Below are 53292 nucleotides of genomic sequence, written 5' to 3'. Positions count from 1 at the left end.
TCCGAACGCGCTGCCCATCCGCGTGCGCCCGACTCCCTGTTCCACGTGGAACGCCGCGCCTGCCTGCCCGCCCGTCAGGCCCCTGAACTATGAGGGGAGGCGAAGTGGCCGAGGGGCGGGGAGCGTGCTACCACCCACCCCCAAGCGGGCCCCCGCCAGCGCGGCGAGGGTCTGGAGGAAGGGCAACCGTGGGCCGAATCATCTGCATCTCGAACCAGAAGGGTGGCGTGGGCAAGACGACCACCGCCATCAACCTCGCCGCCAGCCTCGCGTCCGCCGAGCGCAAGACGCTGCTGGTGGACATGGATCCGCAGGGCAACGCGGGCAGCGGGCTGGGCCTCAAGCGCGAGGCGCTCAACGGCACCGTGTACGACGCGCTGCTGGGCGGCACCCCGATGCGCGAGCTGCTGCACGCGACCGAGCTGCGCTTCCTCCAGGTCGTCCCCGCGACCCCCGACCTCACCGGCGCGGAGGTGGAGCTGGTGGGGGTGGAGCGGCGCGAGTACCGGCTGCGCGAGGCGCTGCGCCCGCTCGCCGCGGACTACGACTACATCATCATCGACTGCCCGCCGAGCCTCGGCCTGCTCACCCTCAACGCGCTCACCGCGGCCGACAGCGTGCTCATCCCGCTGCAGTGCGAGTACTACGCGCTCGAGGGCCTGAGCCAGCTCACCCACACCGTGGAGCTGGTGCGCCAGGGGCTCAACCCGGAGCTGAAGATGGAGGGCATCCTGCTCACCATGTTCGACGCCCGGGCGAACATCGCGCACCAGGTGGTGGACGAGGTGCGCGGCTACTTCAAGAGCCAGGTCTTCGACGCGGTGGTGCCGCGCAACGTGCGCCTCAGCGAGTGCCCGTCCTTCGGCAAGCCGATCATCCTCTACGACATCAAGAGCAAGGGCTGCGAGAGCTACCTCGCCCTCAGCCGCGAGATCCTCCACCGCGAGGGGGCAGGCGGCGGGCCGGCGCAGGTGGCGTAGGGCGCGCGGGAACGCGGCGCGCGCCGCGGCGGTTCGGGCAGGGCGTGTGCGCGCCCGGCACCCGCGGGGCGGCAGGGACCGAGACGGCAGCAAGGTGAAGGGACACGAACGTGCTCAACGGCAGTGACAAGCAGAAGCGGGCGCTGGGACGCGGGCTCTCCGCGCTCATCCCCCAGGCAGCGCCGCCCCCGGCCGCCCAGGCCGCGGATGCCGCAGCAGCAGCGGCGGCCGCGGCCCCGCGCGCGGGCGGGGTGCTGAAGATCCCCATCGAGAGCATCAAGCGCGACTCGGCCCAGCCGCGCCGCCACTTCGACGAGGAGAAGCTCGCCGAGCTCACCGCCTCCATCCGCGCGCAGGGCCTGCTGCAGCCGGTGCTCGTGCGCAAGGACGGGGACGGCTACCGGCTCATCGCCGGCGAGCGCCGCTGGCGCGCGAGCCAGGCCGCGGGGCTGCAGGAGATCCCGGCGCTGGTGCGCGAGGTGACGGAGGGCCAGGCCTTCGAGCTCGCGCTGGTGGAGAACCTGCAGCGCGCGGACCTCAACCCCATCGAGGAGGCCGAGGGCTACAAGCGCCTCACCGACGAGTTCGGCCTCACCCAGGAGCAGGTGAGCGCGCGCGTGGGCAAGGACCGCTCCAGCGTGGCCAACGCCCTGCGCCTGCTCGGGCTGCCGGACGAGGTGAAGGCGATGGTCGCCGACGGCAGCCTCAACATGGGCCACGCGCGCGCGCTGCTCGGCGTACCGCGCATCCCCGAGATGATGGACCTCGCCGCCCAGGTCGCCGCGCGCAAGCTCAGCGTGCGCGAGACCGAGAAGCTGGTGCAGGACGCGAAGGGCCCGAAGGGCAAGGCGGGCCCCGCGAAGGCGCAGAAGCAGAGCGCGCAGACGCGCGCGCTGGTGGAGGAGCTGCAGCGCACGCTGGGCACCAAGGTGCGGCTCGTCGAACGCGGCGGCGGAAAAGGCACCCTGGAGGTCGACTTCTTCTCGTACGATGACCTCGACCGGCTCTTGAAGCACTTCAGGAAGGAGTAGCGCGTGGCGCTCCTCGGGAAGCGGGAAGGTTCAACCGGTAGCTCTTTTGTCACCAAGCGGGAGGAGGACTCCGTGTCGACGCGAGCAGGTGAGGTTCACACCCTTCTGGGGAAGGGCAGCGAGTTCGAGGGGAAGCTCACCTTCGAGGGACAGGTGCGCATCGACGGCAAGTTCAACGGTCAGATCGTGACCAAGGACACGCTCGTCATCGGCGATGGGGCCCGCGTCAACGCGGAGATCCAGGCCGGCACCGTGATCATCAACGGCCTGGTGGAGGGCAACGTGCGCGCCACCTCCATCATCGAGGTGCATCAGCCCGGCCGCATCAAGGGCAACCTCGAGACCCCGGCGCTCGCGATGGACCGCGGCGTCATCTTCGAGGGCAGCTGCAAGATGGAGAACCTGGGCAAGCCCGGCGCGCCGGTCCCCGGCCCCGGCGCTCATCCCGACGCGGCGAAGAAGTAGGTGGCCCGGGTGCTGCGGCCGAGGCGGGAGGCCACGCGGCTCGGCGCCGCGGCCGCGGCAGTGCTCGCGCTGGGGTGCTCCGGGCGCGGAGGCGATGCGGCCTCCGTGGCCCAGGAGCCGCCGGACGCGGGCGTGGCCCCGCGCGGGAGCCCGGCTCCGCGCGCCGGGGTGAAGGTGCCCCTGCCTCCGGGGTGGACGGCGCAGCTGGGCGCGGACGGCAGCTTCCAGGCCGGCCCCGCAGGGCGCGCGGTGCTGCGGGTGGACATCCGCCCGGGCGCCGGCGCGCAGCTGCCCGACACGGAGACGCTCGCGGCGAGCGTGCCGCAGCAGTTCGCCCAGCCCACGGCGGACTGGAAGTGGGGCTTCGCCGCCTCGCTCGACCAGGAGGAGGGGGATGCGCGCCGCACGCTCGTGCGGGTGACCGTGGCCCCGAAGCTCCCGGACGGCGGCGTGGGCCCGCAGTGGCCGGCGCTCGTGGGTGCGAAGCGCGCCGGGGATGACCTCTTCCTCTGCTCCACGCTCCCCAACGTCACCGGGGACGAGGTGCGGCTCGCCACCGAGGCCTGCCGCGACATCGAGCGGCAGGGCGGAAAGTAGGCGCTCGCGCCCGCTCTGCTCCTCACGGCTGCACCGGGTGAGTCGAGTGGGCGAAGCTGTCCCCTCTCCCTCTGGGAGAGGGTCGGGGTGAGGGAAGAGGGCCGCCGCTGCGTGCCCGTTCCACGTGCAACGCCGCGCCGCCCGCAGGCTCTCACTCCCGGGTGAGCCGAGCAGCGCTCGTGCCGCAGCGAGGAGGTGCCAGGCCCAGCGCTCGGAGCCGGACTTCGCCGCGCTGCGCCCGGTGTCGCCCGAACGCGAACTTCGCCGCAGCTGACGCGCGAAACACCGCTCCCCTCGGCGGGTCGCCGAGACCGGGACCCAGAGCGCGCTCCGAGGGGTTGTCGTAAACACGCTCCGGCGGAGCCCCGATCGTGCCGCGGAAACGCTCGCTCTCACCCGCGGGACCTCCGGCGCTTCTCACGCCCAGGCAGTGCGGCGCTGCGGTCGGGTTCGAGGGCTCGCGCCGCACACGCAAAACTGCTCGCGCGAACGTTCCGAAGGCCCGCGTCGCACACGGCGCTGCATGCGCGGACTTTCCGAAGGCTCGCGTCGCACCCACGAGACTGCACGCATGAACGTTCCGATGATTCGCGCCGCCCGGGCGATGCTGCGCGCACGGACGTTCCGATGAGTCGTGCCGCGCGGCCGAGACTGCGCGCACGGACGCTGCGATGGCTCACGCCGCCCGGAAGCGTTTGTGCGCGCGGACGTTACATGCGTCACCGCACGAGCGACGCTCGCTGAGCTCGCCCCCTCTGCCGACTTGGCCGCGCGCGGACCCCGAAAAAAGCAGAGGAGGGCCGTCGACGGATCTGGGTTCTTGAGTTTCAGGTGTTCCGGCTTTGTCGAAAGGAGAGCTGCCCCTCCCTGGCGAGACGGACCAGCCCTTGCCCGGGACATGCCCTGCAGACGCTCACCGCGATGACGCTCGCGCGGCGCCTCCCGCGTGATTAACCCCACGTCACCCCCTCAAGCGGAGAAGGCATGACCCCGGACTGGAAGGCGAACCTGCTCGTCGACGACGCGCGCATCCACGCACTGCTCAAGGGCGCCAAGCGCATCGCGGTGCTGGGCATCAAGCCGGACGCGGAGGCGGACAAGCCCGGCCACGCGGTGCCGGCATATCTGAAGGAGCACGGCTACGAGATCGTCCCCGTCCCGGTGAAGGACGCGGGCGGAACGGTGCTCGGGCAGAAGGCGTACGCGCGGGTGCAGGACGTGCCGGGGCCGGTCGACATCGTGGAGGTGTTCCGCAAGCCGGCAGACATCGATGCGCACGTGGAGGACCTGCTCGCGAAGAAGCCGAAGGCCGTCTGGTTCCAGCTCGGCATCCGCAACGACGCGGCGGCCGAGCGGCTCGCGAAGGCGGGCATCCAGGTGGTGCAGGACCGGTGCATGAAGATCGAGCACCACCGCCTCGGCTGAGTCCGCCCTCTCCCGCCGAGAAAGGGACGGGTGAGCGACGCGGGCCCTCACCGCGTGTCCCTGCGGTGAAATCGCTGATGGCGGTGCCCGCCCAACGCGGGCACTCTCGGCGCATGAGCCTGGACGCACTCTTCCTGCTGCACAGCGGCCTCGCGCGCGAGGCGCCCGGCAGCGACGCGTGCACGTTCGAGGCGCTGCGTCGGCTCGGGCCGCTGCCCGCGTCGCCGCGGGTCCTGGACCTCGGCTGCGGGCCGGGCGCTTCCACGCTCGCGCTCGCCCGCGCGCTGCAGGTGCCCGTCACCGGCATGGACCTGCACGCGCCCTACCTGCAGCAGCTGCGCACGCGCGCGGAGGCCGAGGGGCTCGCGGAGCTCGTGCGCACGCGGGAGGCGGACTTCGGCGCCCTCGACGACGAGCCGGAGAGCGTGGACCTGCTCTGGAGCGAGGGGGCCATCAACCACCTCACCTGGGCGCAGGGGCTGCGGCGCTGGCGGCCGCTCGTCGCGCCCGGCGGCGCGCTCGCCTTGAGCGAGCTCACCTGGCTCACGCACGCGCCGCCTGCGGAGGCCCGGGCCTTCTGGCGCCGCGCGTACCCGAACATGGGCACGGTGGACTTCAACTGCGCGGTGGCGCAGGCGTTCGGCTTGCGCGTGCAGGACACCTTCGTGCTGCCGCCCGAGGCGTGGGAGGCCTACTACCGGCCGCTCGAGGCGCGGATGGAGCGCCTCGAGCGCCAGGTGCACGGAGATGCCGAGCTCACCGGGCTCATCGCCGAGACGCGCCAGGAGGTGGCGCTCTACCGGCAGTGCGGTGAGAGCTACGGATACGTCTTCTATCTCCTGCGCGTTTGAGGAGGGCAGGGCACCCGGTTCCACGCGGAACCGGGCGCAGCTGTCCCCTCTCCCCCTGGAGAGGGGACGGGGTGAGGGATGGCGCTGCAGGCACGGCGCGCGACACAGGAGGAAGCGATGCAGTTCACGCTCGTCGACGATGTTTCGCCGTCGCTGCTCGAGCTGCTCCTCGGGTGGTGGGCGTTCCTGCTGATTCCGGTGGGACTCCCCCTGCTGCTCTGGCTCCGCCACAGCGCGCGCAACCCACGCGACGTGCTGTTAGGTGGCACCGGCCTGCGTGCCGGCACTCGTCGCGGTCGGGACGGCAGCTCCTCGCTCGTTCCTGCGGGAGCTCTGATCGGTCTGCAGCTGTTCGGCATGTTGCTCTCGGTCGGTCTGCTGCGCCTCTTCCTCGAGAGCGACGTGCCCGGCGGTGAGGACACGGGCTGGCTCGTCGCACCCACCCTCGCGGGTGGGCTGATGCTCGTCGCGTGGATGCTCTGCGAGCGCAGCCCGCGCGCAGCGCGCGACGTGCTCCATGTGGAACGGGTGTCTCGCCGTCGAGAGTAGGCGCGGGAGAGATGCCCTCGTCCCTCACCCATTCCCTCTCCCAGGGGGAGAGGGGACACCTTCGCCCGCTTCCTCACGGCCTGCGTGAGCGCGGCGCTACGGCTTCACGCACAGGGACAGGGCGAAGTCTCCGGCCGCGTCCGTCCACCAGTGCTCGAGGCGCAGGCCCGCCTGGGTGAGCTCGCCCTCCACGTCGTCGCGGTCGAACTTGCAGCTCACCTCGGTGCGGAAGCGCTCGCCCTGCTCGAAGGCCACCTGCATCCCCAGCCGCGGCAGGTTCACCGTCTGCGCGCGCCGCGAGATGAGCAGCATCTCGATCCACCGCTCGCGCTCGTCGAAGCGCGCCAGGTGCTCGAAGGCCTCCAGGTCGAAGTTCGCGCCCAGCTCCCGGTTGAGCACCGCGAGCAGGTTCAGGTTGAACTCCGCCGTCACGCCCGCGCTGTCGTTGTACGCCGCGTGCAGCCGGTAGCGGTCCTTGATCAGGTCCGTGCCCAGCAGCAGCCCGTCCCCGGGCGCGAGCGTCGCCGAGAGCTCGTTGAAGAAGCGCGCGCGCGCCGCCGGCTTGAAGTTGCCGATGGTCCCCCCGAGGAAGGCCACCAGCCTTCGCCCTCCGCGCGGCAGCAGCGGCAGGTGGCGCTCGAAGTCCCCCACCACCGCGTGCACCCGCAGCCCCGGGTACTCGCGCGCCACGGCCGCCGCCGCGTCGCGCAGGAAGGACTCGCTCACGTCGAAGGGCACGAAGCGCTCGAAGCCCCCGCGCGCCTCGAAGGCGTCCAGCAGCAGGCGCGTCTTCTCGCTCGTGCCGCTGCCCAGCTCGATGAGCGTGTCCGCGCCGCTCGCCTGGGCGATCTCCCCTGCGCGCGCCTGCAGGATCTCCCGCTCGCGGCGCGTGGGGTAGTACTCCGGCAGGCGGGTGATCTCGTCGAAGAGCTCGCTGCCGCGCGCGTCGTAGAGCCACTTCGGGCTCAGCTCGCGCGCGTGCGGCGGGGCGCGGAAGGCCTCGGTCACCTCGCGCTCCAGCGCGCGCGCCGCGTCCTGCGCGCCCACGTACACGTCCACGGCCACCGGGAGCCTGTTGCGCGCCAGCGCGGGGTGCGCCAGCAATTCCTCCACCTGCTCTCTCATCGACCGTCCTCCCCGTCCCGTGCACAGCGAAACCCTGCGAAGATCTGCCGGCGCACCGGCAGGTCCCAGTTGCGGAAGCTCGCGCGCACCGCCACCGGCGCGCTCGCCCACGCGCCTCCGCGCAGCACCTTGTGCGCGGGGCCGAAGAACACCTCCGAGTACTCCCGGTACGGAAACGCGCGGAAGCCGGGGTACGGCGCGAAGTCGGACGCGGTCCACTCCCATACGTCGCCCACCAGGCCGTGGATCTCCTCGGGGCTCGCGCCCGCGGGGTAGCTGCCCACCGGCGCGGGCGCCCACGTCTCCGCGTCCCCGCTCGCCAGGTTCGCGCGCTCGGGCGTGGCGGGCGCCTCGCCCCAGGGCCAGGTCCGCGCAGGCTCCGTGCCCGCCGGCCCCGCGCAGGCGCGCTCCCACTCGGCCTCGGTGGGCAGGCGCTTGCCGCAGAAGCGCGCGTACGCGTCCGCCTCGTACCAGGACACGTGCTGCACCGGCTCGTCCTTGGGCAGCGGCTCCACCCACCCGAAGCGCCGCCGCAGCCAGACGTGGTTGCCCTGCGGGAGCCAGAACTGCGGATGGGCGAGCCCCTCGCGCTGCACGTGGGCGAAGCCCTCGGGCGTCCACCAGCGCGCGTCCGCGTAGCCGCCGCTCTCCACGAAGACGAGGAAGTCCCCGTTCGTCACCGGGTGCGCGTCGATGAAGAAGGGGGCGAGCGGCGCCACGTGCGCGGGGCGCTCGTTGTCGTAGGCCCACGCCGCGTCGCTGCCGCGCGGCGCGGGGCCACCGGGGACGTACACCTCGAAGAGCGGCACGGCGGCGGGCTGCGGCCGGGGCCGCGCGGCCGGGCGGTACTCGAAGTGCGTCATCAGCTGCAGCGTGGCGGCGAGCGTCTCCGCGTGCTGCTGCTCGTGCTGCGCCACCATCCCGAAGGCGAAGCCGCCGGCGAGCAGCGGCTCGGGACTCTCCTCCGGCAGCACTTCCAGATATTCGAGCACGCGCGCGCGCACCCGGGCCGCGTAGGCGAACGCGGCCTCGGGCGAGAGCAGCGGCAGGGTGGGGCGGCTGGCGCGCGGGTGGCGGAAGGCGTCGTAGACCGCGTCGAAGGCGCGGTCGGTGAGCGCCGGGGCGCCCAGCGCGCGCAGCAGCCACTGCTCCTCGTAGTTGGCCACGTGCGCCACGTCCCAGACGAGCGGCGACATGAGGGGCGAGTGCTGCCGCACCAGCTCCGCCTCGGGCAGCGGCTGCAGCATGCGCAGCGTGCGGGCGCGCGCGCGGGCGAGCTCCTCGCGCGCACGCGCCTTCCACCCGGCGACGGCCTCCGGGCTCCGCTGTGGCTGGGCCATCCCGCGCATTGGCTCCAAGCTAAGGAGGCCGGGGGGCGGCGGGAACCCCGCAACCCGGGCGCCTCGTACTGGGGTGCACCGGGAGGGGGTTGGGGAGGGGCGTTCCACGGCCCCGGGGTGCTGCGCTCCGCCCCCTTGCAGCGCTCAGCGGCCGACAGCCGGTGCGCGCCGCGGGGGCGGGAATGAAGCGCGTGACGGCGCTACGGCGCGCCGCAGGCCAGCCACGCTCCCAGCTTCTGGCGGGCGGCCAGGTCGGGCGTGGGGCGGCTCGGGGGCATCTGGGTGTTGGTGGCCTGGGGGCCGGCGGCGGCGAACAGCTCGATCTCGCTCTTCCACTTCTGCACGCCGGCGAGCGTGTCGTAATTGTGGTCCGCAGGCGCGTCGCTGCGCGCAGGACCCTGCAGATGCGCGTCATGGCAGGACGTGCAGTACGCCGTCATGAAGCCCTGCCCGAAGTTCGCGTACGTCAGCGAGCTGTCGCAGGTGGCACCGGTGGCGCTGCCCGCGTGGACGTGCTCGTCGCCCGGATCCGAGGAGCCGCTGTCGCCGCCGCCGCAGGCAGCGAGGCCGAGGGCGAGGGCCGGCAGGAGCGAGCGCAGCAGGGCGGTGCGGAACGGACGGGGCATGCAGGGGTCTCCAGAGTGGGGAAGCGCGTGAGGCCGTTCAGCAGAGGACAGCGGGGCAGGTGGGTGCAAGCGTGCGCCGCACCCGCCCCGCTTCGGACGAAGCCCCGGAGCGTGAAGTTCCCGGGACGGTGAAAACCCGGGGCCCCGCGCCCTAGCCCTTGAGCACGGCGAGCGGCTCGAGCCGCAGCCGCGGCGTCACCAGCGCCTCCTCGTCCTCGAGCACCTCGCGGATGTCTCGGTAGGCCGCGGGCGCCTCCTCCACCAGCGCGGGCAGGCGCGAGGCGTCGTGCACCACGCGGCGCAGCGCGTGCGCGAGCGCGGCGGGGCGGATGCGCGCGCGGGCCTCGCGCCGCGTGAGCACCCGGCCCGCGCCGTGCGAGCAGGAGCCGAAGGCGTCCGGGTGGCCGCGCCCCTCGACGAGGTAGCTCGCGCTGCCCATGGAGCCGGGGATGACCCCGGCCTGTCCCGCCGCGAGCGCGAGCGCGCCCTTGCGGTGCACCCAGAGGCGCTCGCCGCCGTGCACCTCTTCGGACACGAAGTTGTGGTGCACGTCCACGCGCGCCTCCAGCACGAGCTGCGCGCCCAGCTCGGCGTCGAGGACCTCGGCGGCGCGCGCGAGCAGCGCGTCGCGGTTCGCCCGCGCGAAGGCGAGCGCCCACGCGCTGTCGGAGACGCAGGCGCGCCCCGCCTCCTGCGCGACGGAGAGCCCGCGCAGCCGGCCCACGCCGTGGGCCTCGGCGGCGCGCTGGTGGTGGTGCGCGATGGCGCCGCCCACGCCGCGCGAGCCGGTGTGCACCTGCAGCCAGTGCCGCCCATCCGCCGAGCGGTCCAGCTCGAGGAAGTGGTTGCCGCCGCCCAGCGTGCCCAGGTGGCGCGGCGCGAGCCGCTCGCAGGCCCGGGCGAGCGCGCGGGTGGAGAGGCGCCCGGGGTCGAGTGGCTCCGGCAGCGCGAGGCCCCGTCCGCGGTGCCCGGCATCGCCCACCGGCAGGGCCCGCGCGAGTGCGCGCAGCACGGCCTCCAGCTCGCCGCGCTCGAGCCGCTCGCCCTGCAGCCGCAGCGGCGCCACGCTGACGCCGCAGCCCAGGTCTCCGCCGAGCGCGCCCGGGACGACGGTGTCCCGGGTGGCGAACACCGTGCCCACTGCCACGCCGGAGGCCACGTGCACGTCCGGCATCGCCGCCACGTGGCCGACGACGTAGGGCTCCGAGGCCAGCTGCACCAGCTGGCGCAGGGCCTCGGGCGGCACCTCGCGCGCCCAGGCGAGCACCGGCACGCGCTGGCCGCTTCCCGTGTCGAAGAAGCGCAGGGGCCCCTTCATGCGTCACCTCCTTCCGGGGCCGGCGCTTCCGGGGAGGCGCTCGCATCTCCCTCCGCGGCGGTGGACGGCAGCACCCCCACCAGCGTGAAGCGCAGCGCGGGCAGGCGCTTGAGGTCGAGCGACTGCGCGAGCGCGGCACGCAGGAAGCCCCCGGCGCGCGCGAGCGCGGGCAGCACGCGCGCGGCGCGCACCGCGTCCGTGGCCTGCGATGCCTCGGGTGTCAGTGCCGCTTCGCTCGCGCCTCGGGGCTCGAGCGCCACGCTCGCGCGTGCGTGGCGGCCGTCTTCGGAGAGCTCGAGGGCGACGAGCCAGAGGCCCTCGAGGTGGGGGTCGTGCAGCCCGTCGCGCAGCAGGGCCGCGAGGTGCTCTCGCAGCGCCTGCTGCACGCGCAGGTGGTGGACATGGAGTGAGGGGACTGAAGGGATGGACTCGGAACCGGGAGAAGAGAACGACGCACGGCGGCTGCCGCGGCCCGGGCGGGCGCGGCGGGACTGCTTGGAGTGACTCATGTGGAGACGGATTCCCTGGAGCCGCGCCCGCCCGGCAGCCCTCGCGCGTCAGGCGCGAGCGGCCCCGGGCCTCCGGATGGAAGCGCGGCCTTCTTCAGCGGGGGTGCAGCAGGCTCCGCGCGCGCCGGCGCGTGGGGTGCGCCTCAGGGCCCCCGGCGCGCGAGGCCGCCGCGCGCCGCACCCGGAGGGGCGGAGCACGAAGGCACGCGGCTGGGACGGGCGCGGAGGCGGACGTCAGGCGCAGGCAGCGGCGGAGAGACCCGAGACACCGTTTCGTACAAGCCCCATGGTCCACCTCCCGCCGCGCGCGGGGTGCGCAGACGCGGGGCAAGGTGCCCGCTCGGCCGCCCTGCGTCAAGGGGGTCTCCCGTAGCCGGGTCGCCAGAAACCCACCCGGGCCCGCGCGCGCTGCGTACACTGCCGGGCGCGATGGACCTGATGCCCCACCTCCCCCTCGTCACCGAGCGGCTCGTGCTGCGGGCCCTGTGCGAGGACGACCTCGACCCGCTCGCGCAGCTGCTGGGAGACCCCGTGGCGATGCGCTACTTCCCGCGCCCGCGCACCCGCGACGAGTCGCGCGTGTGGATTGCCCGCAACCACCAGCGCTACGCGGTGGATGGCTGTGGGCTGTGGGCGGTGGAGCGGCGCGCGGACGGCGCCTTCCTCGGCGACTGCGGGCTGGTGATGCAGCGGCCCGAGGGCCAGCCCGAGGTGGAGGTGGGCTACCACTTCGCGCCCGAGCACTGGGGCCGCGGCTACGCCACCGAGGCCGCCGCCGCCTGCGTGCGGCTCGCCTTCGAGGTGCTGCGCGCCCCGCGCGTCATCGCGCTGGTGCACCCGGACAACCTCCCCTCCGCCCGCGTGGCCGCCCGGCTCGGGATGCGCCCGCTGCGGCGCGTGGAGCACGCGGGGCTGGACCACGACCTCTTCGTCGTCGAGCGGCCGCCCGCCCCCTGAGCGTGCGCGTGCCCGGCTTGCGGGGTGCCAGCGCCCTGCATCCCGCCTAGACTCCGGCGCCGCAGTGGAGCCCGCCGGGGGGTGTGCGTGTCGCAGTCCAGCTCGAGATCCGCGTCGCCCGGTGCCAGCGTGCGCGAGGGCCGCCCGGTCGCCGACGGCTCGGTCGCCGACGGCTCGGTTGCCGACGGCTCGGTCGACGACGCCGTGCTCGCCGAGCAACGACGCCAGCGCGGGCGGGGCTTCGTCCTGTGCGCCGCGGTGGCGCTGGGCGCGCTGGCGCTGGACGTGCTCATCGCGCAGCGGATGGTCTGGGCCGCGCTGGGGCTGCGCCTGCTCTGGGCGGCGCAGTTCCTCGCGGCGCGCGCGCTGCTGCAGCGCACGCGCGAGCGCCACGAGCGCGCCGTGCACGCGGGGCTCGCGGCGAGCGCGCCCATCTTCATCGGGGCGGTGGTCTGGGTGACGGGCGTGCCGGACAACCCCATCCTCTACTGGCTCGTGGCCATGCCGCCCACGGCGGCCGTCTTCGTGCACCAGCACGTGCGCGCGGTGCTGGCGAACGCGGCGGCGAGCGTGGGCGTGGGGGCGCTGCTGCTGCTGCACGAGGGGCGCTCGGCGCGCGAGGTGCTGGTGCTCGCGCTGCTGCTGGCCTCCTCGAGCGTGGTGGGGGTGGCGGGCTCCTTCTTCTTCCGGCGCGCGCGCGACGCGGAGCTCTCGTCGAACCGCGCGCGGCTCGCGGCGCTGCAGGAGCTGGCCACGAGCGAGCGCCGGCGCGCGGAGTCCGAGCGGCTCGCGGTGGTGGGGCGGCTCGCGGCCGGGGTGGCGCACGAGGTGAACAATCCGCTCGCCTTCGTGACGGCGAACCTGCACTGCCTGCAGCGCGACCTGGGGCCGAAGGGCCTCGCGCTGCCGGCGGACGAGCAGCGGGAGGTGCTCGCGGAGATGGGCGTGGGGCTCGAGCGCATCCGGCTCATCGTGAGCGACCTGCGCACCTTCGCGCGCGAGGGGGAGGAAGAGCCGGCCGGCTGCGACGTGGCGCGCGTGGTGGAGGAAGCGCTGCGCATCGCCTCGGTGCGCCTGCGCCGCGTGGCCCAGGTGGACTGTGCGCTCGCCGCGCCGCTGCCGCCCGCGGCCATCGCCCCGGGCCGCCTCTCGCAGGTGCTGGTCAATCTGCTGATGAACGCGGCGGACGCGCTGGAGGGCGCGCGCGCGCCGGCGCGCGTGTGGGTGAGCGCGCGGGTGCTGCCCACCGGAGGCGTGGAGCTGTGCGTGGAGGACAACGGCCCCGGCCTGCCCCCGGCGGCGCTGGAGCGGCTCTTCGAGCCCTTCTTCACCACGAAGGCGCCCGGGCGCGGCACCGGGCTGGGGCTCGCCCTCAGCCGCGAGTACGTGGAGCGCTACGGGGGCAGCCTGCACGCGGAGAACCGCGCCGAGGGCGGCGCGCGCTTCACGCTGCTGCTGCCGCGGGCTGCCGCTGCGGCGCCAGAGCCCCCGGCGGACGCGGACGCGCCGGCCGACGGCACGCCCCGCCTCCTCGCCTGAGCGCGCGCACCCTGCGCGCTCAGCGGGCGGGGGTCGGGTCTCCAGGCGCTTCAGCGGCCGCGGCCTCGCGCGCGTCCGAGGGCAGCGCCGCGCGCGGCAGGTGCTCGGCGAGGAAGTCCCCCACCGCCGCGTTGAACTCCTGCGGGTGGCTCATGTACGGCAGGTGGCTCGCGTGCGGCAGCAGCGCCATGCGCGCGCCCGGGATGGCCGCCTGCACGGACTGCGCGGCCTCCAGCGGCACCAGGTGGTCGCGCGCGCCGTGCACCACCAGGGTGGGCACGCGCAGCCCGGAGAGCTGCGGCACCAGGTCCGCGGCGAGCACGTCCTTGAGCCGGCGCAGCATCTCGGCGCCGCTGATGCGCCGCGCCTCGCGCACGATCTCCGCGCGCCCCTCGGCCGGCAGGTGCAGCCCGCCCAGCGCGCGCGCCACGAGCGGGGCGAACAGGTAGGTGAGCGGCATGGGCGCGCGCACCAGGGTGCTGAGGCTGAGCGCGACGCGCCGGATGCGCCGCACGGTCGCGACCGGGCTCACCAGCACCAGCGCGCTCACCCGCTCCGGGTGGCGCAGCGCGAAGGAGAGCGCCACGAGGCTGCCGAAGGAGGAGCCCACGAGCGCGAAGCGCGCGGGCAGCTGCGCTTCGGGGCTCTCGAGCACCCGCAGGTTCCACTCGAGCGGAGTGTGGGTGAGGGGCGTGTGCAAGGGCGGCGTCCACAGCAGCAGCCGCAGGCTGCGCGCGAGCGGCCGCTGCAGCGCGAAGGAGCGGCCGCTGGCGCCCAGCCCCGGCAGGCACACCACCGTGCGCGCCACGTCCGTGCTCTCGCCCGGGAAGGTGAAGAGGCGCACCGTGCTGCCCAGCACCGGCCGCTCCTCGAGCGGCAGCGCGTAGCCCAGCTGCACGTCCTCGAGCGCCGGCACCAGGGGCGCCGAGCCCCCGCGCTGCTGCAGCGGCGCGCGGCGCTGTGGAGGCGGCGGGGCGGGGGCGCGCTCGAGCGCGCGCGGGCTAGCCATGGCAGGCCTCGGCGAGGAGCCAGCGCACGCGGGCCGCCACCCGGTCGCGGAAGGCCGCGAGCTGCGCCTCGGGCGCGCCGCGCGGCGGGGGCTCCAGGGGCGCGCCCAGGGCGAAGGAGAGGCGCACCGGCAGGGGCAGGGGCATCACCAGCGGCATGCGGTACTTCTCCTCGGGCGCGAGCTGCACCCCCAGCTGCCCGTCGCCCGGGTAGAGGAAGGTGTCGTCCACGCCGTAGCCCGCGAAGGGCAGCACCGGCACCTGCGCCTCGGCAGCGAGCCGCGCGAAGCCGAGGCTGCGCTCCCAGCGCAGCATGTAGTGGCGGTGCGGCGGCTTGAAGGTCTCGCGCGCGCCGCCCGGGTAGCACACCACGAGCCGCCCCTCGGAGAGTTGCGCGAGCGCGCTCTCGCGCGTGCCCGGCACCCCGCCCAGCCACGGCAGCACCGTGCGCACCAGCGGGATGCGGAAGAAGCCGTGCTCGGCGAGCCCCACCGGGTAGCGCCCGCTCGCGCGCTGCACGAGGCTGAAGAAGGCGGGCGTCTCGTAGCCCCACAGCCCGTGGTTTCCCACCAGCAGCGCCGCCCCCTCGCGCGGCAGGTGCTCGCCGCCCAAGAGCCGCGCGCGGTGGTAGCGCGCGCTCGCCCGCGCGCCGGCCTCTGCCGCGCGGAACACCGCCTGGCGCACCCCGCCCCTCACCGGCGCGGGTAACTCGGGAAGCAGCGGCTCGGAGAACAGCGCCATCGCCTCAAGATGGGCGCGCAGGACCCCCCGGCACAGCGACCTCGAACACGCCTGCCTGCCCTGCGTACAGGCTGCAGGGGACCGGACATCCGCCCTGCGCGCGGCCGCGTAGAAGCGGCAGGTGCCCCGGGAGCGCCCCGCGCTGCGGCACCCGCCTGCGCACCCCGGAGCGCGCCCGCCTCGAGCGCCCCGCAGACGGAGCGCCCTGCCGCCCCGCTGTCGAGCCACCGGCCACACGGAGAGGTTCCCGGGGCCGTATTGACTCCTTGTCGACACCGGGGGCCGTGCGGAACCTCTCTGTGACATGGGACCCTTCGACTACCTGGCGGAGATGCACCGTGACCTCGAGGAGCGCTTCGAGGCCGTGGAGTCAGCCGACCCCGACGACGTGCAGCCCCTCACCGCGGAGCTGGTGGAGGCGCTGCGACTGCACTCCCGACTCGAGGAGCGCCACCTCTACCCGCTCATCGGGCGCGTGCAGGGCCGCGCCCGCGCGCGCCAGGGCGTGGAGGACCACCTCACCCTGCGCGAGCTGATGGCGGAGATGGAGGACCTGCGCCCGAGCAGCTTCGAGTGGCTCGCGCGCCTGCTCGCGCTCAAGGACGTGGTGATGGCGCACGTGCAGGAGGAGGAGGCGCAGGACTTCCCCCGCCTGCAGGCCGCGCTCGAGCCGCACGAGCAGGAGGAGCTGCAGCGCTCCCTGGAGCGCACCCACGTGGAGCTGCTGCGCGACATGCATGGCATGCCCGCGCCGGTGGGCGCCATGCCCATCCTCGAGCCGCTGCGCTGGGACGCGTGAGCCGTCGCTCGCGACAGAATCCCTGAAAAGACCCCGGTGAGAGCGGAAAAGCCAGACATGTGCTGTCACATGTCTGGCTTGTCATTCCATTGGGCAGTCGACAGCGCCCGCCCGGAGCGGCTAAGGGCTTTCCCCCAGAGCAACGCCAAAACACACGTCGCCCCGGGGTTCGCCAGACATGTCCGTGGACAAAGCCTTTCGTGAAATGATTCGCAACGAGATCGAGGTGCAGCTCAAGCCCCTGCGCGACGTGGTGTCGCGCCTGGAGGAGGGCAGCGCGGACCTCGATGCCCTGCGCGACGTGGCCGAGCGCCTGATGCCCTTCGCCGAGGCGATGGGCCCGCTCTTCGGCGCGGTGCCGGGCGCGGGTGGCGCGCGCGGCGGGCGCGCGGGGCAGGGCGGCGCGGCGCTCGCGCGCCGGGGGCCGGGCCGTCCTCGCGGCAGCGGCAAGAACGTGCTCGCGGCGGGCGGCGGCGCGGGCGGCGCACGGCGTGGGCGCAAGCCGGGTGCGGCGGCGGCGGCCGGTGCGGCCGAGGGCGCGCGCGCGTGCGCCATCATCGACTGCCAGAACCCCGCGCGCACCAAGGGCTACTGCGCGGCGCACTACCAGAAGCTGCGCATGCTGGTGAAGACGGACCGCAAGCCGGCCGCGTGGGCCGAGTACGCGCCGCCCCACAGCGTGCCGGACCTGGTGCTGCCGCGCGGGCGCGCCGCGTCCAAGGCGCTCAAGGAGCGCCAGGGCGGCAGCGCGCAGTCGTAGCGGCCGCGCCGCCGCAGCGCGGCGCCCGGCCCACGCCGACGGGCGCCTCAGGGGGCAGGAGGGAGAGCTCCTGCCCGTCCGCGGCGCACATTGCGCGGGCCGGCGGGGCGTGGTCCTAATCCGACCCAGCCATGAGCACTCCGAACAAGCGCGACCTCGAGCCCGGCATCGTCACCGACCTCGCGGGGCGCACGACCTACGGCAGCTACCTGCAGCTGGACCGGCTGCTGGACAGCCAGGCGCCGCGCAGCAGCCCCGCGCACCACGACGAGCTGCTCTTCATCATCCAGCACCAGACGAGCGAGCTGTGGATGAAGCTGCTCGTGCACGAGCTGGACGCCGCCGTGCGCTTCATCCAGGCGGACCGGCTGGAGCCCTCGTTCAAGATCTTCGCGCGGGTGGGGCAGATCCAGCGCATGCTCTTCGAGCAGTGGAGCGTGCTGGAGACGCTCACCCCCAACGAGTACCTCGAGTTCCGCGACACGCTGGGCCCCGCCTCCGGCTTCCAGAGCCACCAGTACCGGACGCTGGAGTTCCTGCTGGGCAACAAGAACGCCCAGGCGCTCGCGCCCTTCGCGCACACCCCCGCGGTGTACCAGCAGCTCAAGGACTACCTGCAGCGCCCCAGCGTGTACGACGAGTTCCTGCGCTACCTCGCGCGCGCGGGGCACGACGTGCCCCGGGACCGCGTGGAGCGCGACTGGAGCCAGCCCTACGAGGCGAGCGCGGGCGTGATGGAGGTGGTGCGCCGCATCTACGAGGGCATCTCCTCCGGCAGCGACGAGCACTGGGACGCGTACGAGATGTGCGAGAAGCTGGTGGACGTGGAGGAGCGCTTCCAGCTCTGGCGCTACCGCCACATGATGACCGTGCAGCGCATCATCGGCTTCAAGCAGGGCACCGGCGGCTCCTCGGGCGTGGGCTTCCTGCGCAAGGCGCTGGACCTGCGCTTCTTCCCGGAGCTGTGGGACGTGCGCACCACGCTCGCCCCGCCGCCGCGCCGCTAGGCCGCCCGGCGGCCCACCTGTCCCCGCCTTCCTCCGGCGTGCTTCGTCCCTAGCTTTTCCCTCTCAGGGAGGAGCACACCGCCATGGCCGAGCACGATCCGAAGAAGGACGCGAACCTCACGCCGGACGACGAGCAGGGCCCCAAGCGCGAGGCCGGAGACCGCCCCGTGCCCACCCCGGGCCACATCGGCAACCTGCCGGACCAGGGCACCGTGCCCGCGCCGCCGGTGAGCGCGCCGTCCGGGCACTGAGGCCCGCGGGCCGCTGAAGCTGCAGGGTGCCCGCGCTGTGGAGGTCGCCACGCCACGGCCTCCCGTCCGGGCCGCCGCGCGGATGCAACCGGGTTGCAGGAGCGCGGCGCGCGCCCCTCAGGGCGCCACCGGCTCCGCGCCCTGTGCCCCGCCGCGCTCGAGCGGCCGCGAGGCCGGCGCGCGCAAGAGCCCCCACACGCCGATGGCCGCGAGCAGCGAGATGTCCGCGAAGAGCATGGGGGCGAAGACGGGCGCGCCGTAGACGAGCTTGTCGCGCAGGCCGGAGCCCGGGTGGCCGAGGTCCGCGTGCAGGTGCAGCGCGAGCCCCACCAGCCCCACCGCCGCCACGAGCGCGAGCAGCCCGAGCGTGAGGCGCAGGAAGCCGGGCGTGGGGCGCAGGAGCGCCACCAGGAGGAAGCTGGTGCTGAAGGCGGCCGCCACCACCGGCACCCACTCGGCCGCGGAGAAGAAGCCGTTCTGCGCGTGGTCGAGCAGGCTCAGGCCCAGGTTGCCCGCGCTCCCGCCCAGCGCGAGCAGCAGCACCCAGGGCGCCCACGCAGGGCCCTCCGGCGCCTCCATGCGGTTGAGCAGGATGAGCAGCCCCAGCCCCACGTACGAGAGCGGCGCGACGAAGGGCGCGGTGTAGACGAGCTCGCGCAGTGACTGGCGCGCGAAGAAGGCGCTCTCCAGGTGCAGCAGCATCCCGGCCACCCCCACCGCCATGCTGCCCACCGCCACCGCCACGTCCAGCCAGCGCGTGCGCGCGTGCATCCGCGCGGAGAGGAGCCCGGGCAGCAGCAGCAGCGGCGAGACGAGCGAGAAGGCCACCGGCACCCACTCGGCGGGGTGGGCGAAGGCGTTGGCCGCGTGGGCGAGCAGGATGTCCGCCGCGAGGAAGGCGAGGTTGAACACGGCAAAGGCGCGCGCGGCCCAGAAGGGCGTGAGCGCGGCGAGCCGCCCGCGCAGCCCGCCCGCCGTCACGGCTTCGCCTCGGTGCCCTTCGTGGCCTTGGGCACCGGCGCGCCGCCGTGGCCCTCGCGCAGCTCCTTCGCCATCGTGTCCAGCTCGTTTCGCAGCTTGAGCAGCTCGTAGTTGCCGTGCCACTGCACGAAGTCCGCGCCGCCCATGAAGGCCGCGTGCTTCGCGGTGCGGCCGAAGTAGTGCCAGAGGTCGAACTCCACGAACTTGATGGGCTGGTCGAAGGGCTTCGCGTCGATGAGGCCCTCCTTGCGCAGCGCCGCCGTGAGGTCGAGCGCGCCCTTCACCTTCTCGTTGGTGGACTGCAGCACCGCCTCGGCGTTCGTGTAGAAGCTCTCCACCTGGGTGTGCGCGTGGCACTTGAGGCACACCTCCTTCATGCCCTGCTCGCCCGCGTCTCCGGCGGGGCGGCGCGTGGAGATGGGGGCGAAGAGGAACCAGCCGAGGCGTTCGCCCGGGTTGTGCGTCACCTTGAGCCCCTCCAGGCCGCTCATGTGGCAGGTGGAGCAGGTGGGCGCGGGCATGTCCGCGGTGGTCAGGTGCTTGGGGTCCGCCTTCAGGTTGAAGCTCTCGCGCTGCGCGGTGAAGAGCACGCCGTGCTTGGACTCCTCGAAGATCTCGATCTGCGAGTGGTCCGGGCCCATGTGGCACTGGCCGCAGGTGCGCGGCTCGCGCGCGAGCGCCACCGAGGTGGAGTGGCGCGCGTGGCACTGCGTGCAGCTGCCGAAGGAGCCGTCCGCGTTGGGCTTGCCGATGGCGTGGCAGGCGTCACAGCCGCCCGCCATCGCGGACTCGCCCTCGGCCACGCCCACCGGGTGCGTGGGGCGCTTGATCCACCCCGGATGGAACTTCTCCCCCAGTGCGATCTGCTCCGGGCTGAAGCCCTCCGTGCCGCGCACCGCCGCCCACGAGGGGCCCGCGTGCCGGCTGCGCGCGAACTGTTCGTACTCGGTCGTGTGGCACTGCGCGCAGTTCTTCGCGGTGAGGTGCTTGGCGAGCGTGAAGCCGCGGTGCTCCATCGCCTCCTGGCCCTCGGCGGGCTTGTGGCAGTCCAGGCAGTTGATGCCCTTCACCGCGTGCTGGCTGCGCTCGAACTGGTGCACCACCGCGGAGGTCTCCCGGCGGTGGCACTCGGCGCACTTGCCGGTGGCGCGCACCAGCTCCGCGCTGGGCTGCGCCGTCTCCACCGGGGGGCGCTTCGCGTTGATCAGCAGCGCCGCGACCACGATCGCCGTACCCAGCACCACGGCGATGAACACCGACTTGAAGCTGACGGCGGGCATAGGGCTCCCGGGAAGGTACCCAGAGCAGGTAGCCATGCCCCACAACCCCGCCAACTCCGTACCCCCGGTCCTCCCCGTGTTCCACGAACAGGGGCCGGACGGAGGCTCCATGGCTCCGGGACACGCGGGCCCCGCGGGGCACATCGGCCGCGGAAGGAAGCGTCATTCCAGGCCCCGTGCGACCCCCAGAGCCCGCGGAAGGAAGCGTCATTCCAGGCCCCGTGCGGCTCCAAGCCTGCGGAACGACAGCTCTTTCCGGCAGTAGGCCCGCCGCGAGCGCCGGCCCCGGCCACCCGGCCTACCTGCGCCCGGTCAGCGCCACTCGCTCTCGAGCAGCCCGAGCACGGCGGTGTCGCAGTAGGCGCCCTCGGACAGGGCGGAGTCGCGCAGCAGCCCCTCCTGGCGGAAGCCGAGCCCCTGCAGCAGGCGCATCGAGGCGGTGTTGCGCGGGTCCACGCGCGCCTCCATGCGGTGCAGGCGCATCACCCCGAAGCCGAAGCGCACGACGTGGGGGAGCGCCTCCTTCATCAGGCCCTGGCCCCAGTAGGGCTTGGCGAGCATGTAGCCCAGCTCCGCGCGGCGCTCGCGCTGGCTCCACTGGAAGAACCCGAGGTAGCCCACGGCGTGCAGCTGTCCGGGCAGGGTGACGGACCAGCGGGCGGACTCGCCGCGGCGCTGGGTGTCCAGGTCGCGCGTGAGCTTCTCGCGCAGCTGCGCCACGCCCTGGCTCGGGTCCTGGCCGGCGTAGCGCATCGCCTCGGGGTCGCCGTAGATGGCGAGCAGCGCGTGCGCGTCCTCGAGCACCGGGGCGCGCAGGCGCAGGCGCGGGGTGGACAGCTCCGGGAGAGGCTCGAGGACGACGTGGGGCATGCGGGCCGCATCTGAGCGGCTCCGGCCTCCGGGCTCAAGCGCCGCATCGGGCTCGCGCGCCGCACCGGCTCGGCGCCGGACGATGGGTCCTCGCCCGGGCACCGCGGGGCGGCGCCGGGGCCCGGCGAGCTGTGGGCGGCACGTTCCCACTGCAGCGGCCCGGCGAACCGGGGGGCACCTTCCGCGACTGCAGGGGCGCGGGGCGGGGCTGCGGCGCACCCCGGCGGCTCAGGGCACGGCGAGCGCGCGCAGGCCGCGCTGGCCGTCCTGCTCCACGCGCAGCAGCAGGGCGCTGCCACTCTTCGCGCCGCGCAGCTTGGAGATGAGCCCCTGCGGGTCCTCCACCGCCTGGCGCTCGGCCTCCACCACCACCATGCCGGGCTGGAGCCCTGCGCGGTCGGCGGGGGAGCCCGGCTCCACGCCGGCGATGACCGCGCCGGGGCTGCCGTCGGGCGTGGGGCGCAGGGCGAGCCCGATGCGGCGGCTGCTGCCGTTGCCCTCGCCGTCATCGGGGCCGCTGTCCAGCTGGGCGCGCGGCTGCACGCCGGTGCCCTCGAGGTCGGGCCGGGTGCCGAGCTTCACCTTCTCCTCGCGCCGCTTGCCGTCGCGCCACACGCCGAGCGTCACCTCGTGGCCGGGGCTCTGCAGGCCCACGCTGCGGGTGAGGGCGCCCGCGGAGGCGAGCGGCTTGCCGTCCAGCGCGACGATGACGTCGTCTGCCTTCAGGCCGGCGCGGGCGGCGGGGCCCCCCGGGTTCACGCTGGCCACGAGCGCGCCCGCGGTGGCGTCGGTGCCCAGGGCGCGTCCCAGCTCGGGGCTGAGGTCCTGCGCGGCGAGCCCCAGCCAACCGCGCGTGATGGCGCCGTCCTTCTGCAGCCGCGGCACCAGCGCGCTCACCAGGTTGCTGGGCACCGCGAAGCCGATGCCGGTGCCGCCGCCGATGATGGCGGTGTTGATGCCGATGACCTCGCCCTTCAGGTTGAAGAGCGGCCCGCCGCTGTTGCCCGGGTTGATGGCGGCGTCCGTCTGCAGGAAGTCGTCGTAGGGGCCGGCGTGGATGTCGCGCGCGCGGGCGGAGAGGATGCCCGCGCTCACGCTGGAGGAGAGGCCGAAGGGGTTGCCGATGGCCACCACCCAGTCGCCTACGCGCAGCGCGTCCGAGTCGCCGAGCTTCACGAAGGGCAGCTGCTCCTTCACGCCCTGCAGCTGCACCAGCGCCACGTCGGTGAGCGGGTCGCGTCCGAGCAGCTTGCCGTCGTACTGCTGGCCGCCCTCGAGCTTCACGCGGATGGTCTGCGCGTCCTGCACCACGTGGTTGTTGGTGAGCAGCAGGCCGTCCGCGCTGATGAGGAAGCCGGAGCCCAGCCCCTGGCGCTGCGGCTGCTGCTGCTGCGGGGCGAAGGGGTTCCAGCCGGGGCCCTGCCCGTCATCTCCCCCGAAGCCTCCACCGAAGGGCAGGCGCGCGCCGCGCGGGGCGTGGCTGGGGCCGGTGCGCACCTCGACGAAGGCGACCGCGCCCTTCACCTGCGCGACGAGGTCCGCGAGCGAGTCGGGGCGGCCTGCGGCGAGCGGCTCGGTGCGCGCGGCGGGGGCCGCCGGGGCGGGGGCGGCAGCGGTGGGAGCAGCGGCCGCGGGGGCCGGCGCGGGCTTGGGGTCCTGGCGCGCGGGCTGGCCGCAGGCGGCGAGGGCGCCGAGCAGGGCGGGGACGCGGGCGAGCTGGACCGCGCGGGTCCAGCGGGAGCGGGGGGGCATGGGACTCCTTTCGGTCAGACGAACGTAACGGTCGAAGAGGCCGCCGCAAGCGGAGGCCGATGCCCTCATGCAGGAGCAGCACGCGTGCCATGAGACGGGCGTGGCACGGAGGCCCGGGCGCCCCCTGGCGCTCCGCCAAGCGCCCGGAAACGCTGTGTTTTGCCAGGCTCCGGCGGGACCGCGGGGGTGGGGCATCCCGTCCGCGGGGCAGCCTGCCCCAGGTCTGGGAGCGCACCTTGTGGGTGTCGGGGGCGGGGCGCATGCTCCGGGGCATGTGCGCGAAGCCTGCCCGCCCGCCTGCCACCTACGCCGACCTGGAGGATCTCCCCACCGGCTGGGTCGGGGAGATCGTCGGCGGCGAGCTGGTGGCGAGCCCGCGACCGGCCATCCCGCACGCGCTGGTGGCGACCCGACTCGCCGGGTTGCTGGATGGCGCGTTCAGCCGGGGGCGCAGCGGGCCGGGGGGCTGGCTGGTGCTGTGCGAGCCGGAGCTGCGCCTCGGCGGGGAGGTGCTCGTGCCGGACCTCGCGGCCTGGCGGCGCGAGCGCCTCCCGGCCTCGCTCGACGTGGCGGCGATGAGCGTTGCGCCCGACTGGCTCTGCGAGGTGCTCTCGCCCTCGACCGCGGCGCACGACCGGGCGGTGAAGCTGCCTGCGTATGCGCGTGAGGACGTGGGCCACGTGTGGCTCGTGGACCCGGCGCTGCGCACGCTCGAGCTGCTGCGCCTGGACGGCGCGCACTACACGCTGCTCGCCACGCACCACGGCGAGGCGGCGGTGCACGCCGAGCCCTATGAGCCGCTCGCCCTGGAGCTGCGGCTCCTGTGGGAGGCGTGAGGCGGCGCGCTAGCGGCGCTCGAGCACCACGGTGAGGTTGTTGCTCGGCATGTCCACCACGCGCTCGCGCACGAGCCCGTGGCGCGCGCCCTCCGCGAGCACTGCCTCCAGCGCGCGCACGCCCCAGGCGGGGTTGCGCGCGCGCAAGGAGGCGTCGAAGGCGAGGTTGGTGGGCGCGGTGGGGCGGCCCTCCACGAGGTAGGGCCCGTAGAGCGCGAGCCGTCCGCCGGGGCGCAGCGCGCGCGCCGCGCCGGCCAGCAGCGCCTGCGTGGCCTCCCACGGCGAGATGTGCACCATGTTGATGCACACCAGCGCATCCCAGGGGCCTGCGAGCGCCTCGGGCCAGGGGAGGCCGCGCACGTCGAGCGCCGCGGCCGGCAGCACGTTGAGCAGCCCCTCCGCGCGCCGCCACGCCTCGATGCTGGGCAGCGCCTCGGGGTCTGCGTCCGTGGGCTGCCAGGTGAGGTGGGGCAGGGCGCGCGCGAAGAAGACGGCGTGCTGGCCGGTGCCGCTCGCCACCTCGAGCACGCGCGCGGGCAAAGGGAGCAGCTCGCGCAGCACGGCGAGCAGCGGCTCGCGGTTGCGCTCGGTGGCGGGCGCGTACTGCCGGTCGTCCCCGTGGCTCATGCGGTGCACTATCGCATGGTGGGCGCAATCCCTCACCCCGCCCCTGCGGGCTCACGCCTAAGGTTGCCCCCGTCATGCGCAACGGCACGCTCGTCTTCGAGAAGGGGCAGGTCCTCTGCTACCGCATCTACGACATCGCGGAGGAGATCGACCTGGAGCGCGCGCGCAAGGTGCTCACCGAGGGGGCGCGCCGGCTGAAGCTGGGGCGTGAGAACGGGCAGTACCTGGAGCTGCCCAACCCGCCGCTCGCCTACGAGCTGGGGCGGCGGGTGCTCGCGGTGCGCGCGGGGCCGCTCACCGTGGACGTGACGGCGCGGCTCTTCGACCACGGCGCGGCGAGCATCATCCTCGCGGTGCCCATCGCGCCGGGCACGGACTTCGAGGCGCTCACGGCGCTCGCGGACGAGCTCTACGACAGCGAGGCGCTGGAGGCGCTCGCCGCGGAGCTCATCGACACCGTGCGCAAGACGCTCGCGCCGGCGCTGCAGGGCCCGCACCTGTGGGACCAGAACGAGAGCTACACGGTCGTCTTCGCGGAGAGCCTCTCCCTGCCGGGGGTCGCGGGCGCGCCCAGCGCCGAGCAGGTGGTGGGGCAGGTGGACCTCGCGCGGCTGCTGCTCGGGGAGGTGGCGGGGCGGCCGCTGAGCGAGCGCGAGAGCGCGGCGGTGACCCAGGCGCGCTTCAGCTACACGGTGGACGACCTGGTGGTCGTGGACTGGAACAGCGCCTTCGTCTACGAGCCCTCGGGCAGCCGCGACATCCCGGACCTGCTGGAGATCGCCAACGCGCAGCTGCTCGAGTTCCGCTACTACGACGACCTGCTGGACGCGCACATCGCGCGCATCCACGACGAGGTGCAGAAGAAGCGCAGCGGGGGCCTCTTGCGCTCGCCCTACCGGCGGCTCGCGCGCGAGACGCTGGCCACGCTCATCGACCTCTCGGAGTTCGTGGAGCGGGTGGAGAACAGCCTGAAGATCGTGGGCGACTTCTACCTGGCCAAGGTCTACGAGGCCGCGGTGCGCCGGCTGCGCATCCCCTCGTGGCAGGCCTCGGTGACGGGCAAGCAGCAGCTGCTGAGCCAGACCTACGGGCTGCTCAAGGGCGAGGTGGACACCGACCGCGCGCTCACGCTGGAGCTGGCGATCGTGCTGCTCATCGTGCTGGAGATCGCCTTCGCCTTCATGCGGGTGCTCTAGGCGCCTACCTCCAGGGCCCCGGGGGCCCCCATTGGCCCGCGCGCGGCTTGCGGTACGCTGCGGCCTGCACGTGTCCTCCTCTCCGCCCGCCTCCTCCTCCAGTCCCTCCGCGAGCCCCCTCTTCGGCGAGCTGCTGCAGCGCCTCGGGCTCGCCACGCCCGCGCAGGTGCACGAGGCGCTGGAGCTGCAGGCGGTGACGGGCGAGCGCGTGGGCGAGGCGCTGGTGCGCCTGGGCCACGTGACGCGCGAGGGGCTGCAGCAGGGGCTGAGCGAGGCGCTGGGGCTGAACCTGCCCACCGCGCCCCGGCGCCCGCCGCTGGGCGAGCTGCTGGTGGGGCTCAAGCACGTCACGGCCGCGCAGCGCGACGAGGCGCTGGTGCGCCAGCGGCGCGACGGGCGCCGGCTGGGGGAGGTCCTGGTGGAGCTGGGCCACTGCACCTACAAGCAGGTGTACGAGGCGCTCGCGCTGCAGGCGCGGGTGGTGGGCGCGCGCCCGCCCGAGGCGGCGCGGGCGGAGGGCGGGGCTGCGAGCACGGCCGCGCGCCGGCGGGTGATGGTGGTGGACGACAGCGCCATCGCCTGCGCGCTGGTGCAGGAGGGGCTGGTGGGCCTCGGCTACGAGGTGGTCTGCTTCCAGGACCCCTTCGAGGCGCTGGAGCAGGTGCAGCGCGTGCAGCCGGCGCTGGTGCTCAGCGACCTGGAGATGCCGGGGCTGGACGGCGTGGCGCTGTGCCTGCGGCTCAAGGAGGGCTCCGCGGCGGGCGTGCCGGTCATCATCCTCACCGCGAACGACATGGAGAGCCGCCGCGTGCAGGGCTTGCGCGCCGGGGCGGACGACTACATCCACAAGGGGGCGAGCCTCGAGGAGCTCAGCGCGCGCATCGAGAGCGTGGTGCGGCGCACCGGCGAGACCGAGCGCATGCGCAAGCTCTTCGCGCGCTACACCTCGGACGCGGTGGTGGAGGAGATCCTCAAGCGCCCCGAGGAGGTGGTGCTCACCGGCGAGCGGCGCGAGGTGACGGTGCTCTTCGCGGACCTGCGCAACTTCACCCACCTGGCCGAGCGCCTCACCCCCGAGCGCACGGTGGCGGTGCTCAACCACGTGCTGGGCGCGCTGAGCGACGCGGTGCTCACCTGCGGCGGCACGCTGGACAAGTTCCTGGGTGACGGGCTGATGGCCGTGTTCGGCGCGCCGGTGGCCCGCGAGGACGACGTGGTGCGCGCGCTGCAGGCCGCCCGCATGATGGTGGCCGCGGTGGAGCAGCTCAACGCCCAGCCCCCCGCCGCCATCTTCGAGACCTTCATCGACGAGCTGCCCGCGCTGCAGCTGGGGGTGGGCATCAACACGGGGCAGGTGGTGGTGGGCACGGTGGGCAGCGCGCTGCGCACCGAGTACACCTGCGTGGGCGACGCGGTGAACGTGGCCTCGCGGCTGTGTGCACTCGCCAGCCCGGGCGAGGTGCTGGTGGGGGCGCGCACCTGCGAGCTGGGCGAGGGCAGCGCGCGCTTCACCCCGCTCGCCCCGGTGCAGCTGCGCGGCCGCAGCCAGCCGGTGCAGCCCTTCCGCGCGCTGTAGGCTAGGGTGAGGGGGCCATGGCTCCCCCGGCCTCCCCCTCCCGCCGCGTCCCTCCCGTCCTCGTGCTCGGCCTCGTGCTCGGGCTGCTGGTGGTCGTGGGGGTGACCTGCTTCGCCCGCCTCAGCCGGCACTCGCCGAGCCAGGCGCAGGTGCACGCGGACTTCGCGCGCATCCAGGCGGCGCTGGACGCGTACCGGCGGGACGGGCACGCGCTGCCGGAGGAGGGGGACCTGTCCTTCCTCGCCCCGAAGTACCTCCCCGAGCCCCCGCTGGACCCCTGGGGCCGGCCCTACGAGTACCTGAGCAACGGCGAGCGCGTCATCCTCTCCACCCTGGGGGCGGACGGTCGCCACGGCGGGGTGGGGGAGGACGAGGACCACACCAGCACGGACGGCCACCCGGCGCCCTGAAAGCGGCAAATGGGCGAAAAATCGGCCTCCGGGGCCCCTGCCGATTCGACGGGGGGCGTGTGGGCGGATAGAGTTGGGCGCACTCTTTTCCGCTGGACACACAGAAAGGTCTGGTTGTGACAGGACGGGGTTATCGCGAGGAGGAGCTCGTCACCAACCGCGCCTCGCTCTTGCTCTCGGGCGGCACCGAGGACGAGCGGCGGGCGTGGGCGCAGGAAGCGGCGGAGCACTTCGCGGCGGAGGGCCCCCTGGTGGAGGCGCGCACCGCGGCCGAGCTCGCCCAGGCGCTCAAGGCGCCGCGCGGCGTGGTGTTCATCCCGGACGTGGGCAAGCTCGCGCCCGTCGCCCAGGCGCAGCTGCTGCGCTGCCTGCAGCTGCAGGAGGAGCGGCCCAAGGTGGTGGTGGGGCTCGCGGGCTCCCCGGACCAGGCGCGCACCCGCGGCACGCTGCGCGAGGACCTGCACTACCGCCTGCACCAGGCGCTGGTGGACATGAACACCGAGGGCCTGCGCGATGCGCTCAAGAAGCGCCGCGCCCAGGCCGCCGCCGAGCGGGCGGCGCGCGCCGCGAAGCTCAAGGCCTCGGCGCCTGCGCCGCAGGCCGCCTCGCGCACGGGCAAGGCCGCGGGGCGCAAGGTGCTCGCGCACCCGGCGGCGTCCGCGAAGGCCGCGGTGCGCAGCGCGGGCGGCGCGGCGCGCTCGGCGGGGACGCCGGCGCGCAAGTAGCGGCCGAGCCCTCCCTCCACCTTCGTGAGGAGGAGGGGCCGCGGCCTCACGCAATCGCGGGCGGTCTGGAGGCGCGGCTTCGCGCGCCCCTCGCCGGGCGTCTCGAAGGACGGCGCCGTGCGCTCGCGTGCAGCGGGCGCCGTCGCGGGCGGGCGGTGGTGTGGGTCGACTTCGCGCGCCCCCGAGCGCCGAGGGCGCGCGCGCCGGCTATCGGTGGTGGTTGTGCTTCTGGCCGCGCTTGGCCTTGAAGCCGGTCTTCTTCGCGGCGGGCTTCGCGCTCTTCGTCGCGCGCTTCGCGGCGGCGGCGGGCATGGTCTTGCGGCCGGCGTCGCGCGCGGGCAGGGCGGCGGCGGCGCTGGTGTCCTCGCTCTTGCGCGAGACGGTGCGCGCGGCGGGCGTCACGCGGGCGGCCTCGGAGGGCGGCGGCGCGGTGCCCATCTCGCGCGCGGCGGTGGCCTCGCTCGCGGTGGAGACGGTGCGCGGGCCGGCCGAGCGCTTCGCCGTCACGCGGCGCGCCTCGCTGGGCGGGGGCGCGGCGCCTTCGGTGGCGTTGGGAGACGCGCTCGCGGCCGCCTTCGGGGCCTTGGGCGCAGCCGCCTTCGCCGCCGGGGCCTCGGCGCCGGCGGACTTCGTCGCGCGCATCGTGCTCTCGGCGGCGCTCTTCACGGCGGAGGTCGCGCGGGTGACGGCCTTCTTCTTGTTGCCGGGAAGCTTCTCGCTCAGGGCGTCCACGGTGTTCACCGCGGCCACGGTGCCCTTGGCGAGCGTGCGCGCCACCGGCGTGCCTGCCTTCACCACCGCCTGCTTCACCTTGTCCATCAATCCACGCTTCGCCATCGTCGGGTGCTCCTCGTTGCGCTCGGTCCCCCTCGCTCCGGAATGGGGTGGAGGGGAGGTGCGCCAAAGGTAGTCATGAGCGCGGGGGCGGGAAGCCGCCGCGCGCGCCGCAGCTCAGGGCGCGGGGGAGAGCTTCACGGGCGGCGCGAGACGGCGGCGGGGCGAGCGGATCGCGCGCCCCGGACGCAGGGGGCGCACCGGCGCGCTCAGGCGCACGCGGCGCATGAGGCTGCACAGGGGCTCACCGAGGTAGCCGCACAGCGCCCAGAAGGGCGCGTAGTCCAGGCGGATGAGCCCGTTCACGCTCCAGATGCTCCCGGAGTAGTCCCAGGGGCAGCGGCCGATGAGCGCCACCAGCGCCGCGCCGCTCGCGTACTCCACCGCGAAGCACAGCACCATGTACACGAGCACCCGCGCGAAGCGCCCGAGGCCCGCGCGCCGCAGCGCCGGGCACAGCCGCTCGCTCGCGAGGATGCCGGCGCCCCAGATGGGGTGCATCCACAGGTAGCTGTAGCCCTTGAGGCGCAGGTCCCCGGCACCCGACGCCAGGTCGATCACCGAGGTGAAGAAGCACTCCACGCACCAGCCGAGGAGCCCGTAGAGGAAGAAGCGCGTCCAGACGCCGAGGCGACGCGCGCCCCGCCCGCTCGCCGCTGCCGCGCCGCGCTCCGCCCCCGCCTCGAGTTCCTGCCCGCCCATTCGCGCACTCCCCGCAGCCCGGCTGATGACAGGCTGAAGGTTGGGACAGGGTGGCCGGTCGGCAAGGCCTACAGGGTCTGCGTTGGCACGGCGCGTGCGCAGCGCGGGTCTTTGTAGACCCCGAAGTGCAGACCCCGAAGCGCAGGCCCCGAGGCGCCCTCAGCCCTCGCGCGCGAGGCGCTCGGCGTCCTGTACCAGGCGCTCGGTGGCCTCGGCGTCGTTGCTGTCGTAGTAGCCGCGCACGTGGCCCCGGCCGTCCACCAGCACGAAGTGGGTGCCGTGGAAGATGCCCATCACGTCCGCGTCGTCCAGGTTCTCGCGGCCCATGGAGATCTTGAAGCCGCCGACGATGGTGCCCTTGAGCTGCTCGTAGTCGCCGGTGAGGAAGCTCCAGCGCGCCTCGTCCGCGCCGTACTTGTGCGCGTAGGCGGAGAGGCGCTCGGGGGTGTCGTACTTCGGGTCCACCGAGAAGGAGACGAGCGCGAGCCTCGCGCCCACGTCCTTCGTGCGCCCCTGCAGCGCCGCCATCTTCTTGCTGAAGAGCGGACACACCGTGGGGCAGCGGGTGAAGATGAAGTTCGCCACGAAGGGGTGGCCCTGCAGCTGCTGCAGCCCGAAGGGGCGCCCGTCCTGGCGGGTGAAGGTGAAGGCGGGCAGCGCGCCCAGGTCCGGCAGCGGCTCGGGCGCCGGGCGCAGCGCCACCCAGGCGCCCGCGAGCAGCACGCCGGCGAGCAGCGCGCCGAGCACGCCCCAGAGCAGCGGGCTCGAGGCGCGCCGGGGCAGGGCGGGAGAGGCGGGGGCGGGGGTGGACATGGACGCCACTGCTAACGGAAGGGGGCGCGGGGGGCAAGGCGCGCGCGGGGCGCCACCATCAGCCCGGCTTGGGGCGGGGGAAAGCCGCCTCCCTGCCCGCTAGCGCAGGTTCTCCGGCAGCAGCCGCTCCACCGTGACCACGTCGTGCCAGACCCCGTCGAGCGGGGCGTGCTTCAGGTGCACCCCCACCTCGCGAAAGCCCAGGCCCGCGAGCATGCGCCGGCTCACCGCGTTGGTGGCGAAGACGCGGCTGGTGAGCTTGTGGAAGCCGGCGGCAGTGGCGGCGGCCACCAGCGCCTCCACCGCGAGCCGCCCCGCGCCCTGCCCCCGCGCCTGCGAGTCCACGTACACGCTGAAGTCCGCCACCCCCGCGTAGCAGGCGCGCGGGCTGTAGGGCGCGCTCGAGGCGAAGGCGACGACCTGCGCGTCTGCCTCGGTCTCGGCGCGCTCCACCACCACCACCGGGTGGCGCCCGCCGAGCCAGGCCTGCACGTCCGCGGCCGTGCGCGGGCGGGTCTCGAAGGTGCTGCGCCGCTCGGCGATGCCCTCGCTGTAGATGCGCGCGATCGCCTCCGCGTCCGCGGCGCGCGCGGCGCGGGCCCTGAGGGTCGATGGGCGGGACGATGGGAAGCGGCCAGGCATCGCAGGCGCTGCAAACCACGAAGGCCTCCGGGCGACAAGGCGCCGCCCGCCCCCACCCGTGGTAGGGAGGGGTGCTGCACTTTTTTCCCCTGGCTGGAGACGCGCGGTGACGGTGACGCAAGGGCGGGGCTTCACGCTGAGCGCGCCGCCCCAGAGCACGGTGGAGGGGGCGCTGCACGGGGTGCTGGAGCCCGAGGGGCTGCAGGCGCTGGAGGCGCTGTTGCCGCGGGCGGAGGCGGCCGGTGGGCCGCGCCGGCTCCTGCTGCGGACGGAGGCGGTCACGGCCGCGGGCCCCGAGGCGCTCGCGCGCTGGGAGGCGCTGCACCGGCGGCTCGCGCAGGGCGGCTGGCGCACGGCGTACGTGGACGGGCGGCCCTGGGGGCGCGGGCTCGCGCTGCGGGCGATGCACGCGGGCGGGGACCCGCAGGGCCTCGCGGTGCCGAGCGAGCGGCAGGCGCGCGCGTGGCTCGCCGCGCAGGGCACGCGCGTGGGCGCGGCGCGCGCGGCGCTGGGGGCGGGGCGGTGAGCGCGGGCGGGCGGGTGGGGCCGGTGGGCCGCGCGCTGCTGCTCGCGATGCGCAAGCTCGCGCGGCTGACGGAGGGCTACGAGGTGGACTTCCTGGAGGAGGCGCTGCGCAGCTTCGGGCCGCGCGGCTTCCTGCAGTGGGTGCGCGAGAGCGCGCGGGTGTGGGAGCAGATGGTGGCGCGCTGGGGCGAGCGGGATGCGCACCTGCTCGCGGCGGGCGCGAGCCTGTGGAACGGCTGCGCGTACTGCGCGAGCGGCCACCTGCTCGCCTTCAACCTGCACGCCTTCGAGGCAGGGCTGGGGCTGTGCGGCCTCGACGAGGCGGAGCTGCCCGCGCTGCTGGCGCGCACGGACGCGCAGGTGCTCGCCGAGCTCGAGCGCCGGTTCTCGCACCCCTCCTTCGCCCCCGCGCTCGCGCTGGTGCGCCGCCAGTACGCGCTGCACGCCGGCATGGAGGCGCTGCAGCACGAGGACGACGCGCTGCTGCGGCGCACCGCCGCGCTCTACGCGTGGGTGAACGAGTGCAGCATCACCGTGGAGCCGCCCGCCCCGCCGCTCGGGCGCATCGCGCGCAAGCGCCCGCTGCGCGAGCACTACGCGCGGGCGCGGGCGCAGCGCCGCGCCGACGCCGCGCAGGAGGGGTGAGCGGAGGGGCGTCCGGGCGGCTGTGCGCCCGGTGGCCGCCGCGGGTGCTGGGCCTGGAGCCATGCGGGCGAGCGTGTCCAAGGTGTGCGCCCGCGGACAGGCCCCGTGCGCACCTTGATCCGCACACCCACGAGGGCCCCTACCCCCGCGCGCCGACGCGGGCGTGGCGGCGGCCGAAGGAAGGGACGCACACATGTCGATGGAGCGAGCTCAGCGGTTCATGGATGCACTGGGGAGGCTGGAGGAGAAGGGCGACGTGGACGGCCTCCTCGCGCTCTTCGCCGACGACGCGCAGGTGAGCAACCTCGCCAGCCCCCGCGTCTTCAGCGGGCGCGAGGGCGCGCGCGCCTTCTGGACGGAGTACAAGGCGACGCTGAAGCAGGTGCGCTCCACCTTCCGCAACGTCATCGACTCGGGCGACCGCACGGCACTCGAGTGGGAGACGCAGGGCACGGCGCACAACGGCGCGGCCGTGGCCTACGAGGGCGTGAGCATCCTCGAGTGGGACGGCGACCGGGTCAGCCGCTTCTTCGCCTACTTCGATCCGCACGCGCTGGGCCAGGAGCTCGCGCAGAACAACGCCCCGCGCAGCGAGGCCCCCGCGAGCGCGCCCGCGTAGCGCGCACGCCCACATCGGTGCTGCCGCGTCCGCCCCGCCTGCGCAGCGTGCACGCGGGACGGACGTGCGCGCGGGCCCGCAGTGTTTGTGGCTAGACTCCGGCCTCGTCGCTGCGCGCGTGGAGCCGCCCTCCGGCTCTCTGGCCGCGCTGCAGCCCCGAGGGAGAGATGAAGCTCGCTGTCGTCGCGGCCTCCGCGCTGCTGCTCGCCGCCGCCCTGCCCGCGCAGGCGCTGGGCACGAGCACCCCCCCGAAGCACGCGCAGTCCTCTTCGCAGGGCTCTTCGAAGAAGAAGCGCGCGCAGAAGAAGCCCGCCGCCGCCGCGCCGCCGGAGGCGCCCGCGCAGCCGGAGACCCCCGCCGCTCCCCCGCCGAGTGATGCGCCGCGCGCCCCGCCCGAGGCCTCGCCCGCGCAGCAGGCCCCGGCGGACCCCTCGCTGGACTTCGAGCTGCTCGAGCCCGAGGCGAAGGCGGCCGCGCCGGACCTCGAGCTCGAGCGCGCCGTGTCGCGCCGGCGCACCATGCTCTCGCTGCACCAGGGGCTGGGGCTGGGCATGGCCGGCGGGCTCGTGGCCACCACGCTGGTGGGCCAGCTCAACTTCAACGACATCTACCGCGGCGGCGGCGACGACGGCACCTGGAAGACCCTGCACCGCGGGCTCGCCGTGGGCACCACCGCCCTCTTCGGCACCGTGGCGCTGATGGGCATCCTCGCCCCCGAGCCCTACCCGAAGCCGCTGCGCTTCGACACGGTGCTCATGCACAAGGTGTTCATGTCGCTCGCGGCCGCCGGCATGGTCACCCAGGTGGTGCTCGGCCTCATCACCGCGAGCTCCGCCCAGCAGGGGCAGGTCTCCCAGGTGCGCTTCGCCACCGCGCACCAGGTGGTCGGCTACGCCACGCTCGGGTTCACCACCGCGGGCGTGTTCACCCTCTTCCTCTAGGTCGCTCCGAACATGCGCTCACTCTCCGCCCTCTGCGCCCTGCTCCTGTCCGTCGCCGCGCTCGCCGAGGGCGGCGCGCCGCGCACCTACGGCGTGCAGGACGGCAGCGCGCTCACGTACACGCTCATCCACAAGCTGCACGAGGTGAAGGGCACCGCGAAGCGCCTCGAGGGCAAGGCGCGCCTGCTGCCGGACGGCACCCTGCAGGTCGCGGTGCGCGCGCGCGTCGAGGACTTCGACTCGGGCAACGCGAACCGGGACGCGCACATGAAGGAGGCCACCGACGCGAGCCGCTTCCCGCTCATCGACTTCAAGGGCGTGGCGGGCGCCGTGCGCGTGCCGGCGAAGCTGCCCGCCACGCTGCCCGTCACCGTGAAGGGCCGCCTCACCTTCCACGGCGTCACCCGGCCCGTGGAGGTGCCGCTGCAGGTCACTTTCCAGAGCCCCGCGAAGGCGGACGCCACCGGGCGCTTCGAGATCAGCCTCGAGGCCTTCCAGATCGAGCGCCCCTCGCTCCTGATGGTGAAGGTGCAGGACGCGCTGGTGCTCGACCTCGCGGTGAAGCTCGCGCAGGAGGGTGCGTGAGCTGCTCGCGCCGCCGCTTCCTCGCGGGGCTCGCCGGAGCCGCGGGCGCCGCCGCCGTGCTGCCCGCCTGTGCGCCGGACATCCGCCCCGCGCCCCTGGTCAAGGCGACCTCGGCCAACAAGCGCGTGGAGCTGCAGGTCTCGAGCTACCCGGACCTCGCGCGCGAGGGGGGCGGCATCACCCTGCAGCTCGACGACGGCTCGGAGTACCTCGTGGTGCACCCGCAGGGGGACCAGTACGTCGTGCTCGGCGCGCAGTGCACGCACCAGGGCTGTCCGCTGGGCGTGGACGCGGGGGAGATCGCCTGCCCCTGTCACGGCGCGCGCTTCGGCAACGACGGCGTGCCCACGAATCCGCCCGCCGTGGCGCCGCTGGACACCTACGCGAGCAGCTACGACCCGGCCACCGGCGTGCTCAGCATCCGCTTCGCCGCGGGCGACGCCACCACGCCCCCGGTGGTGGACGGCCGCATCACCTTCCCCTTCGCGCAGTTCCCGCAGCTCGCCACCGCGGGCGGCCTCTACTACGGCGTGCCCGAGGGGCTCGGCCACCGGCTCTTCGTCTTTGCGCTCGGCGACGGCCGCTTCCAGGCCACCGACGGCATCTGCCCGCACCAGGGCGCCACCGTTGCGTGGAGCGCCGCGGATGGGCTGCTCATCTGCCCGCGCCACGGCTCGGAGTTCCAGCCCGACGGCGCCGTGGTGCCCCGCTCCGGCCCCGCCACCACCTCGCTGCGCGCCTACCCCACCACGAGCGATGCGAACGGCGTCACCGTGATCGTGGCGTAGGAGACGGCCCCTCCACTGCACGTCGGCACGTTCGGTCGACGTGGCGCGCGGGGGCCTTCGCCGAGCGCGTACCCGGCTCGATGGAAGGTCCGGACGGGACGGGCTCCTGGCGCGTTCGCCGAGCGCGCGAGGGCGCCGGCCTGCGAGACGCTCCGGGGAAGCGCGAGAGGAGAGGGGTATCGGCGCAGTCGTGCGCGCTGCTGTGGGCAGACCTCGGGACTTCCTTCTCGCTCCGAGCACCGTGGTCCGGGGCGTACGGCGCTCCCGCGGAATCGGCGCCAGAATGAAGCTCCGTTCGGGTCGGCCGCTCGACCCTGAGGCGTGAGCTCGGAAGCCAGCCGCGTACCAAAGCCGCGCGCTCGCCGAATGCCTGCGAGCGCCGCGGACAGAGGTGCAACCCCGGGAAGCCCCCGGTCGGACCCTGGAATGAAGCTTCATTCCACCCATCCACTGGCCCGCGCCGCCCCACGGCCGCTTTCGGAGCTGGAATGAAGCTTCATTCCAGGCAGCTTGGTGCGTCCGCCGCCCCTGGGCCGCGCGTGGGGCTGGAAGGAACCGTCATTCCACCCCGGCCTGGGTCGCCGAGTGGGGGGAGCCTCTTCCACACCCTGGCGCCTGGAATGAAGCTTCATTCCCCCGGGTCCGGCTGGGCTCCTGGCTTCGCGTCCTGGCGCTGACCGCGCCGCTTCGATGCAGGAACAGCGCGCGTCGGACGGGCACTCGGGCCCCTCGGACGAGCGCTGCGTCTGAGTCACCCCGGAGCGCCGCGCAGGCCGGCGCCCTCGCGCACTCGGCGAGGAAGATCGCTGTCCGGCCACCTCCGCGTCCTCACGAGCCGACAGCGGCACCCGCGTGGCTCGTCACCGAGCCACCTCTCCCGCGCGGAATCAGTACTCCCCGCTGCGAACCTGGAGCAGCACCTTGCCCACCGTCGCGCGCCCCTCGAGCTGGCGGTGCGCCTCGGCGGCCTCGTCCAGCGGCAGCGTCAGGCCGAGCACCGGCCTCAGCGCGCCCGCGGCCACCTGCGCGAGCAGGTCCTCCATCGCGCGCGCGTGCGCGCCCTCGGGGTGGGGCGTCGCGAGCCAGTACGCGCTCACGCTGAGCGAGCGCTCGAAGAGCTGCGCATCCAGGTCCACCGGCGGGGGCACGCCACTCGCGCTGCCGTAGTAGACGGCGCGGCCGAAGGGCGCGAGCGCGTGCAGGCTCTCCCCCCACGTGGCCTGCCCCACCGCGTCCAGCGCGAGCTCCACGCCGCGCCCCTGCGTCTGGGCGCGCGCCCACTCACCCAACTCGGCGTCCGGTGTGTCCGAGCGCGCGACCGCGCTCGCGCCGAGGCGCTCGGCGAGCGCGGCCTTCTGCGCGCTGCCCACCACCGCGAGCACCCGCGCGCCGGCCGCCCGCGCCAGCTGCACCAGCAGCGTGCCCACGCCGCCCGCCGCCGCGTGCACCAGCACCGCCTCGCCCGCCTGCACCCGCCCCACCGTGTGCAGCAGGTGCCATGCGGTGAGCCCCTGCACCGGCAGCGCCGCCGCCTGCGCGAAGGACACGCCCTCGGGCACGCGCCACACCCGCCCCAGCGGCGCGAGCGTCCACTCCGCGTAGCACCGCTGCGTCCACGCCACCACGTGCGCGCCCACCCAGCCCGCGTCCACGCCCGGGCCCACCGCGTCCACCACCCCGGCCGCCTCGCTGCCCAGGATGCGGGGCAGGGGCACCGCCGCGTCGTACAGCCCGCGCCGCCGCTCCGTGTCCGCGAAGTTCACCCCCGCCACGTGCACCCGCACGCGCACCTCGCCCGCGCCCGGCTCCACCTGCGGCACGTCCCCGGCCCGCAGCACCTCGGGGCCTCCCACGGCGTGATAGCGAACGGCCTTCATGGCGCGCTCTCTTAGCGCGGAGGGCCCCGGCCCCGCACGCTGCAGTGACGGTGCAGCTTTGCCGCCTGCGCGCGCGGCCGTGCGGCGAGGCGAAACTCCTGCAGCTCCACTGGGGGCGTGCAGGCACGAATGCCGCTCGGTGTGCTGGCACACGTACATGCGAGCGTGGTCACTTCCGGACGAGACACCCTTTGCCCCTCTGGAGGCCTGCACCGCATGACGCTCACCCCCTCGCGCCTCGCCGCGCCGCTCGCCCTGGCCCTCACCCTGCTGCTCGCCCCCCACGCCGCCGAGGCGCGCGGGCGCCACAGCAGCAGCAGCGGGGGCGGGGGCGGCGGCACGAACGTCCGCCTCGGCCTGGGCGCGGACGCCTGGTTCGAGGACCACGGCGGCCTCTTCTCGCTCCTGGTAGGCGTGGACACCCGGCTCGCCGGGCCCCTCTCGGTGGGCGGGCGCTTCGGCGTCGCGCTCGCCACGGGGCCGGACGACGTGGCGGTGCCGCTGGACCTCGTGCTGCGCCTCAACTTCTCGCGCGCCTACGTGGAGGCGATGGGCGGCCCGCACATCTTCTTCGACAGCGACGAGCACGTGCGCGGCCACGCCGCCTTCGGCTTCGGCCTGCAGAGCGGCGCGCTCTCCTTCGGCATCGAGGCGGGCTACCTGGACCCCGCGCCGGTGCTCGGCCTGCGGCTCGCCTACCGCATCTAGCTAGTAGTGCGGCGGGCGCTCCTGCTGGCGCGCGTCCACCAGGCCCGGGTCGCCCTCGAGCTTCTTCTTCAGGGCACCCACCTCCAGCCGCAGCGCGTCCAGCTCGCGCTGCTGGGCGTAGAGCACCTCGCTGAGCTCCTGCAGCAGCTCTTGCTGCTGGGTGAAGCGGATCTCCAGCTCGGTGAGGCGGGCGTCGTCGGCGGGGGCGTGCGTGTCGGGGGGAGCGGGCGCCATGATGGGCCGCACGCTTAGCGCGGCCCCCCGCCCAGGAGAAGTGCCCCATGGCCCTCACGTCCGCCCAGCACCTCGCGCGCGCCGCGGAGCTCTCCGCGCGGGGCCGCCCCGAGCTCGCCGAGAGCGCGCTCTCGGACGCGATCGACGCCGCCGTCGCCGAGGAGGATCTGCGCGCCCTCACCCGCGCGCGCCTCGCCCTGGGCACCTTCCTCGTGGACGCCGAGCGCGCCGACGAGGCCTACCCCTTCCTCAAGGCGGTGGTGCGCACCGAGTTCGCCGACGGCTCGGTGGACGCGGAGGTGAAGGTGGCGGCGCGGCTCTTGCGCCAGGTGCGCGGGGAGGAGGAGTAGCCTCAGGGCCCGTTGGGGGCGCAGCTCTCGCGGATGCGCTCCTGCTCCTCGGGAAAGCGCCGGTCCAGGTCCATGCGGGTGATGCGCGCCTCGTCGCGCGCGCCGCGCTCCAGCTGCATCGCGCACAGCGCCACCAGCGCGCGCGAGTCCCCCAGGTCCAGCCGGTCCGCCTCGCGCAGCTCCTGCTCCGCGCGGTACACGTCCCCCAGCGCGTAGAGCGAGCGCCCCAGCTGGTAGTGCGCCGCCGCGAGCTTCGGGTCCTCGCCCAGCGCGCGCTGGAAGAGGGCGCGCGCGTCCTCGTGGCGGCCCTGGCGCGCGCGCACCTGCCCCAGCTCCACCAGCAGCTGCGGGGCGGGCAGCTGGCCCTCGAGCCCCGCGAGCACCCGCTCCGCCTCCTTCACCCGGCCCACGTCGCTCAGCAGCCGCCCGTAGCGCAGCCGCACCCGCGCATCCCCGGGCGCGCGCGCCGAGGCCTCGGCGAGCGCGTCCACCGCCACCTCCAGCTGCCCGTCGTGCTCGGCGCGGTTCGCGCGCAGCAGGTAGGGGCGCGGGTCTCCCGGCGCGAGCTGCTCCGCGCGCGCGAGCGCCCCCTGCATGCAGCGCTCCGCGTGGTCCGCGTCGCACACGCGCGCGAGCAAGAGCTGCGTCTCCAGCGCGTCCGGCTCGCGGCGCGCCGCCTCGTCCACCAGCGCGCGCGCCTCGCCGCTCGAGCCCGGCAGCACCAGCTCCGCCGCCTCGCGCAGCTGCTCCGCGCTCGCGCTCTTCTTGGTGCGCAGGGGCTTGAGCAGCCGCACCCGCTCGGCCGGGTCGCGCGTCACGCGCGCAATCTCCAGCTCCTGCTCCGCCGTGTTGCGCGGCAGGAACAGGGGCACCAGGTGGATGGCGAAGGCCCCGAGGCACACCAGCACCAGCACCTGGAGGCTGTGCTCCAGCCGGTCCCAGCGCCCCAGCAGGCCCCGGCGCGGCGGGCGCCGGGGAGGCGCTGGAGGGCTCTCCGGTGACGGCTGCTGCGGGGCAGGAGGCGGGGCGGCCACGCTCGGGCTCACACTGCGCGCAGCCGGGGCCGGCGCTGCTCGGGCAGGTGCGCGCCGCAGGCCCAGCACACCTCGAAGCTGCCCGGGTTGTCCTCGCGGCAGGCGGGGCAGGGCACGTGCAGGTGCGCCGCCTCGGCGCGCTCGGCCACCTGGGCGAGCAGCGCGCGCGCCTCCTCCAGCTGCGCCGCGGGCACCCACAGCTCCACCCACGTCTCGTGGCTGGGCAGCTGCCCGGCGAGGTGGGCCACCGCGTCGTGGCGCACCTCCACGTGCAGGCCCGCCTCGCTCAGGAGCCCCGCGGCGAGGTGGGCCTCGCCGATGGTGCGGTAGACGCTCAGCTGGACGGAGGCCATGGGCGCGCGCGCTCTCCCTAGGGCAGGGTGGCCTCGAGCTTCTGCCGCAGCTCGGGCGACATCGGCTCCACCTTCGAGTCGAAGCGCGCCACCAGCTTGCCGCTCGGGTCGATGAGGAACTTGCTGAAGTTCCAGCGGATGTCCCCCTCCAGGCCCGGCTGCTGGGTGAGGTGCTGGAAGAGCGGGTGGATGTCCTGCCCCTTCACGCTCACCTTGCCGAAGAGCGGGAAGGTGGTGCGGTACTTCAGCTCGCAGAAGCGCTTGATCTCCGCGTTGCTGCCGGGCTCCTGGCCGCCGAAGTTGTTCGCCGGGAAGGCGAGCACCGTGAAGCCGCGCGCCTTGTACGCGCGGTACAGCTCCTCCAGCCCCTTGTACTGGGGCGTGTAGCCGCACTCGCTCGCGGTGTTCACCACGAGCAGCGCCTGGCCCTTGTAGGCGCTCAGGTCCTGCTGCTTTCCATCGATGGTCTCGACCTTGAAGTCGTACACGCTGCGCTCCTGGGCTTTGCCGGGCTTGGGGGACGGGGAGGGGGCCGGAGCGGCCGCGTGGGCGAGGCCTGCGGCGGCGAGCAGCAGGGCGGCGGAGGCGAGGACGGGGCGCACAGGCAGGGACACGCGGGAGGGCTCCGGGCAGTCGGGGGGTAGCGGCAGGACTAACGCAGCCGCCCCGCACGCGCCATCCCTGCGTTGTGCGCGGGCCGCTAGTGCATGTCCTTCGCCGGCGCGCCCGAGCCGCCCGTGCCCTGCTGCGCGCTGCCGCCCGCCTTCGGGCCCTTCATCGCCTGCAGGTCGTGCTGGCCCTCGCGCACGCCGCGGTCCAGCATCTGGGCGAAGGTGTGCATCTCCGCGAGCATGTTCTGCATTGCCCGGGTGAGCTCGGCAGGCGGCGGGCCCTTGTGCGGCGCGGCGGCCAGGTCGCTCGAGGCCTTCATCGAGTCGGCCATCTTGCGCGAGGACTGCGCGAGGTCGCGGTGCTCCTGGGCGAGCTGCACCAGCTTGTCGTGCTCGGCCTTCGACGCCGCGTCTCCGGTGCCCACCCACTTCGCGTGCGCCTCGTACATGTCCGCGACCTGGGTGAGGGTCCTGCTCAGCTGCTCGGGGTACTTCGCTTCGTCGGCCATGTGCTGGCCGCAGCTCTCCGCGGCCTTCGCCGAGGCGTGCGGCTTCGTGCCCTCGCCTGCGAGTGCGAGCGGCGTGGCGAGGCAGAGGGCGGCGGTGAGGATGAGGCGTCTCATGGAAGTGCTCCTTGGAAGTGCTCCTTCCGGTGGGTCCAGCCCGGAGGTAGCCACGCGCCCGCCCGCGTCACGCAGCAGGCACCCCGACGCCCTGCCGCGCGCGCGCCGTGAGGCGGTGCGCAGGAGCGCTCGGGTCGGACCCCGGCACGAGACGAGGGGGCGCGCGCACACGCCGCCCGGGGCACGGGATCTCCCCAAGGTGGCCCCTCCGGCCTCCGCGCGGAAGGGGACTCCGGGCGCGGCGCCCGCGCGCAGCGCTCCCGGGCGCCCGCCGGGGGGGCGGCACGGCGGGCGGTGCCCTCCTGTCCCCCGCACTGTCCACCAGCCTGACGCGCTGCATCCATTTGGGGTGTCTGCGGGCGGGGGGTTCCTTAGGATGGAGCCGTGAGCCCCGCCTCCGCCGCCCTCACCCGCGCCGCGACCGACCCCTCCGGCGCCCTGTCCGTGCCCGCGCCGCCCTCGCGCGCCGAGCGGCTCGCGCGGCTCGCGGGCGAGGCCTTCGACCTGCTGGTCATCGGCGGCGGCGCCACGGGGGCGGGCGTTGCGCGCGACGCGGCGCTGCGCGGCCTCAAGGTGGCGCTGGTGGAGCGCGAGGACTTCGCGAGCGGCACCTCCAGCCGCTCCAGCCGCCTCATCCACGGCGGCCTGCGCTACCTCGAGCACGGGCACCTGGGGCTCGTCTTCGAGAGCTCCATCGAGCGCCGGCGCCTGCTCACGCTCGCCCCGCACCTGGTGCGCCCGCTCGCCTTCACCTGGCCGGTGTACGCGGGCGCGCGCGTGCCGCGCTGGAAGCTCGAGGCGGGGCTCTTCCTCTACGATGCGCTCTCGCTCTTTCGCAACGTGCGCGGCTACAAGGGGCTCTCGCGCGGGGCGGTGCTCGCGGCCGAGCCCGCGCTCAAGCCCGAGGGGCTCAAGGGCGGCGCGCGCTACTACGACGCCGCCACGGACGATGCGCGCCTCACCTTCGCCAACGCGCTCGGCGCGCTCGAGGCCGGCGCCTGCGTGCTCAACCACGTGCGCGTCGCGGCGCTCGTGCACGAGGGGGGCCGGGCGGTGGGCGCGGACCTGGTGGACGCGCTCACCGGGCAGGGCCTTCGCGTGCGCGCCCGGGTGCTGGTGAACGCGGCCGGGCCCTGGACGGACGAGATCCGCCGCCTCGACGAGCCGGAGGCGGCGGGCCACCCCTCGGTGCGCGGCAGCAAGGGGGTGCACATCGAGGTGCCGCGCGAGCGGCTCGGCAACCGCGAGGCGCTCACGCTGCTCAGCCCGCTGGACGGCCGGGTGATGTTCATCCTGCCCGCGGGCCCCCACGCCATCATCGGCACCACCGAGACCTCCACCCGCGCCCACCCCGCCGAGGTGCGCGCGAGCGAGAGCGACGTGGCCTACCTGCTCGCGTCCGCGAACGCCTTCTTCCCCGGGGCCCACCTCACCCGCCAGGACGTGGTGAGCGCCTGGGCCGGCATCCGCCCCCTGGCCTCCGAGGCCTACGGCGCGCACGGGGGCGCCAACAGCGCGAGCCGCGAGCACGCGCTGCACGTGAGCGCGAGCGGCGTGCTGGGCATCAGCGGCGGCAAGCTCACCACCTACCGCGTGATGGCGCGCGACGTGGTGGACCGCGTGGAGCGCGAGCTGGGGCGCGCCCACCGCCGCACCCCCACCGAGGGGCTGCCCCTGCCCGGCGGCGAGCGCGGCCACGTGCCCGCCGAGGTGCTCGAGGCGCGCCGCGCAGGCCTCTCCCCCGAGACGGCCGAGCACCTGGTGCACGCCTACGGCGGGCGCTGGCGCCAGGTGTGGGCGCTCGTCCAGGCCACGCCCGCGCTCGCCCAGCCCCTGTGCGAGGGGCTCCCCTACTTGCAGGCCGAGGCCCTGCACGGGGCGCAGGCCGAGCTGGTGCACACGCTCGCGGACCTCCTCGTGCGCCGGCTGAAGGTGGCCTTCGAGACGCGCGACAACGGGCGCGCGGCGGCGCGCGTCGCCGCGCGCGTGCTCGCGCCCGCGCTGGGCTGGGACGCGGCCGAGCAGCAGCGCCAGCTCGAGCGCTACGACGCGGACGCCCAGCGCCTCTTCGGCATCGACCCGTCCGACAGCTGACGCCCCGCCCCGCCTCCGGGACCGGCCGCTGTGCACCGGCGCACGCGCCGGCGCGCCTCCGGTGCAGGGCCTGCTGGCGGCCGCGCCCCGCCGTGCGCTTCCTGCCCGATGGGGCGGTGCGCAGCAGCGGGCGGCGGGGGGCGGGACATGCAGCGTCGGGTGGTGGTGGGGTGGGCGGCCCTGGCCTTGGGGCTGGGGGCGGGGCTGGCGGCGGGCTGTGGGGGCGATGCGAAGCGCGAGCCGCAGGAGCTGGACAGGCCCACCTGCTCGGCCTCGCTGCAGGACGCGCCCGAGGCGCAGCTGCCCGCGGACGCGGAGGGCCGGCGCCCCTGGCTCGTGCGGGTGCCGGGCGGCGGCGGCGCGCAGGCGCAGGCCGCGGGCCGGGTGAGCGCGCTCGCCGCGGCGCAGGCCGCCGTGGGCCACGTGGGCGGGCGCCCCGTGCGCGCGCTGCGGGGGCTGCCCGTGCTGCTCGCCCGGCTCACGGACGCCGAGGCCGCGCAGCTCGCGAGGGACCCGGCCGTGGCGGCGCTCGAGCCGGACCGCCCCGTGTACGCGCTGGGCCTGCCGGACGCGCTCGCCCGGGTGGGCGCGCGCGCCGTGCTGCAGGGCGCGAGCGGCGCCTTCGCACAGGCGGGCAGCGCCGGGGAGCACACCGCGGGGGGCCGCCAGGTGCAGGCGCCCGAGGTGTGGGACGCGGACCTGGACGGCCGCGTGGACCCGGGCGCCCCCACCGGCGAGGGCATCCGGGTGTGCGTGCTGGACACCGGCCTGGACCCGCGCCACCCCGAGCTCCAGGGGCCCTACGATCCGCAGGTGGCCGCGGGCCACGACTTCGTGGACGGGGACGACGACCCCTCGGACTACGACGCCGCGACGAAGACCTGGGGCGGCGGCCACGGCACCCACGTGGCCGGCACCATCGCCGCGCAGCTGGGCTCGCCCGGCGGGCTCGCCCCCGGCATGGACCCGCAGGGCCTGGTGGGCATGGCCCCGGGCGCCACGCTCCTGGTGGGCCGGGTGCTGGACACCACCGGGCGCGGCAGCACCGCGACCGTGCTGGAGGGGCTCACCTGGTGCCAGGCGCAGGGCGCGCACATCGTCTCGCTCTCGCTCGGCTCGCACACCTCCAGCCCCGCCGAGGAGTCCGCCTTCGAGGCGGCGCGCCAGGCAGGGCTGCTCGCCATCGCGGCCACCGGCAACGACAGCGCGAGCAAGTCCTGCGTCGTGGCCCCCGTCTCCTTCCCGGCCGCCTACCCCTCCGTGCTCGCGGTGGGCGCGGTGGACGCGGCCGGCCGCATCGCCCCCTTCAGCAACCAGGGCCCGGCCACCTCGCTCGTCGCCCCCGGCGTGGGCGTGCTCTCCACCGTCATCCGCGGCGTGGACCTCGCGAGCGACGTGCACGTGGCGGGCGCGGCCGTGCCGGCCGCCTCCATCGACTTCGCCGGCGAGGGCACCTTCCGCGGGCCCCTGGTGGACTGCGGCCTCGCGGCGACCGCGGACAGCTGCGGCGCGCTCTCCCCGGCGCTCGCGGAGAAGGGCTTCGTCGCGCTCGTGCAGCGCGGGCAGCTCGCCTTCGCGGACAAGGTGCGCGCGGTGCAGGCGCAAGGCGCGCGCGCCGTCCTCATCGCCAACGGCGACCCGGGCGCCGCCCCCGGCAACCTCACCCTCGGCGGCCCTCCGCCCGCGGGCGCCTGGCCCCCCGCGGCCGTGCTGGGCAAGGAGGACGCGGAGCGGGTGCGCGCCCAGGCGGGGCTCTCCACCGAGGTGAGCGTGCACCCGGTGGACTACGCGAGCTTCAGCGGCACCTCCATGGCCGTGCCCCACGTCTCCGGCGTCGCCGCCCTGGTGTGGAGCGCCCGCCCCGGGCTGCGCGCCGACCAGGTGCGCACCCTGCTCGAGGCGAGCGCGAGGGACCTGGGCGAGCCGGGGCGCGACCCCGCCTACGGCTTCGGCCTCGTGCAGGCGCGCGCCGCGCTCGAGCGGCTGCGCAGCGAGCCGCCGGAGCCCTGAGCGCCCTAGCGCAGGGAGACCAGCGGCGAGGCGAGGAGGCAGGCCTCGAAGCGCGCCTCGTGCCGCGCGACGGCATCCGGGCCGGGCTCGATGCACGCCGCCTCCGGCCCCGGCGCGCGCGACACCAGCTCGCCGCCCCAGCTGCTCTCGGGCAGCGGCTCCGCGCCGAGCACGAGGCTGAAGGCCGCCACCAGCATCGCCGCGAGCGCGCCCGCGGCCATGGTGCCCCGGCGCTCCCAGCGCGCCCGCGCCCGCGCCGGCACCTGCCGCAGCCGCTGCTCCAGCGCCTCCCAGCGAAGCCCCGGCCGCGCCGCGGCGGCCGCCCGCGCGCCGCGGGCGCGCTGGGCGAGCAGCCCCCGCTCCTGCCGCTGCCACGCGAGCTCGTGCGCGCACGCGCCGCACTCGCGCAGGTGCGCGCGCAGCTCGAGCGCCTGCGCGCCGCTCAGCTCTCCGGCGAGCAGCCGGTCCAGGCGCGTGGGGTAGCAGGTCGCCTTCATCGCTCACCTCCGACGTGCCCCGCGAGCCGCTCGCGCAGCTGCAGCCGGGCGCGGTGGATCTCGTTCTTCACCTTGGGCAGGTTCCAGCCCATCACCTGCGCAATCTCCTCGTAGGCGAGCCCGTGCTCGAGCCGCAGCAGCAGCGCCGCGCGCCGCCCCTCGGAGAGCCCCGCGAGCGCCTCGCCCAGCAGCCCCTCCAGCTCGCGGTCCAGCAGCAGCGCCTCGGGGGTGGGCGTGGGCAGCACCGCCTCGATCACCGCCTGCCCCTCCTCGTCGTCCGCCGGCAGGTCGAAGAGCGCCGCCGCCCCGCGCGCGCGCCGCGCCTCCAGGCTCACCAGCCGCGCGATGCCCAAGAGCCACGAGGCGAGCCGCTCCTCGTCGCGCAGCGTCTCCAGCCGCGCGTGCGCCCGCACGAAGGTCTCCTGCGTCGCCTCGTCCGCCGCGCTCTCGTCGCGCAGCAGCTCGCGCGCGAAGCGCCACACCCCGGGCGCGTGCCGCTCGTAGAGGGTGCGGAAGGCGGCGGCGTCCCGCGCGCGCGCCCGGCGCACCAGCAGCGCCTCGCCCGCGCGCTCCGCCGCGGCGGCCGCCGCCGCCGCCACGGCGGCCTCCGGCTGCGCGCGCGCCGCACCCCGGGCCTCGAGGGGCTCGCGCGAAGGCAGGAGGCGGAGGACGGAGGGCAGGGCCACGGCAGCTCGGGGTGACGCGAGCGCGCGGGAAGTTTCAGCGCGCCCGGAGAGGAGAGCGGAAGGATAGCGGATTCAGGGGGTTGGCCGCCCTAGCACTCCGTGCCCAGCAGCCCGCGCTCCGCCTCGCCGAGGGGGTCCAGCACCCACAGCAGCACCCGGCGCGGCGCGCTGAGTCCCGAGCCGCCGCTGCCGCGCACCGCGCGCACGAGCCGGAAGCGCCCCTCGCCCAGCAGCGCGCCCGCGAGCGGCGTCCACACCAGGTCCTGGGCGCTGGGGCGCTGGTGCAGCGCCTCCAGCCCGTACTCCCACGCCGTGGAGGCGAGCGCCGCCGCCGCGAGCGACGCCCCCGCCGAGTGCCCACACTGCCGCGCGCGCCCGTACACCTCCGCGCCGAAGAGGCCGTGGCCCACGCCGTTGAGCAGCCAGGGGTCCCCGTCCGACTCGAGCGGCGGCCGCCCCCGGTGGTACTCCGGCAGGTGCGTGTACGCCTCGCCCAGGCTGTGCAGCCCCTCGCGCAGGCGGCTCGGATCGTAGGCGCGCGGCCACGCGAGGCTCAGCCCCACCCGCATCCCCACCATCAGCCCCGCGGTGTGCAGCACCGGCACCCGCCAGGAGGCGGAGGGCGCGGCGGCCCGCAGCGGCGCGTCGGCCGGCGGGGCGCGCGGGGGCAGCGCCGCCGCGGCGCTGGCGGGCGGACGCGGGAGTGCGGGGAGGGGGAGCTCCGGCGCCGGGCCGACCGTCGGCGCAGCCCGCAGCGGCGGCTCGGCCGTAGCGGGGGAGGCCTCCGGCGCGGTGGGCTGCGGCGCTGCGCGGAGGGCACGTTCGGCGGGGGCCGGGGCACCCGCCGCGGCCGCTGCAGCGCCTCGCAGCGGCGCGTCGGCAGACGGACGCCCGAAGGCCGCGGCGTGCGCGCCGGGAGCAGCAGGCGGCGCCGCGGCGGCGAGGGGCGCTGCGAGCGCAGCGGCCGCGAACAGGAGGGCAGGGAGAGCGGCCATCGGGACAGCCCCAGTGTAGGGGCGCGCGCCCCCCGGCCGCTGCAGGGGCTGGCGGCGCTGCGATGGCCCTCCCTCTCCCGGAAGAGGGGGCAGGCCCCTGCCTGCGCTCCTGGGGGACGGCCGTTCCTCACCCGGACGGTGCGTCCGGGGGTTCCGCGCCTGAGGGTACGCATTATGGGTGTGGGTGGAGAAGGCGGGTCATGAGGGCATGCCCACAGGTGCAGCGGCTCGGCGCGGTGGCGCTGGCGGGGCTGCTGTCGGCGCTCGCGCCGGCGCAGGCCTCGGACGCGCCGGCGGCCCCGCGCGGCCCCAACCCCGTCGCCGCGCAGCTCGAGCGCACGCCTGCGCCGGACCCCGCGGCCCTCGCGGCCATCCGCGCGCAGACGCACGCCCTCGTGGAGGCGCTGCGGGAGCCGCCCGCGCAGGAGCGCAGCCTCGTGGGCACGGTGCACGCCATCGAGGGAGACACCCTCTACGTGCGGGCCGGCCGCGCGCTCGTCCCGCTGCGGCTGCAGCCCTCCACCCGGGTCATCGGCCGCGCCCGCCCCACCCACCGCCCCGGCAGCCCCGCGGCCCGCCTGCGCGCGCAGGTGCACGAGGGCGAGGAGGTGCGCGCCCGCTTCACCATCGCGCAGGCCCCCGCGGGCAGCGGCGGTGGCGCCGCGGTGAACCTGGCCACCACCGTGCAGCCCGTGGCGTCCGCGCCGCCCATCACCGAGGTGAAGGAGCAGCAGCAGCCGGGGCCTCCCGAGCCCCCACCGGCCGAGGCGCCCCGCTAGCTCAGAAGAGGCTCAGCTTCACGTAGCGCTCGGGGTGCAGGCGCAGGTCCTCGCTCAGCGCGCCCACCTCGCGCCCCGCCTTGGCCACGTTGGTCGCCGCCGCGTTGAGGCTGAGGTAGAGCGTGTCGTCCTTGCTCAGCCGCCCCAGGGTGCCCTCGCCGCGCTCGATGCGCCCCATCACCACCTCGAGCGAGCCGCTGCTGCGCTGCAGCGAGGCGCTCACCTGGTCCATGCGCGCGCTCAGCGCGTCCAGGCGCTTCACCGCCCGGGCGAGCTCGGGGCCCGCCACGGCCGCCTCCACCCCGCTCGCCGAGCGGCGCAGGCTGCGGGTGAGCTGGGCGAGCTCCTGGCGCTGCTCCACCGCCGCCCCGGACAGCTCCTTGAGCAGCCGCTCCAGCTCCGCGGAGCTCGTGGCCACGTGCTGCGCCGTCTCCGGGGACACCATGGCCTGCACCTGCGAGAGCGCCGCCTCCGCGCGGTTCGTCAGCTGCTCCACCCCGTCCAGCGCGCCCGTGCCGCTCTTGCCCGGCAGGCTCGCCCCGTCCGCGAGCACCTGCGCGCTCTTGCCCGGCACCACCTCCGCCACCGTGCCCCCGAGCAGCCCGCCGCTCTTGAGCTCCATGCGGCTGTCGGCCGGCACCCGGTACTCGCCCTCCAGCTCCAGGCGCACCACCACCCCGTCCTGCTCGATGCGGAAGCCCGTCACCCGGCCGATGTTCACGCCCCGCATCTGCACGGGGTCCCCCTTGCGGATGCCGCCCGCGTCCGGCACCCGGCTGGTGAGGACGTAGCGGCCGCGGAAGAGCGAGGCGTCCGTCAGCGTGAACAGCGCCACCAGGATGGCCAGCACGCCGGCGAGCACGAGCGCGCCGGCGAGCACCTCCTGGCGGTGGGCGCGGCGCGGGGGGGGCAGGGGCGCGGGGTCCATCTCAGTCCTCCATCATGCGCACGGCGGCCTCGGCGGCCGCCTCGCGGTAGGCGAAGGCGCGCACCAGCGGGTCCTCGCTCCTTCGGAACTCGTCCGGGGTGCCCACGAAGCGCAGGCGGCCGCGGTCCAGCAGCGCGATGCGGTGGCTGATCTCCAGCGCCCCCGCGATGTCGTGCGTCACCACCACGCTGGTGGCGCCCGTGTGCTCGGCGATCTGCACGATGAGCCGCTCCACCGCGGCGCTGTTCACCGGGTCCAGCCCCGTCACCGGCTCGTCGTACAGCATCACCTCCGGCTCCGCGATGAGCGCGCGCGCGAGCCCCACCCGCTTGCGCATCCCGCCCGACAGCTGGCTGGGCAGCTTGAGGAAGACGCGCTCGGGCTCCAGGTTCACCTCGCGCAGCGCCGCCACCACCCGGTCCACCACCGCGCTCTCGCCCAGCTGCTGCTGCTCGTCGTCCGGCAGCCCCTGCGCCACGTTCTCGTACACCGTGAGCGAGTCGAAGAGCGCCGCGTTCTGGAACACGTAGCCCACCTTGCGCCGCAGCCGCCGCAGCTCCGCGGGCTTCGCCGCGAGCACCGACTGCCCCCCGATGCGCACGTCCCCCCGGTCCGGTGCGATGAGCCCCAGCGTGGTCTTGAGCAGCACGCTCTTGCCCGTGCCGCTGGGCCCCACGATGGACAGCCGCTCGCCCTTCGCCACGCTGAGCGTGAGCCCGGCGAGCACCGGCACGTCGAAGGTCTTGTGCACGTCCAGGTACTCGATCATCGCGGGCGCTAGTTGAGGAAGAGAGGGGGAAAGAGCGCGTCCAGCACCAGCACAGTGATGATCATGAACACCACGCTCGCGGTGGTGGCGCGGCCCACGCCCTCCGCGCCGCCGCGCGTGCGCATGCCCATGTGCACGCTGATGAGCGGCAGCACCACCCCGAAGGTGAGCCCCTTCCCGAGCGAGTAGAGCAGGTCGTAGCTGTGCCAGAAGAGGCGCGCGCCGTAGAGGAAGGACTGGGGCCCCAGCCCCACCGCCACCTTCGCGGCGAGCATGCCGGCGAAGAGCCCCGCCGCGTCCGCGAGCCCCACCAGCAGCGGCACCGTGAGCACCCCGGCGAGCACCCGCGGCGCCGCGAGCACGCTCACCGGGTCGCGCCCCAGCGCCTGCAGCGCGTCGATCTGCTCGGAGACCTGCATGGTGCCCAGCTCCGCGGTGATCCGCGCCCCCACCCGCCCGATGAGCACGAACGCCGTCATCACCGGGCCCAGCTCCAGGATGACGCTGCTGGTGACGATGCTGCCCAGCACGTACAGGGGCACCGCGCCGGTGAACTGGTAGCCGCCCTGCTGGCTCGTCACCACCCCCGCGAGCATTCCGGTGATGAGCACCAGGGGCACGCTCTGCACCCCCATGCTGTACACCTGCGCCACCACGTCCGCGAAGCGCACCCGCCCGCGCAGCGTGGCGTTGAGGGTGCCCAGCGCGAGCAGCCCGATGCCCCCGGCGTGCCGCAGCACCCCCTCGCCCCGCCGCCCCGCCCCGCGCACCAGCCGCAGGGGCAGGCTCTGCCCGCCCGCGCTCACGGCCCACCGCTCTCTGGACGAGTCCTCATACCGGCCCTCTGGGTTAGGGGGCCCGGGGCCGAAGCGGAAGGGGCCTGCGGGCGCGGGAGCGGGCCAAGTGCGGCCTGGGGAACGTTCCCGGCCGCACTGCGGCCAGGCTGCACGCCGCCCGCGCGCCCCCCGGCCAAACGTCTCGCCCCGGGCGCCGGGCCGCGCGCGCCCGCCGCCCGCCCCTCTGCTAGAGGCGGGGGGCCATGCACGAGCCCCACGCCACCGCCCTCGTGCTCGTCAGCCTCGGGCTGCTGATGAGCGTGAGCGCCCTGTTCAGCCGCGCCTCCGGCCGCTTCGGCGTGCCCGTGGCGCTGCTCTTCCTCGCGCTGGGCATCCTCGCGGGCTCCGAGGGCCTGGGCCACATCCCCTTCGAGGACTACGGGTTCGCCTTCCGCCTGGGCACGGTGGCGCTGGTGCTCATCCTCTTCGACGGCGGCCTCAACACCCCCTGGGGCGCGGTGCGCGAGGGGCTGGGGCCCGCCGTCGTGCTCGCCACGCTGGGGGTCGCCGGCACCGCGGGCGTCGTCGCGCTCGGCGCCCACTTCTTCTTCGGCATGGGCTGGCCCCACGCGCTGCTGGTGGGCGCGGTGGTCTCCAGCACGGACGCGGCCGCCGTCTTCAGCGTGCTGCGCGGCAGCGGCATCCACCTGCAGCGGCGCGTGGGCGTCACGCTCGAGCTGGAGAGCGGGCTCAACGACCCGATGGCCGTCATCCTCACGCTCGCGATGACCGAGGCCATCGCCACCGGGCACCGCCCCGGCTGGAGCCTGCTGCTGGAGGTGCCGCTGCAGCTCGCCGTGGGCGGCGCCTGCGGCGTCGCGCTGGGCTACGCGTGGCGCCTGCTGCTCAACCGGGTGCGCCTCACCGCCGTGGGCCTCTACCCCGTGGTCACCCTGGGGCTCGCCTTCCTCGCCTTCGGGCTCGCCACCCTGCTGCACGGCAGCGGCTTCCTCGCCGTGTACGTGGCCGCCGTGGTCGTGGGCAACGGGCTCCTGCCCCACCGCACCGGCCTGCTGCGCGTGCACGACGCGCTCGCCTGGTTCAGCCAGGTGGTGATGTTCCTCGTGCTCGGGCTGCTGGTGCTGCCCTCGCGCCTCATCACCGTGGGCTGGGAGGGGCTGGGGCTCGGGCTGCTGCTCGCCTTCGTCGCCCGGCCGCTCGTGGTCGCACTCTGCCTCGCCCCCTTCCGCTATCCCTTGCGCGAGGCGGCCTACGTGGGCTGGGTGGGGCTGCGCGGCGCCGTCCCCATCATCCTCGCCACCTTCCCCGTGCTCGTGGGCGTGCCGGACGCGGCGTACGTGTTCAACGTGGTGTTCTTCGTCGTGGTGGTGAACGCGCTCGTGCCCGGCGGCACCGTGCGCCACGTCACCCGCTGGCTGCGGCTCGAGTCCAACACCCCGCCCGCGCCCCAGGCGGTGCTGGAGATCTCCAGCATGCAGCAGCTCAACGGGGACATGGCCTCGTTCTTCATCGGCCCCGCCTCCGCCGTCGCCCACAACGCCGTGATGGACGTGCCCTTTCCGCCCGGCAGCAACCTGATGCTCATCGTGCGCGGGCGCGAGCTCGTCGCACCGCGCGGCGACACGCAGCTGCTGCCCGGAGACCACGTGTACGTGTTCTATCGCCACGAGGACGAGGGGCTGGTGAAGCTGCTCTTCGGCGGCCTCGAGGAGGGCTAGGCGCGCGCCGCGGACACGATGGAATTCCAGGTGACCTTCCGCTCGGACCGCTTCAACACGTCGGAGCCGCGCGAGCACTTCATCAACCCGGAGTGCTTCGGCGACGACGTGGCCGCCTGGCTCATCCAGGAGCTGCGCGCGTGCGGCGTGGACGCCGACCCCGAGCCCGGCCAGGAGGACTTCGGCGGGTTCCTGCGCTACCGCGTCGGCGGCATCCCGCACTGCTTCCTGCTCGGCCTCGTTCCGGGGGATGAGCTCGAGGCGGCGTGCTGGGCCGGCTGGTTCGAGCGGGAGGTCGGGTTCCTGGCCACGCTCTTCGGGGGACGACAGCGGGGCGTCTCGCCCGAAGCGGTGGCCGCCGTGGGGGACATCCTCGCCTCCTCCGCCTTCATCCGGGACCTGCAGTGGGCCTCCCACCCCGCCTGACTCCCGCTCTCCGCGCGCTCACGAAGCTGCCGCAGCCCGTCCCGGCGGCGCAGGTGTCGCTGTGCGCGGCCTGACCCGCGGCGTCGCGAGTGGGTGTCGGAGCTGACGCGGCCGAGCTCAGCGTACCCGGCGTGGCGACGTCGGCCGCTCCGCTGCGAAAAGGGCCTGGAAGGAAGCTTCCTTCCAGGAGCTTCGCGGCTCCGGGAGGGCTGGGCCCGGGTGCTGGCGTGGGGGCTTGCAAGCGCGAGATGCCGGCACACACGCGGGGGCGACCAGGTCGGGGCCGGGGCACTGAGCTTCTCGCGTGTCGCGGGTGCTCCACCCGAGCGCGTGCGCAGCTCGTGGCCGAGGCGCGGCGTGCGGGCGCAGCGCGTGGCCGAGGCGCGGCGTGCGGGCGCAGCTCGGGAGGCAGGGGCGCGGCGTGCGGGCGCAGCTCGGGAGGCAGGGGCGCGGCGTGCCTGGGCACCGGGCCGCGGCCGGCGGGCAGAAGCGCGCGCGAGGGGAACGTCAGGCCCCTGGGCTACGAAAAAGGTCTGGAAGGAAGCTTCATTCCAGGGGGTCTGCGGCTCCGGAGGGCAG

Annotated in this window: 59 protein-coding genes; 31 read left to right on the top strand and 28 right to left on the bottom strand. The window is 75.1% G+C overall.

All coding sequences use genetic code 11. The features are described from left to right. The first annotated feature begins 188 nt into the window (after positions 1-188). The 7 genes from FGE12_RS23580 to FGE12_RS23550 all read left to right on the top strand — a co-directional run bounded on the left by FGE12_RS23580 (position 189) and on the right by FGE12_RS23550 (position 5898). The gene (locus FGE12_RS23580; protein WP_194798194.1) at positions 189-980 is read left to right on the top strand and encodes an AAA family ATPase; all 792 of its coding nucleotides are present in this window, start codon (positions 189-191) and stop codon (positions 978-980) included. A gap of 110 nt (positions 981-1090) precedes the next feature. Then, positions 1091-2011: a ParB/RepB/Spo0J family partition protein gene (locus FGE12_RS23575; RefSeq protein ID WP_194798193.1), complete on the top strand. Its 921-nt coding sequence runs from the start codon at positions 1091-1093 to the stop codon at positions 2009-2011. A 72-nt stretch (positions 2012-2083) separates the two neighbouring features. After that, positions 2084-2476, top strand: coding sequence for a polymer-forming cytoskeletal protein (locus tag FGE12_RS23570; protein ID WP_370459122.1), 393 nt, complete (start codon positions 2084-2086; stop codon positions 2474-2476). Between the two features lie 9 nt (positions 2477-2485). After that, entirely contained in the window at positions 2486-3073 is a 588-nt protein-coding gene (locus tag FGE12_RS23565; protein ID WP_370459121.1) for a hypothetical protein, read from the top strand. A 984-nt stretch (positions 3074-4057) separates the two neighbouring features. Then, entirely contained in the window at positions 4058-4498 is a 441-nt protein-coding gene (locus tag FGE12_RS23560; protein WP_153868836.1) for a CoA-binding protein, read from the top strand. Between the two features lie 113 nt (positions 4499-4611). Then, positions 4612-5349, top strand: coding sequence for a class I SAM-dependent methyltransferase (locus FGE12_RS23555; protein WP_153868835.1), 738 nt, complete (start codon positions 4612-4614; stop codon positions 5347-5349). A gap of 117 nt (positions 5350-5466) precedes the next feature. Next, positions 5467-5898, top strand: coding sequence for a hypothetical protein (locus FGE12_RS23550; RefSeq protein ID WP_153868834.1), 432 nt, complete (start codon positions 5467-5469; stop codon positions 5896-5898). Between the two features lie 96 nt (positions 5899-5994). Here the strand turns inward: FGE12_RS23550 and egtD are convergent, their stop codons facing one another. The 5 genes from egtD to FGE12_RS23525 form a co-directional block, all read right to left on the bottom strand. Then, complete coding sequence (gene egtD / locus FGE12_RS23545; RefSeq protein WP_153868833.1) at positions 5995-7023, bottom strand: L-histidine N(alpha)-methyltransferase; 1029 nt, start codon at positions 7021-7023, stop codon at positions 5995-5997. Further along, positions 7020-8363: an ergothioneine biosynthesis protein EgtB gene (gene egtB, locus FGE12_RS23540; RefSeq protein ID WP_228531031.1), complete on the bottom strand. Its 1344-nt coding sequence runs from the start codon at positions 8361-8363 to the stop codon at positions 7020-7022. The genes egtD and egtB overlap by 4 nt, the downstream gene beginning before the upstream one ends. A gap of 200 nt (positions 8364-8563) precedes the next feature. Continuing rightward, entirely contained in the window at positions 8564-8989 is a 426-nt protein-coding gene (locus tag FGE12_RS23535; protein ID WP_153868831.1) for a hypothetical protein, read from the bottom strand. A 151-nt stretch (positions 8990-9140) separates the two neighbouring features. Beyond that, on the bottom strand, positions 9141-10307 hold the full coding sequence (locus FGE12_RS23530; protein WP_153868830.1) for an RtcB family protein: 1167 nt from the start codon (positions 10305-10307) through the stop codon (positions 9141-9143). Then, entirely contained in the window at positions 10304-10816 is a 513-nt protein-coding gene (locus FGE12_RS23525) for a ribosome-binding factor A (protein WP_153868829.1), read from the bottom strand. Before FGE12_RS23525 ends, FGE12_RS23530 begins: the two co-directional genes overlap by 4 nt. A 438-nt stretch (positions 10817-11254) precedes the next feature. On the opposite strand from FGE12_RS23525, the gene FGE12_RS23520 reads away from it, so the two are divergent. Together FGE12_RS23520 and FGE12_RS23515 are read left to right on the top strand one after the other, a co-directional pair. Beyond that, complete coding sequence (locus tag FGE12_RS23520; RefSeq protein ID WP_153868828.1) at positions 11255-11773, top strand: GNAT family N-acetyltransferase; 519 nt, start codon at positions 11255-11257, stop codon at positions 11771-11773. A gap of 129 nt (positions 11774-11902) precedes the next feature. Continuing rightward, positions 11903-13312: an ATP-binding protein gene (locus FGE12_RS23515; protein WP_153868827.1), complete on the top strand. Its 1410-nt coding sequence runs from the start codon at positions 11903-11905 to the stop codon at positions 13310-13312. Between the two features lie 19 nt (positions 13313-13331). On the opposite strand, the gene FGE12_RS23510 is transcribed toward FGE12_RS23515, so the two are convergent. Next, positions 13332-14321, bottom strand: coding sequence for an alpha/beta fold hydrolase (locus FGE12_RS23510; RefSeq protein WP_153868826.1), 990 nt, complete (start codon positions 14319-14321; stop codon positions 13332-13334). After that, complete coding sequence (locus FGE12_RS23505; RefSeq protein ID WP_153868825.1) at positions 14314-15060, bottom strand: lysophospholipid acyltransferase family protein; 747 nt, start codon at positions 15058-15060, stop codon at positions 14314-14316. The genes FGE12_RS23510 and FGE12_RS23505 overlap by 8 nt, the downstream gene beginning before the upstream one ends. 304 nt (positions 15061-15364) lie before the next feature. Here FGE12_RS23505 and FGE12_RS23500 point away from each other — a divergent pair, with 304 nt between their 5' ends. From FGE12_RS23500 to FGE12_RS23485, 4 genes are all read left to right on the top strand, one after another. Then, positions 15365-15859, top strand: a complete 495-nt coding sequence (locus tag FGE12_RS23500; protein WP_153868824.1) for a hemerythrin domain-containing protein — start codon at positions 15365-15367, stop codon at positions 15857-15859. Positions 15860-16037: 178 nt separating this feature from the next. Continuing rightward, positions 16038-16619 carry a cell wall protein gene (locus FGE12_RS23495; protein WP_153868823.1) on the top strand — a complete coding sequence of 194 codons (582 nt, stop codon included), beginning with the start codon at positions 16038-16040 and terminating at the stop codon, positions 16617-16619. A 131-nt stretch (positions 16620-16750) separates the two neighbouring features. After that, complete coding sequence (locus tag FGE12_RS23490) at positions 16751-17626, top strand: tryptophan 2,3-dioxygenase (RefSeq protein ID WP_153868822.1); 876 nt, start codon at positions 16751-16753, stop codon at positions 17624-17626. A gap of 83 nt (positions 17627-17709) precedes the next feature. Then, positions 17710-17877: a hypothetical protein gene (locus tag FGE12_RS23485; protein ID WP_153868821.1), complete on the top strand. Its 168-nt coding sequence runs from the start codon at positions 17710-17712 to the stop codon at positions 17875-17877. A 117-nt stretch (positions 17878-17994) separates the two neighbouring features. On the opposite strand, the gene FGE12_RS23480 is transcribed toward FGE12_RS23485, so the two are convergent. The 4 genes from FGE12_RS23480 to FGE12_RS23465 all read right to left on the bottom strand — a co-directional run bounded on the left by FGE12_RS23480 (position 17995) and on the right by FGE12_RS23465 (position 22760). After that, positions 17995-18858, bottom strand: coding sequence for a hypothetical protein (locus FGE12_RS23480; RefSeq protein ID WP_153868820.1), 864 nt, complete (start codon positions 18856-18858; stop codon positions 17995-17997). Further along, complete coding sequence (locus FGE12_RS23475; RefSeq protein ID WP_194798191.1) at positions 18855-20138, bottom strand: multiheme c-type cytochrome; 1284 nt, start codon at positions 20136-20138, stop codon at positions 18855-18857. Before FGE12_RS23475 ends, FGE12_RS23480 begins: the two co-directional genes overlap by 4 nt. A 312-nt stretch (positions 20139-20450) precedes the next feature. Then, positions 20451-21008 carry a GNAT family N-acetyltransferase gene (locus tag FGE12_RS23470; protein ID WP_153868818.1) on the bottom strand — a complete coding sequence of 186 codons (558 nt, stop codon included), beginning with the start codon at positions 21006-21008 and terminating at the stop codon, positions 20451-20453. A 228-nt stretch (positions 21009-21236) separates the two neighbouring features. Further along, positions 21237-22760 (bottom strand): trypsin-like peptidase domain-containing protein, encoded by a 1524-nt coding sequence (locus FGE12_RS23465; protein WP_153868817.1) that lies wholly within the window; start codon positions 22758-22760, stop codon positions 21237-21239. A gap of 260 nt (positions 22761-23020) precedes the next feature. Here FGE12_RS23465 and FGE12_RS23460 point away from each other — a divergent pair, with 260 nt between their 5' ends. Beyond that, positions 23021-23596, top strand: a complete 576-nt coding sequence (locus FGE12_RS23460) for a Uma2 family endonuclease (protein WP_228531030.1) — start codon at positions 23021-23023, stop codon at positions 23594-23596. 9 nt (positions 23597-23605) lie between these two features. Here the strand turns inward: FGE12_RS23460 and FGE12_RS23455 are convergent, their stop codons facing one another. Next, a complete protein-coding gene (locus tag FGE12_RS23455; protein WP_153868816.1) occupies positions 23606-24223 on the bottom strand; it encodes a DUF938 domain-containing protein in 618 nt (205 codons plus the stop codon). A 74-nt stretch (positions 24224-24297) separates the two neighbouring features. Here FGE12_RS23455 and FGE12_RS23450 point away from each other — a divergent pair, with 74 nt between their 5' ends. From FGE12_RS23450 to FGE12_RS23435, 4 genes are all read left to right on the top strand, one after another. Then, positions 24298-25419: a hypothetical protein gene (locus FGE12_RS23450; protein ID WP_153868815.1), complete on the top strand. Its 1122-nt coding sequence runs from the start codon at positions 24298-24300 to the stop codon at positions 25417-25419. Positions 25420-25489: 70 nt separating this feature from the next. After that, on the top strand, positions 25490-26995 hold the full coding sequence (locus FGE12_RS23445) for an adenylate/guanylate cyclase domain-containing protein (protein ID WP_194798190.1): 1506 nt from the start codon (positions 25490-25492) through the stop codon (positions 26993-26995). A gap of 17 nt (positions 26996-27012) precedes the next feature. Further along, entirely contained in the window at positions 27013-27405 is a 393-nt protein-coding gene (locus tag FGE12_RS23440; protein ID WP_153868814.1) for a type II secretion system protein GspG, read from the top strand. A 116-nt stretch (positions 27406-27521) separates the two neighbouring features. Next, positions 27522-28130 carry a Fis family transcriptional regulator gene (locus FGE12_RS23435; RefSeq protein ID WP_153868813.1) on the top strand — a complete coding sequence of 203 codons (609 nt, stop codon included), beginning with the start codon at positions 27522-27524 and terminating at the stop codon, positions 28128-28130. Between the two features lie 207 nt (positions 28131-28337). Here the strand turns inward: FGE12_RS23435 and FGE12_RS23430 are convergent, their stop codons facing one another. From FGE12_RS23430 to FGE12_RS23415, 4 genes are all read right to left on the bottom strand, one after another. Then, the gene (locus FGE12_RS23430) at positions 28338-28967 is read right to left on the bottom strand and encodes a hypothetical protein (protein WP_153868812.1); all 630 of its coding nucleotides are present in this window, start codon (positions 28965-28967) and stop codon (positions 28338-28340) included. 114 nt (positions 28968-29081) lie between these two features. After that, a complete protein-coding gene (locus tag FGE12_RS23425; protein ID WP_153868811.1) occupies positions 29082-29666 on the bottom strand; it encodes a hypothetical protein in 585 nt (194 codons plus the stop codon). A 159-nt stretch (positions 29667-29825) separates the two neighbouring features. Next, the gene (locus FGE12_RS23420; protein WP_153868810.1) at positions 29826-30479 is read right to left on the bottom strand and encodes an SCO family protein; all 654 of its coding nucleotides are present in this window, start codon (positions 30477-30479) and stop codon (positions 29826-29828) included. A 99-nt stretch (positions 30480-30578) separates the two neighbouring features. Beyond that, the gene (locus tag FGE12_RS23415) at positions 30579-31121 is read right to left on the bottom strand and encodes an arsinothricin resistance N-acetyltransferase ArsN1 family A (RefSeq protein ID WP_153868809.1); all 543 of its coding nucleotides are present in this window, start codon (positions 31119-31121) and stop codon (positions 30579-30581) included. A gap of 106 nt (positions 31122-31227) precedes the next feature. Here FGE12_RS23415 and FGE12_RS23410 point away from each other — a divergent pair, with 106 nt between their 5' ends. From FGE12_RS23410 to FGE12_RS23385, 6 genes are all read left to right on the top strand, one after another. Next, positions 31228-31647, top strand: a complete 420-nt coding sequence (locus tag FGE12_RS23410) for a hypothetical protein (protein ID WP_153868808.1) — start codon at positions 31228-31230, stop codon at positions 31645-31647. After that, complete coding sequence (locus tag FGE12_RS23405) at positions 31644-32291, top strand: hypothetical protein (RefSeq protein ID WP_153868807.1); 648 nt, start codon at positions 31644-31646, stop codon at positions 32289-32291. Before FGE12_RS23410 ends, FGE12_RS23405 begins: the two co-directional genes overlap by 4 nt. 193 nt (positions 32292-32484) lie before the next feature. After that, entirely contained in the window at positions 32485-32910 is a 426-nt protein-coding gene (locus tag FGE12_RS23400) for a nuclear transport factor 2 family protein (protein WP_153868806.1), read from the top strand. A gap of 167 nt (positions 32911-33077) precedes the next feature. After that, positions 33078-33851 (top strand): hypothetical protein, encoded by a 774-nt coding sequence (locus FGE12_RS23395; RefSeq protein WP_228531029.1) that lies wholly within the window; start codon positions 33078-33080, stop codon positions 33849-33851. A 12-nt stretch (positions 33852-33863) separates the two neighbouring features. Further along, positions 33864-34436: a YceI family protein gene (locus tag FGE12_RS23390; RefSeq protein WP_153868805.1), complete on the top strand. Its 573-nt coding sequence runs from the start codon at positions 33864-33866 to the stop codon at positions 34434-34436. Continuing rightward, the gene (locus tag FGE12_RS23385; RefSeq protein WP_153868804.1) at positions 34433-35224 is read left to right on the top strand and encodes a Rieske (2Fe-2S) protein; all 792 of its coding nucleotides are present in this window, start codon (positions 34433-34435) and stop codon (positions 35222-35224) included. The genes FGE12_RS23390 and FGE12_RS23385 overlap by 4 nt, the downstream gene beginning before the upstream one ends. Before the next feature lie 887 nt (positions 35225-36111). On the opposite strand, the gene FGE12_RS23380 is transcribed toward FGE12_RS23385, so the two are convergent. Continuing rightward, entirely contained in the window at positions 36112-37101 is a 990-nt protein-coding gene (locus FGE12_RS23380; RefSeq protein ID WP_153868803.1) for a zinc-binding dehydrogenase, read from the bottom strand. 216 nt (positions 37102-37317) lie between these two features. On the opposite strand from FGE12_RS23380, the gene FGE12_RS23375 reads away from it, so the two are divergent. Next, on the top strand, positions 37318-37809 hold the full coding sequence (locus FGE12_RS23375) for a hypothetical protein (RefSeq protein WP_153868802.1): 492 nt from the start codon (positions 37318-37320) through the stop codon (positions 37807-37809). On the opposite strand, the gene FGE12_RS23370 is transcribed toward FGE12_RS23375, so the two are convergent. Beyond that, positions 37810-38043 (bottom strand): SlyX family protein, encoded by a 234-nt coding sequence (locus FGE12_RS23370; RefSeq protein WP_153868801.1) that lies wholly within the window; start codon positions 38041-38043, stop codon positions 37810-37812. 47 nt (positions 38044-38090) lie between these two features. Here FGE12_RS23370 and FGE12_RS23365 point away from each other — a divergent pair, with 47 nt between their 5' ends. Beyond that, complete coding sequence (locus FGE12_RS23365; RefSeq protein ID WP_153868800.1) at positions 38091-38393, top strand: hypothetical protein; 303 nt, start codon at positions 38091-38093, stop codon at positions 38391-38393. Positions 38394-38395: 2 nt separating this feature from the next. On the opposite strand, the gene FGE12_RS23360 is transcribed toward FGE12_RS23365, so the two are convergent. The 4 genes from FGE12_RS23360 to FGE12_RS23345 all read right to left on the bottom strand — a co-directional run bounded on the left by FGE12_RS23360 (position 38396) and on the right by FGE12_RS23345 (position 41014). Then, the gene (locus FGE12_RS23360) at positions 38396-39427 is read right to left on the bottom strand and encodes a tetratricopeptide repeat protein (protein ID WP_370459120.1); all 1032 of its coding nucleotides are present in this window, start codon (positions 39425-39427) and stop codon (positions 38396-38398) included. 8 nt (positions 39428-39435) lie between these two features. Next, positions 39436-39780 (bottom strand): DUF2007 domain-containing protein, encoded by a 345-nt coding sequence (locus FGE12_RS23355; protein WP_153868799.1) that lies wholly within the window; start codon positions 39778-39780, stop codon positions 39436-39438. A gap of 17 nt (positions 39781-39797) precedes the next feature. After that, on the bottom strand, positions 39798-40268 hold the full coding sequence (locus FGE12_RS23350; RefSeq protein ID WP_370459129.1) for a glutathione peroxidase: 471 nt from the start codon (positions 40266-40268) through the stop codon (positions 39798-39800). A 212-nt stretch (positions 40269-40480) separates the two neighbouring features. Further along, complete coding sequence (locus FGE12_RS23345; protein ID WP_153868798.1) at positions 40481-41014, bottom strand: hypothetical protein; 534 nt, start codon at positions 41012-41014, stop codon at positions 40481-40483. Positions 41015-41398: 384 nt separating this feature from the next. Between FGE12_RS23345 and FGE12_RS23340 the strand changes: the two genes are divergently transcribed. Beyond that, a complete protein-coding gene (locus tag FGE12_RS23340) occupies positions 41399-43108 on the top strand; it encodes a glycerol-3-phosphate dehydrogenase/oxidase (RefSeq protein ID WP_194798189.1) in 1710 nt (569 codons plus the stop codon). A 147-nt stretch (positions 43109-43255) separates the two neighbouring features. Beyond that, positions 43256-45118: a S8 family serine peptidase gene (locus tag FGE12_RS23335; protein WP_194798188.1), complete on the top strand. Its 1863-nt coding sequence runs from the start codon at positions 43256-43258 to the stop codon at positions 45116-45118. A 5-nt stretch (positions 45119-45123) separates the two neighbouring features. Here FGE12_RS23335 and FGE12_RS23330 read toward each other — a convergent pair whose 3' ends face one another. The 3 genes from FGE12_RS23330 to FGE12_RS23320 all read right to left on the bottom strand — a co-directional run bounded on the left by FGE12_RS23330 (position 45124) and on the right by FGE12_RS23320 (position 46900). Next, positions 45124-45615, bottom strand: coding sequence for a zf-HC2 domain-containing protein (locus FGE12_RS23330; RefSeq protein WP_153868796.1), 492 nt, complete (start codon positions 45613-45615; stop codon positions 45124-45126). Next, positions 45612-46301 (bottom strand): RNA polymerase sigma factor, encoded by a 690-nt coding sequence (locus FGE12_RS23325; RefSeq protein ID WP_370459119.1) that lies wholly within the window; start codon positions 46299-46301, stop codon positions 45612-45614. Before FGE12_RS23325 ends, FGE12_RS23330 begins: the two co-directional genes overlap by 4 nt. Before the next feature lie 89 nt (positions 46302-46390). Beyond that, a complete protein-coding gene (locus FGE12_RS23320; RefSeq protein ID WP_370459118.1) occupies positions 46391-46900 on the bottom strand; it encodes a DUF3943 domain-containing protein in 510 nt (169 codons plus the stop codon). A gap of 596 nt (positions 46901-47496) precedes the next feature. On the opposite strand from FGE12_RS23320, the gene FGE12_RS23315 reads away from it, so the two are divergent. Next, positions 47497-48075, top strand: a complete 579-nt coding sequence (locus FGE12_RS23315; RefSeq protein WP_153868795.1) for a hypothetical protein — start codon at positions 47497-47499, stop codon at positions 48073-48075. A gap of 1 nt (position 48076) precedes the next feature. Here FGE12_RS23315 and FGE12_RS23310 read toward each other — a convergent pair whose 3' ends face one another. Genes FGE12_RS23310 through FGE12_RS23300 form a run of 3 tightly spaced genes read right to left on the bottom strand, consistent with a single transcriptional unit; the run spans position 48077 to position 50578 of the window. Continuing rightward, positions 48077-49003 (bottom strand): MlaD family protein, encoded by a 927-nt coding sequence (locus FGE12_RS23310; RefSeq protein ID WP_153868794.1) that lies wholly within the window; start codon positions 49001-49003, stop codon positions 48077-48079. A gap of 1 nt (position 49004) precedes the next feature. Next, positions 49005-49772 carry an ABC transporter ATP-binding protein gene (locus tag FGE12_RS23305; RefSeq protein WP_153868793.1) on the bottom strand — a complete coding sequence of 256 codons (768 nt, stop codon included), beginning with the start codon at positions 49770-49772 and terminating at the stop codon, positions 49005-49007. Between the two features lie 8 nt (positions 49773-49780). Further along, the gene (locus tag FGE12_RS23300) at positions 49781-50578 is read right to left on the bottom strand and encodes an ABC transporter permease (RefSeq protein WP_153868792.1); all 798 of its coding nucleotides are present in this window, start codon (positions 50576-50578) and stop codon (positions 49781-49783) included. A 233-nt stretch (positions 50579-50811) separates the two neighbouring features. Between FGE12_RS23300 and FGE12_RS23295 the strand changes: the two genes are divergently transcribed. Together FGE12_RS23295 and FGE12_RS23290 are read left to right on the top strand one after the other, a co-directional pair. Beyond that, positions 50812-52287, top strand: a complete 1476-nt coding sequence (locus FGE12_RS23295; protein WP_153868791.1) for a potassium/proton antiporter — start codon at positions 50812-50814, stop codon at positions 52285-52287. An 18-nt stretch (positions 52288-52305) separates the two neighbouring features. Beyond that, the gene (locus FGE12_RS23290) at positions 52306-52713 is read left to right on the top strand and encodes a hypothetical protein (protein WP_194798187.1); all 408 of its coding nucleotides are present in this window, start codon (positions 52306-52308) and stop codon (positions 52711-52713) included. Positions 52714-53292 lie beyond the last annotated feature (579 nt).

The organism is Aggregicoccus sp. 17bor-14 (assembly GCF_009659535.1).
GTDB lineage: Bacteria > Myxococcota > Myxococcia > Myxococcales > Myxococcaceae > Aggregicoccus.
The sequence above is the reverse complement of the archived record's forward strand: the minus strand, read 5'-3'. Positions and strand labels throughout refer to the sequence as shown.

Coding starts and splice junctions, on each gene's coding strand:
- FGE12_RS23560 (WP_153868836.1), top strand. CDS start 4,058: ATGACCCCGGACTGGAAGGCGAACCTGCTCGTCGACGACGCGCGCATC.
- FGE12_RS23555 (WP_153868835.1), top strand. CDS start 4,612: ATGAGCCTGGACGCACTCTTCCTGCTGCACAGCGGCCTCGCGCGCGAG.
- FGE12_RS23550 (WP_153868834.1), top strand. CDS start 5,467: ATGCAGTTCACGCTCGTCGACGATGTTTCGCCGTCGCTGCTCGAGCTG.
- egtD (WP_153868833.1), bottom strand. CDS start 7,023: ATGAGAGAGCAGGTGGAGGAATTGCTGGCGCACCCCGCGCTGGCGCGC.
- egtB (WP_228531031.1), bottom strand. CDS start 8,363: ATGGCCCAGCCACAGCGGAGCCCGGAGGCCGTCGCCGGGTGGAAGGCG.
- FGE12_RS23535 (WP_153868831.1), bottom strand. CDS start 8,989: ATGCCCCGTCCGTTCCGCACCGCCCTGCTGCGCTCGCTCCTGCCGGCC.
- FGE12_RS23530 (WP_153868830.1), bottom strand. CDS start 10,307: ATGAAGGGGCCCCTGCGCTTCTTCGACACGGGAAGCGGCCAGCGCGTG.
- FGE12_RS23525 (WP_153868829.1), bottom strand. CDS start 10,816: ATGAGTCACTCCAAGCAGTCCCGCCGCGCCCGCCCGGGCCGCGGCAGC.
- FGE12_RS23520 (WP_153868828.1), top strand. CDS start 11,255: ATGCCCCACCTCCCCCTCGTCACCGAGCGGCTCGTGCTGCGGGCCCTG.
- FGE12_RS23510 (WP_153868826.1), bottom strand. CDS start 14,321: ATGGCTAGCCCGCGCGCGCTCGAGCGCGCCCCCGCCCCGCCGCCTCCA.
- FGE12_RS23505 (WP_153868825.1), bottom strand. CDS start 15,060: ATGGCGCTGTTCTCCGAGCCGCTGCTTCCCGAGTTACCCGCGCCGGTG.
- FGE12_RS23500 (WP_153868824.1), top strand. CDS start 15,365: ATGGGACCCTTCGACTACCTGGCGGAGATGCACCGTGACCTCGAGGAG.
- FGE12_RS23495 (WP_153868823.1), top strand. CDS start 16,038: ATGTCCGTGGACAAAGCCTTTCGTGAAATGATTCGCAACGAGATCGAG.
- FGE12_RS23490 (WP_153868822.1), top strand. CDS start 16,751: ATGAGCACTCCGAACAAGCGCGACCTCGAGCCCGGCATCGTCACCGAC.
- FGE12_RS23485 (WP_153868821.1), top strand. CDS start 17,710: ATGGCCGAGCACGATCCGAAGAAGGACGCGAACCTCACGCCGGACGAC.
- FGE12_RS23475 (WP_194798191.1), bottom strand. CDS start 20,138: ATGCCCGCCGTCAGCTTCAAGTCGGTGTTCATCGCCGTGGTGCTGGGT.
- FGE12_RS23470 (WP_153868818.1), bottom strand. CDS start 21,008: ATGCCCCACGTCGTCCTCGAGCCTCTCCCGGAGCTGTCCACCCCGCGC.
- FGE12_RS23465 (WP_153868817.1), bottom strand. CDS start 22,760: ATGCCCCCCCGCTCCCGCTGGACCCGCGCGGTCCAGCTCGCCCGCGTC.
- FGE12_RS23460 (WP_228531030.1), top strand. CDS start 23,021: ATGCTCCGGGGCATGTGCGCGAAGCCTGCCCGCCCGCCTGCCACCTAC.
- FGE12_RS23455 (WP_153868816.1), bottom strand. CDS start 24,223: ATGAGCCACGGGGACGACCGGCAGTACGCGCCCGCCACCGAGCGCAAC.
- FGE12_RS23450 (WP_153868815.1), top strand. CDS start 24,298: ATGCGCAACGGCACGCTCGTCTTCGAGAAGGGGCAGGTCCTCTGCTAC.
- FGE12_RS23440 (WP_153868814.1), top strand. CDS start 27,013: ATGGCTCCCCCGGCCTCCCCCTCCCGCCGCGTCCCTCCCGTCCTCGTG.
- FGE12_RS23430 (WP_153868812.1), bottom strand. CDS start 28,967: ATGGCGAAGCGTGGATTGATGGACAAGGTGAAGCAGGCGGTGGTGAAG.
- FGE12_RS23425 (WP_153868811.1), bottom strand. CDS start 29,666: ATGGGCGGGCAGGAACTCGAGGCGGGGGCGGAGCGCGGCGCGGCAGCG.
- FGE12_RS23420 (WP_153868810.1), bottom strand. CDS start 30,479: ATGTCCACCCCCGCCCCCGCCTCTCCCGCCCTGCCCCGGCGCGCCTCG.
- FGE12_RS23415 (WP_153868809.1), bottom strand. CDS start 31,121: ATGCCTGGCCGCTTCCCATCGTCCCGCCCATCGACCCTCAGGGCCCGC.
- FGE12_RS23400 (WP_153868806.1), top strand. CDS start 32,485: ATGTCGATGGAGCGAGCTCAGCGGTTCATGGATGCACTGGGGAGGCTG.
- FGE12_RS23395 (WP_228531029.1), top strand. CDS start 33,078: ATGAAGCTCGCTGTCGTCGCGGCCTCCGCGCTGCTGCTCGCCGCCGCC.
- FGE12_RS23390 (WP_153868805.1), top strand. CDS start 33,864: ATGCGCTCACTCTCCGCCCTCTGCGCCCTGCTCCTGTCCGTCGCCGCG.
- FGE12_RS23380 (WP_153868803.1), bottom strand. CDS start 37,101: ATGAAGGCCGTTCGCTATCACGCCGTGGGAGGCCCCGAGGTGCTGCGG.
- FGE12_RS23375 (WP_153868802.1), top strand. CDS start 37,318: ATGACGCTCACCCCCTCGCGCCTCGCCGCGCCGCTCGCCCTGGCCCTC.
- FGE12_RS23370 (WP_153868801.1), bottom strand. CDS start 38,043: ATGGCGCCCGCTCCCCCCGACACGCACGCCCCCGCCGACGACGCCCGC.
- FGE12_RS23365 (WP_153868800.1), top strand. CDS start 38,091: ATGGCCCTCACGTCCGCCCAGCACCTCGCGCGCGCCGCGGAGCTCTCC.
- FGE12_RS23355 (WP_153868799.1), bottom strand. CDS start 39,780: ATGGCCTCCGTCCAGCTGAGCGTCTACCGCACCATCGGCGAGGCCCAC.
- FGE12_RS23345 (WP_153868798.1), bottom strand. CDS start 41,014: ATGAGACGCCTCATCCTCACCGCCGCCCTCTGCCTCGCCACGCCGCTC.
- FGE12_RS23335 (WP_194798188.1), top strand. CDS start 43,256: ATGCAGCGTCGGGTGGTGGTGGGGTGGGCGGCCCTGGCCTTGGGGCTG.
- FGE12_RS23330 (WP_153868796.1), bottom strand. CDS start 45,615: ATGAAGGCGACCTGCTACCCCACGCGCCTGGACCGGCTGCTCGCCGGA.
- FGE12_RS23315 (WP_153868795.1), top strand. CDS start 47,497: ATGAGGGCATGCCCACAGGTGCAGCGGCTCGGCGCGGTGGCGCTGGCG.
- FGE12_RS23310 (WP_153868794.1), bottom strand. CDS start 49,003: ATGGACCCCGCGCCCCTGCCCCCCCCGCGCCGCGCCCACCGCCAGGAG.
- FGE12_RS23305 (WP_153868793.1), bottom strand. CDS start 49,772: ATGATCGAGTACCTGGACGTGCACAAGACCTTCGACGTGCCGGTGCTC.
- FGE12_RS23295 (WP_153868791.1), top strand. CDS start 50,812: ATGCACGAGCCCCACGCCACCGCCCTCGTGCTCGTCAGCCTCGGGCTG.
- FGE12_RS23290 (WP_194798187.1), top strand. CDS start 52,306: ATGGAATTCCAGGTGACCTTCCGCTCGGACCGCTTCAACACGTCGGAG.